This is a genomic window from Bradyrhizobium sp. P5_C12 (assembly GCF_054049735.1).
This window is the reverse complement of record NZ_JBFULU010000029.1, coordinates 1-57,671: the sequence shown is the minus strand read 5'-3', so window position 1 is coordinate 57,671 and position 57,671 is coordinate 1. Positions and strand designations below refer to the sequence as shown.

48 protein-coding genes (1 of these 48 running past the window's edge) are annotated in these 57,671 nt (G+C 63.9%); 24 read left to right on the top strand and 24 right to left on the bottom strand.

Going from position 1 to position 57,671, the window contains the following annotated elements; all coding sequences use genetic code 11:
• From ACXJMY_RS24150 to ACXJMY_RS24130, 5 genes are all read right to left on the bottom strand, one after another.
• Positions 1 to 515 carry the 5' portion of an ABC transporter ATP-binding protein gene (locus ACXJMY_RS24150; RefSeq protein WP_456621846.1) on the bottom strand. Its footprint begins 475 nt before the window's first position, so only the first 515 of its 990 coding nucleotides appear in the window; it begins with the start codon at positions 513 to 515; the stop codon falls past the left edge of the window.
• A complete protein-coding gene (locus ACXJMY_RS24145; RefSeq protein WP_456621845.1) occupies positions 516 to 1,403 on the bottom strand; it encodes an ABC transporter permease in 888 nt (295 codons plus the stop codon). It abuts the gene before it with no gap.
• Positions 1,396 to 2,343 (bottom strand): ABC transporter permease, encoded by a 948-nt coding sequence (locus tag ACXJMY_RS24140; protein WP_456621844.1) that lies wholly within the window; start codon positions 2,341 to 2,343, stop codon positions 1,396 to 1,398. Before ACXJMY_RS24140 ends, ACXJMY_RS24145 begins: the two co-directional genes overlap by 8 nt.
• Before the next feature lie 56 nt (positions 2,344 to 2,399).
• Complete coding sequence (locus tag ACXJMY_RS24135) at positions 2,400 to 3,923, bottom strand: ABC transporter substrate-binding protein (RefSeq protein WP_456621885.1); 1,524 nt, start codon at positions 3,921 to 3,923, stop codon at positions 2,400 to 2,402.
• Between the two features lie 106 nt (positions 3,924 to 4,029).
• Entirely contained in the window at positions 4,030 to 5,304 is a 1,275-nt protein-coding gene (locus ACXJMY_RS24130; protein WP_456621843.1) for an aminotransferase class III-fold pyridoxal phosphate-dependent enzyme, read from the bottom strand.
• Positions 5,305 to 5,473: 169 nt separating this feature from the next.
• Here ACXJMY_RS24130 and ACXJMY_RS24125 point away from each other — a divergent pair, with 169 nt between their 5' ends.
• Positions 5,474 to 6,184 (top strand): GntR family transcriptional regulator, encoded by a 711-nt coding sequence (locus ACXJMY_RS24125; protein WP_456621842.1) that lies wholly within the window; start codon positions 5,474 to 5,476, stop codon positions 6,182 to 6,184.
• Between the two features lie 493 nt (positions 6,185 to 6,677).
• Here ACXJMY_RS24125 and ACXJMY_RS24120 read toward each other — a convergent pair whose 3' ends face one another.
• On the bottom strand, positions 6,678 to 8,162 hold the full coding sequence (locus tag ACXJMY_RS24120; protein ID WP_456621841.1) for a glucosamine inositolphosphorylceramide transferase family protein: 1,485 nt from the start codon (positions 8,160 to 8,162) through the stop codon (positions 6,678 to 6,680).
• Between the two features lie 27 nt (positions 8,163 to 8,189).
• On the bottom strand, positions 8,190 to 9,380 hold the full coding sequence (locus ACXJMY_RS24115) for a glycosyltransferase family 4 protein (protein ID WP_456621840.1): 1,191 nt from the start codon (positions 9,378 to 9,380) through the stop codon (positions 8,190 to 8,192).
• Between the two features lie 282 nt (positions 9,381 to 9,662).
• On the opposite strand from ACXJMY_RS24115, the gene ACXJMY_RS24110 reads away from it, so the two are divergent.
• On the top strand, positions 9,663 to 11,747 hold the full coding sequence (locus ACXJMY_RS24110) for a lipopolysaccharide biosynthesis protein (protein ID WP_456621839.1): 2,085 nt from the start codon (positions 9,663 to 9,665) through the stop codon (positions 11,745 to 11,747).
• A 54-nt stretch (positions 11,748 to 11,801) separates the two neighbouring features.
• Here ACXJMY_RS24110 and ACXJMY_RS24105 read toward each other — a convergent pair whose 3' ends face one another.
• Positions 11,802 to 13,148 (bottom strand): lipopolysaccharide biosynthesis protein, encoded by a 1,347-nt coding sequence (locus ACXJMY_RS24105; protein ID WP_456621838.1) that lies wholly within the window; start codon positions 13,146 to 13,148, stop codon positions 11,802 to 11,804.
• Positions 13,149 to 13,615: 467 nt separating this feature from the next.
• On the opposite strand from ACXJMY_RS24105, the gene ACXJMY_RS24100 reads away from it, so the two are divergent.
• On the top strand, positions 13,616 to 14,839 hold the full coding sequence (locus tag ACXJMY_RS24100) for an FAD-dependent oxidoreductase (protein ID WP_456621837.1): 1,224 nt from the start codon (positions 13,616 to 13,618) through the stop codon (positions 14,837 to 14,839).
• A gap of 29 nt (positions 14,840 to 14,868) precedes the next feature.
• Here ACXJMY_RS24100 and ACXJMY_RS24095 read toward each other — a convergent pair whose 3' ends face one another.
• Positions 14,869 to 16,005 carry a GNAT family N-acetyltransferase gene (locus ACXJMY_RS24095; RefSeq protein ID WP_456621836.1) on the bottom strand — a complete coding sequence of 379 codons (1,137 nt, stop codon included), beginning with the start codon at positions 16,003 to 16,005 and terminating at the stop codon, positions 14,869 to 14,871.
• Positions 16,006 to 16,230: 225 nt separating this feature from the next.
• Here ACXJMY_RS24095 and ACXJMY_RS24090 point away from each other — a divergent pair, with 225 nt between their 5' ends.
• Both ACXJMY_RS24090 and ACXJMY_RS24085 read left to right on the top strand, forming a co-directional pair.
• Positions 16,231 to 17,517 (top strand): O-antigen ligase family protein, encoded by a 1,287-nt coding sequence (locus ACXJMY_RS24090; RefSeq protein ID WP_456621884.1) that lies wholly within the window; start codon positions 16,231 to 16,233, stop codon positions 17,515 to 17,517.
• A 20-nt stretch (positions 17,518 to 17,537) separates the two neighbouring features.
• Complete coding sequence (locus ACXJMY_RS24085; protein ID WP_456621835.1) at positions 17,538 to 18,560, top strand: glycoside hydrolase family 5 protein; 1,023 nt, start codon at positions 17,538 to 17,540, stop codon at positions 18,558 to 18,560.
• Positions 18,561 to 18,623: 63 nt separating this feature from the next.
• Here the strand turns inward: ACXJMY_RS24085 and ACXJMY_RS24080 are convergent, their stop codons facing one another.
• From ACXJMY_RS24080 to ACXJMY_RS24060, 5 genes are read right to left on the bottom strand one after another with little or no spacing between them, the layout of a single operon-like run.
• Positions 18,624 to 19,853 carry a Gfo/Idh/MocA family protein gene (locus tag ACXJMY_RS24080; RefSeq protein WP_456621834.1) on the bottom strand — a complete coding sequence of 410 codons (1,230 nt, stop codon included), beginning with the start codon at positions 19,851 to 19,853 and terminating at the stop codon, positions 18,624 to 18,626.
• A 33-nt stretch (positions 19,854 to 19,886) separates the two neighbouring features.
• Positions 19,887 to 21,503: an ABC transporter ATP-binding protein gene (locus ACXJMY_RS24075; protein WP_456621883.1), complete on the bottom strand. Its 1,617-nt coding sequence runs from the start codon at positions 21,501 to 21,503 to the stop codon at positions 19,887 to 19,889.
• Positions 21,504 to 21,549: 46 nt separating this feature from the next.
• Positions 21,550 to 23,121 carry a gamma-glutamyltransferase gene (gene ggt / locus ACXJMY_RS24070; protein ID WP_456621833.1) on the bottom strand — a complete coding sequence of 524 codons (1,572 nt, stop codon included), beginning with the start codon at positions 23,119 to 23,121 and terminating at the stop codon, positions 21,550 to 21,552.
• Between the two features lie 20 nt (positions 23,122 to 23,141).
• Positions 23,142 to 23,918, bottom strand: a complete 777-nt coding sequence (gene nagB, locus ACXJMY_RS24065) for a glucosamine-6-phosphate deaminase (RefSeq protein WP_456621832.1) — start codon at positions 23,916 to 23,918, stop codon at positions 23,142 to 23,144.
• Entirely contained in the window at positions 23,915 to 25,081 is a 1,167-nt protein-coding gene (locus ACXJMY_RS24060; RefSeq protein WP_456621831.1) for an ROK family protein, read from the bottom strand. Before ACXJMY_RS24060 ends, nagB begins: the two co-directional genes overlap by 4 nt.
• Positions 25,082 to 25,348: 267 nt before the next feature.
• On the opposite strand from ACXJMY_RS24060, the gene ACXJMY_RS24055 reads away from it, so the two are divergent.
• Genes ACXJMY_RS24055 through ACXJMY_RS24045 form a run of 3 tightly spaced genes read left to right on the top strand, consistent with a single transcriptional unit; the run spans position 25,349 to position 28,728 of the window.
• The gene (locus tag ACXJMY_RS24055; RefSeq protein ID WP_456621830.1) at positions 25,349 to 26,860 is read left to right on the top strand and encodes an ABC transporter substrate-binding protein; all 1,512 of its coding nucleotides are present in this window, start codon (positions 25,349 to 25,351) and stop codon (positions 26,858 to 26,860) included.
• 57 nt (positions 26,861 to 26,917) lie between these two features.
• Complete coding sequence (locus tag ACXJMY_RS24050; protein WP_456621829.1) at positions 26,918 to 27,859, top strand: ABC transporter permease; 942 nt, start codon at positions 26,918 to 26,920, stop codon at positions 27,857 to 27,859.
• Positions 27,856 to 28,728: an ABC transporter permease gene (locus tag ACXJMY_RS24045; RefSeq protein ID WP_456621828.1), complete on the top strand. Its 873-nt coding sequence runs from the start codon at positions 27,856 to 27,858 to the stop codon at positions 28,726 to 28,728. Before ACXJMY_RS24050 ends, ACXJMY_RS24045 begins: the two co-directional genes overlap by 4 nt.
• Before the next feature lie 43 nt (positions 28,729 to 28,771).
• Here the strand turns inward: ACXJMY_RS24045 and ACXJMY_RS24040 are convergent, their stop codons facing one another.
• From ACXJMY_RS24040 to ACXJMY_RS24025, 4 genes are read right to left on the bottom strand one after another with little or no spacing between them, the layout of a single operon-like run.
• Entirely contained in the window at positions 28,772 to 29,782 is a 1,011-nt protein-coding gene (locus tag ACXJMY_RS24040) for a Gfo/Idh/MocA family protein (protein ID WP_456621882.1), read from the bottom strand.
• Positions 29,769 to 30,821 (bottom strand): Gfo/Idh/MocA family protein, encoded by a 1,053-nt coding sequence (locus ACXJMY_RS24035; protein WP_456621827.1) that lies wholly within the window; start codon positions 30,819 to 30,821, stop codon positions 29,769 to 29,771. The genes ACXJMY_RS24040 and ACXJMY_RS24035 overlap by 14 nt, the downstream gene beginning before the upstream one ends.
• A complete protein-coding gene (locus tag ACXJMY_RS24030) occupies positions 30,818 to 31,975 on the bottom strand; it encodes an N-acetylglucosamine-6-phosphate deacetylase (protein WP_456621826.1) in 1,158 nt (385 codons plus the stop codon). The genes ACXJMY_RS24035 and ACXJMY_RS24030 overlap by 4 nt, the downstream gene beginning before the upstream one ends.
• Positions 31,972 to 32,697: a 6-phosphogluconolactonase gene (locus tag ACXJMY_RS24025; RefSeq protein ID WP_456621825.1), complete on the bottom strand. Its 726-nt coding sequence runs from the start codon at positions 32,695 to 32,697 to the stop codon at positions 31,972 to 31,974. Before ACXJMY_RS24025 ends, ACXJMY_RS24030 begins: the two co-directional genes overlap by 4 nt.
• Before the next feature lie 187 nt (positions 32,698 to 32,884).
• Here ACXJMY_RS24025 and ACXJMY_RS24020 point away from each other — a divergent pair, with 187 nt between their 5' ends.
• From ACXJMY_RS24020 to ACXJMY_RS24005, 4 genes are all read left to right on the top strand, one after another.
• The gene (locus ACXJMY_RS24020) at positions 32,885 to 33,922 is read left to right on the top strand and encodes a LacI family DNA-binding transcriptional regulator (RefSeq protein WP_456621824.1); all 1,038 of its coding nucleotides are present in this window, start codon (positions 32,885 to 32,887) and stop codon (positions 33,920 to 33,922) included.
• A gap of 112 nt (positions 33,923 to 34,034) precedes the next feature.
• Positions 34,035 to 35,378 carry an extracellular solute-binding protein gene (locus ACXJMY_RS24015; protein ID WP_456621823.1) on the top strand — a complete coding sequence of 448 codons (1,344 nt, stop codon included), beginning with the start codon at positions 34,035 to 34,037 and terminating at the stop codon, positions 35,376 to 35,378.
• A 67-nt stretch (positions 35,379 to 35,445) separates the two neighbouring features.
• The gene (locus ACXJMY_RS24010) at positions 35,446 to 36,333 is read left to right on the top strand and encodes a carbohydrate ABC transporter permease (protein ID WP_456621822.1); all 888 of its coding nucleotides are present in this window, start codon (positions 35,446 to 35,448) and stop codon (positions 36,331 to 36,333) included.
• The gene (locus ACXJMY_RS24005) at positions 36,330 to 37,184 is read left to right on the top strand and encodes a carbohydrate ABC transporter permease (RefSeq protein ID WP_456621821.1); all 855 of its coding nucleotides are present in this window, start codon (positions 36,330 to 36,332) and stop codon (positions 37,182 to 37,184) included. The genes ACXJMY_RS24010 and ACXJMY_RS24005 overlap by 4 nt, the downstream gene beginning before the upstream one ends.
• A gap of 45 nt (positions 37,185 to 37,229) precedes the next feature.
• Here the strand turns inward: ACXJMY_RS24005 and ACXJMY_RS24000 are convergent, their stop codons facing one another.
• Positions 37,230 to 37,898 (bottom strand): TetR/AcrR family transcriptional regulator, encoded by a 669-nt coding sequence (locus tag ACXJMY_RS24000; protein WP_456621820.1) that lies wholly within the window; start codon positions 37,896 to 37,898, stop codon positions 37,230 to 37,232.
• A 123-nt stretch (positions 37,899 to 38,021) separates the two neighbouring features.
• On the opposite strand from ACXJMY_RS24000, the gene ACXJMY_RS23995 reads away from it, so the two are divergent.
• Complete coding sequence (locus tag ACXJMY_RS23995; RefSeq protein WP_456621819.1) at positions 38,022 to 38,867, top strand: sugar phosphate isomerase/epimerase family protein; 846 nt, start codon at positions 38,022 to 38,024, stop codon at positions 38,865 to 38,867.
• Between the two features lie 7 nt (positions 38,868 to 38,874).
• A complete protein-coding gene (locus ACXJMY_RS23990; protein WP_456621818.1) occupies positions 38,875 to 39,972 on the top strand; it encodes a Gfo/Idh/MocA family protein in 1,098 nt (365 codons plus the stop codon).
• Between the two features lie 246 nt (positions 39,973 to 40,218).
• Here ACXJMY_RS23990 and ACXJMY_RS23985 read toward each other — a convergent pair whose 3' ends face one another.
• Genes ACXJMY_RS23985 through ACXJMY_RS23975 form a run of 3 tightly spaced genes read right to left on the bottom strand, consistent with a single transcriptional unit; the run spans position 40,219 to position 44,838 of the window.
• A complete protein-coding gene (locus tag ACXJMY_RS23985; RefSeq protein WP_456621817.1) occupies positions 40,219 to 41,193 on the bottom strand; it encodes an HlyD family secretion protein in 975 nt (324 codons plus the stop codon).
• On the bottom strand, positions 41,180 to 43,510 hold the full coding sequence (locus ACXJMY_RS23980) for an ABC transporter permease (RefSeq protein WP_456621816.1): 2,331 nt from the start codon (positions 43,508 to 43,510) through the stop codon (positions 41,180 to 41,182). The genes ACXJMY_RS23985 and ACXJMY_RS23980 overlap by 14 nt, the downstream gene beginning before the upstream one ends.
• Complete coding sequence (locus ACXJMY_RS23975) at positions 43,507 to 44,838, bottom strand: HlyD family secretion protein (protein WP_456621815.1); 1,332 nt, start codon at positions 44,836 to 44,838, stop codon at positions 43,507 to 43,509. Before ACXJMY_RS23975 ends, ACXJMY_RS23980 begins: the two co-directional genes overlap by 4 nt.
• A 185-nt stretch (positions 44,839 to 45,023) precedes the next feature.
• Between ACXJMY_RS23975 and ACXJMY_RS23970 the strand changes: the two genes are divergently transcribed.
• The 7 genes from ACXJMY_RS23970 (at position 45,024) to ACXJMY_RS23940 (ending at position 51,741) form a co-directional block, all read left to right on the top strand.
• Entirely contained in the window at positions 45,024 to 45,842 is an 819-nt protein-coding gene (locus tag ACXJMY_RS23970) for a 3-hydroxyacyl-CoA dehydrogenase (RefSeq protein WP_456621814.1), read from the top strand.
• Between the two features lie 21 nt (positions 45,843 to 45,863).
• Positions 45,864 to 46,814, top strand: coding sequence for a 3-hydroxyacyl-CoA dehydrogenase NAD-binding domain-containing protein (locus ACXJMY_RS23965; RefSeq protein WP_456621813.1), 951 nt, complete (start codon positions 45,864 to 45,866; stop codon positions 46,812 to 46,814).
• Between the two features lie 89 nt (positions 46,815 to 46,903).
• The gene (locus tag ACXJMY_RS23960; RefSeq protein WP_456621812.1) at positions 46,904 to 48,124 is read left to right on the top strand and encodes an acyl-CoA dehydrogenase family protein; all 1,221 of its coding nucleotides are present in this window, start codon (positions 46,904 to 46,906) and stop codon (positions 48,122 to 48,124) included.
• A gap of 55 nt (positions 48,125 to 48,179) precedes the next feature.
• Positions 48,180 to 49,031 (top strand): enoyl-CoA hydratase-related protein, encoded by an 852-nt coding sequence (locus ACXJMY_RS23955; protein ID WP_456621811.1) that lies wholly within the window; start codon positions 48,180 to 48,182, stop codon positions 49,029 to 49,031.
• A 39-nt stretch (positions 49,032 to 49,070) separates the two neighbouring features.
• Positions 49,071 to 50,297 (top strand): CaiB/BaiF CoA transferase family protein, encoded by a 1,227-nt coding sequence (locus tag ACXJMY_RS23950; protein ID WP_456621810.1) that lies wholly within the window; start codon positions 49,071 to 49,073, stop codon positions 50,295 to 50,297.
• A gap of 80 nt (positions 50,298 to 50,377) precedes the next feature.
• Positions 50,378 to 51,163 (top strand): enoyl-CoA hydratase, encoded by a 786-nt coding sequence (locus ACXJMY_RS23945; RefSeq protein WP_456621809.1) that lies wholly within the window; start codon positions 50,378 to 50,380, stop codon positions 51,161 to 51,163.
• A 2-nt stretch (positions 51,164 to 51,165) separates the two neighbouring features.
• Complete coding sequence (locus ACXJMY_RS23940; RefSeq protein WP_456621881.1) at positions 51,166 to 51,741, top strand: NADPH-dependent FMN reductase; 576 nt, start codon at positions 51,166 to 51,168, stop codon at positions 51,739 to 51,741.
• Between the two features lie 39 nt (positions 51,742 to 51,780).
• On the opposite strand, the gene ACXJMY_RS23935 is transcribed toward ACXJMY_RS23940, so the two are convergent.
• Together ACXJMY_RS23935 and ACXJMY_RS23930 are read right to left on the bottom strand one after the other, a co-directional pair.
• Complete coding sequence (locus tag ACXJMY_RS23935; protein WP_456621808.1) at positions 51,781 to 52,230, bottom strand: hypothetical protein; 450 nt, start codon at positions 52,228 to 52,230, stop codon at positions 51,781 to 51,783.
• Positions 52,231 to 52,290: 60 nt separating this feature from the next.
• The gene (locus tag ACXJMY_RS23930; protein ID WP_456621807.1) at positions 52,291 to 53,727 is read right to left on the bottom strand and encodes an NAD(P)/FAD-dependent oxidoreductase; all 1,437 of its coding nucleotides are present in this window, start codon (positions 53,725 to 53,727) and stop codon (positions 52,291 to 52,293) included.
• A gap of 711 nt (positions 53,728 to 54,438) precedes the next feature.
• Between ACXJMY_RS23930 and ACXJMY_RS23925 the strand changes: the two genes are divergently transcribed.
• The 3 genes from ACXJMY_RS23925 to ACXJMY_RS23915 all read left to right on the top strand — a co-directional run.
• On the top strand, positions 54,439 to 55,476 hold the full coding sequence (locus tag ACXJMY_RS23925) for a heme o synthase (RefSeq protein WP_456621880.1): 1,038 nt from the start codon (positions 54,439 to 54,441) through the stop codon (positions 55,474 to 55,476).
• A 40-nt stretch (positions 55,477 to 55,516) separates the two neighbouring features.
• Positions 55,517 to 56,356, top strand: a complete 840-nt coding sequence (gene cyoA, locus ACXJMY_RS23920) for a ubiquinol oxidase subunit II (protein WP_456621806.1) — start codon at positions 55,517 to 55,519, stop codon at positions 56,354 to 56,356.
• Positions 56,353 to 57,671 (top strand): cbb3-type cytochrome c oxidase subunit I (locus ACXJMY_RS23915; protein WP_456621805.1); only part of this gene is annotated, 1,319 nt, incomplete at its 3' end. The genes cyoA and ACXJMY_RS23915, both read left to right, overlap by 4 nt.

Here is a 57,671-nt window from a genome sequence, read left to right as displayed (position 1 = left end):
ACTGCGATGGCGATCATGACGCGCTGGCGCATGCCGCCGGAAAGCCGATGGGGGTAATCGTCGATGCGGCGCGAGGCGTCGGAAATCCGCACCATCTCCAGCAGCTCGACGGCCTGACGACGGGCGGCCCGCGCCGAGAGCCCCTGATGCTGGCGCAACGGCTCCATGATCTGGTCGGCGATGCTCAAGACCGGATTGAGCGAGGACATCGGATCCTGGAAGATCATCGCGATCTCCCTGCCGCGAATCTGGCGCAGCCGGCGTTGCGGAACAGTCAGCAGATCATGTCCGCCGTAGCGGATCGTCCCCGATGCGTAACGTGTGTTGGCACGGCCATGCAGCTTGAGAATCGAAAGGGCGCTGACGCTCTTGCCGCTGCCGGATTCACCGACGATGCCGAGGCATTCGCCGGCGCGAACGGCAAAGTCCACGCCTTCGACGGCGTTCACCCAGCCAGTGTCGCCGCGGAACTGGACCGTCAGGTTCTCGACACTCAGAAGGGTTTGCTGCGCCATTCAGGTCTCGATCTTCAAGCGTGGATCGAGCACGTCGCGCAACCCGTCGCCGAGCAGATTCATGCCGAGCGCGGCGAGGCTGACCGCGAGGCCGGGAAACAGCATCACCCACCACGCCTCGACCGAGTAGTCGCGTCCCTCCGCGATGATGTTGCCCCAGCTCGGGGCCGGCGGCGGCGGGCCGATGCCGAGGAAGCTGAGCGTCGCTTCCGCGAGAATGGCGTAGGCGAAGATGAAGGTCAGCTGGACGATCAGGGGTCCGAGACAATTTGGCAGCACGTGCTTGACGATGATGTGCACGTCGCCGGCACCGCTGACCCGCGCGGCCTGCAGATACTCCATCTCGCGAATGACCAGCACGGAGGCACGCACGATCCGCGCCGTCCGCGGCACATAAGCAACTGCGAGCGCCACCACGATACTGCTGGCCTGTGCGCCGAGTGCCGCGCCGATACCGATGGCCAGCAGGATCGCGGGGAACGCCATCAGCGCGTCCATCGATCGCATGACGTACGGATCGAGCGCGCGAAAATATCCCGCCAGGATGCCGATCATGGCGCCGAACACGCCTGAGAGCAGGGCCACCGAAAACCCGATCGACAGTGACAGGCGGCCGCCATAGAGCACACGCGTGAGGATGTCCCGCCCGTATTGATCGCTGCCGAACGGGAAGCGTGCCGATGGCGGCTTGAATCGGTAACGAATGCTCATCGCCGTCGGATCGGTGCCGGTCAGCATCGGCCCGATGATCGCGCAAAGCGTCAGGACGGTCACAAGCACCAGTCCGATCTTGAACGACCGGTGCGCGGCGAGCTTGCGCAGGACGGGAAATCGCCGGCGCTCCGCCAGTATCTGTGTCGACGGCGCAGCCAGCCCGACGTCAGTCATAGCGCACCCGTGGATCGACCAGGGTATAGATGATATCCACGGCAACGTTGATCAGCACGAAAGCGAAGCCGAACAACAGCATGGTGCCCTGGATCAGCGGGTAGTCGCGGGCCATGATCCCCTGCACCACGAGCCGGCCGATACCCGGCAACGCAAACACCTGCTCTACGACGACTGAACCTCCGATCAGGAGACTCAGGATGATGCCGCTGACCGTCACGACGGCGACCAGAGCATTGCGGAAGCCGTGCTTGCCGACGGTTCGCCACTCGCTGACGCCTTTGGCGCGCGCCGTCCGGATGAAATCCTGGTCAAGCACATCGAGCATCGCCGAGCGCGTCATGCGCGCCAGGAAGCCAATCTGAAACAGGCTGAGCACCATGGCGGGCTGGATCAGCGAAGCGAACCAGGCACCGGGGCCCGCCGTTAGCAACGGAGCATAGCCGGCGGACGGCACCCATCCGAGCTTCACGCTGAACAAGATGACCGACACGATCGCGATCCAGAAACTCGGGGCCGAAACCCCGATCAGGGCAACCGCCATGACACCCGCGTCGATCCAGCTGCTACGGAAATAGGCGGCCAGGATGCCGAGCGCGATACCAATCGGCAGGGTGATGGCGAGTGACAGGGCGGCCAGCGACAACGTCACCGGCAAACGCTCCCCGACCGCGGAGAGTACGGTCTGGTTCAGCACCAGCGAGCTGCCAAACTTGCCCTGTGCCAGGTTGAGGAACCAGGACAGCAGTTGCCGCCAGATCGACTGGTCGAGGCCGAGTTCACGACGAATCCGTTCCACCGCCGCAGGCGTGGCATCGGCTCCGGCGATCACGACCGCGGGATCTCCCGGCAGCAGGTGCATCAGGACGAAGGACAGCACCGCAACCAGCAGCAGGACCGGTATGGATTGCATGAGACGGACGCTGATCGTGCGAAACATGAGATACCCGATATGACGCTTTCTGCTCCTGCCCAGCCGCCGTTGTGCCGACGGCGCTACTTCAGCCAAACGTCCCAGAAATGAACGATATAATAGGGCATGAAGTTCACGACCTTGGCGGCGTTGTAGCTTCGCATCGTGCCCATATCGGCGATCTTGATCATGTAGGCCTGGTCCAGCACGCGCTTCTCGATATCGGCCCAGGCCGCGATGCGCTTTTGCGGATCGAGCGAGGCGTAGAACGCGTCATAGGCAGCGTCGAGAACGTGGTCGTCCTTGACGTGCGGGAAGGTGTAGAACATCACCTTCCATTGCTGCGGGCCGAGCAGCGGATTCGAGCAATAGCCGGTGGTGGACACGTTCCAGACCCCGGTGCCGCGCTGCATGTTGCTCGCGTTGGTGGTCCAGTCGACGATGTCGACCGCAACGTTGAAGCCGGCGTCCTTCATCTGCTCGGACAGGACCAGGATGGCGTCGCGGAAGTTCGGGTAGTTGGAATTCGTCTGGAGCACGATCTTCTCGCCGTTGTATCCGGCCTGCTTCAGCAACTCCTTGGCTTTGGCCGGGTTACGCTGGTCGTAATAGGGCTTCATCGCATCGCCCTGATAGTAAGGGCTCGACGCGTACACCAGCGAATGGCCCGGGCGCGAGATCTGTCCCATGGCTCCGGTGATATCGTCGATATTGACCACCGCCTCGATCGCCTGGCGAACCAGCGGATTGGTGGTCGGCGTCGCCTGCGTGTTCACCACGAACACCTGCATGCAATACGGGAAAATCTGCTGCGTGGTGATGTTCGCCTGGCCGTCGAAACGCTTGGCCAGATCGCGGGGAACGTCGCCGATGACGTCGGCGTTGCCGGTCTGCAACGCGGCGACGCGGGCGTTCGCCTCGGGCACAAAATTATAGCGAACCTGGTCGAGATAGGCGGTGCGGCGCCCAGCCAGACCGTCGGGCCCGGGCGCGCTCTCGTCGGGCACATAGCCGTCGAAACGCTTGATGACGAGATGGCTGTCCTTCACCCACTCGCCAAGCATGAACGGACCGGTTCCGACGATGTCGATCTCGCGCGCCGCCTTGTCCTTCTGCTCGGCCGGCAAAATTTCGAACGGATAGACCGGCGACTTCAGCACGTCGACGAACACGGCGTTCGGCTTCTTCAAGCGGATCACGAAGCCGTAGGGATCGAGCGCTTCGAAGCCGTCGACATCGGCGAGCACGGAGGCGTTGGGACTGACCCTGCGATAGCGTTCGAACGACGCCAGCACGTCGGCCGACGTCATCTCCTTGCCATTGTGGAATTTCACACCCCTGCGCAGCGTGAAACTGAAGACCGTGGCATCGGCATTGGTCTCGATCTTCGAAGCGAGAACGGGCCGGGCGTTATAGTTATTGTCGATCGCAACCAGCGGCTCGAACAAGTGGTGGATTACTTCGAGTTCGACGAGGCTTGAGGCGACATGAGGATCTAGCGTGCCCGGCCCGGAGAGATAGGCATAGACGAGGCTGCCGCCGCGGTTGGGTTCGGCGGCATGGAGCGGGGTTGCAAGCACGCCGAGCAGGGCAATCGACCGGCCCATCGCGGTGATCGTACGAAACATGGCCGAAAAGCTTGTCATTACAACTGCCTTCCTGTTGAGTTCGCGTATCAGTCGTCATTTACCCGCATGGATGTCCCGGCCGCGTTCACTGGACCGCTTTCGCGGACTGGCGTCGGTCGACTGAAGCGGCGACCTGCCTGAGGGCACCGTTGGTCGCGTCTAAGACACGATCGATGTCGTCGGGCCGGTGTGCCGCGGACAGAAACATGTTGTGCCAGGGATGCATGTAGACGCCCCGCCGCAGCGCCTCTTGCACGAAACGATGACCGAGCACGAAATCCGGATCGTCCTCGAACATGATCATCGGCATCTGAACCGGTCCGGTCTGCCGCAATCGCACATCGTGCGCCTGTGCCTGCGCCTCGAGCCCGTCGCGTAGCCGGCGGCCCATGGCTTCCATTGCTGCGATCGCACCGGTTGCGCGCAGTTTCTTGATCGTAGCCACCGCTGCCGCCATCGGCACCGCCGAGCACCAGAAGGAGCCGGTGACATAAACCTGTTGGGCGGCGTCGCGAAAGCGATCGGCGCCGGTGATCGCCGCAAGCGGATGACCGTTGGCGATCGCCTTGCTCCAGGCGCACAGATCGGGCCGCACGCCGTAGGGCTCCCAGCTGCCGCCGATGTGGAGGCGGAAGCCCGCCCTGACATCGTCGAGAATCAGCGCCGCACCGGCCGCGTCGCAGATCCTCCGGACTGCCTGCGCGAACGCAGGCGTCGGCGCCTCCTGATGGCGTCTCACATCATGCTTGAACGCAGTCACCAGCACTGCCGCGAGGTCGCGGCCGGCCTCGTCGGCGGCGCGCTCCAGGCTCGCAACGTCGTTATAGTCAAAGTGCAGGATGTGGGCTCGATCTTCCGCGGTGACGCCGGCCAGCGAGGGCGTGCACCACGGCGCGGCGCCATGATAGGAGCCCTTCGCCACCAGCACCTTGCGCCGCTGCGTGCCGGCACGCGCGATGGTCACGCAGGCCGTCGTCGCATCGGTGCCGTTCTTGGCGAACAGCACCCAGTCGGCGTGCGGAATGGTCTCGACCACGAGCTCCGCGAGCTCGACCTGGCATTCCGCGGGCCCGGTCATCAAGTCGCCGCGGGCGCGCTGCGCCGCGGCTGCGGCCTCCACATCCGGATCACCGTAACCGAGCACGATCGGTCCATAGCCGCACATCAGGTCGATATATTCCGTGCCCGCCAGATCCCGGAGGTGGCAGCCGCTCGCGCTGCGAAAAAACTGCGGATAGCCGGGAGGCAGCCGTGCGACATTCATGTGGCCCCACATGCCGCCGGGAATGACCTTCAGGGCTCGTGCCCGCAACGCCTCGTCCTGCGAAAGGAGCCTGGATGCGGTGTCATCAGGTGCCATGGCAAGTCCCTCGTGTCGGACGGCCGCGCCGTTGCGACGCCAGCATAATATATGATATATCATAGTTGCGAAGGCCTTTCTCGCCTTTTGATCTTGCAAAGACCGCGGGCAGACGTGCAGACCACGCATAGAGATTGGTCGCCTTTCGACTGGAGAGCAGGCCCCCTCGATGTCCAACGATGCTGTCGGTCTGGTCGGCCGCGACAACCTGACGGCCCGCGTGTTTGGGGAATTGCGGCTTGCCCTGATGGAGGGACGATTCCGTCCCGGCCATCGTTTCAAGATCCGCGAGCTCGCCGAAACGATGGGCGTCTCGGAAACGCCGATCCGGGAAGCGCTGATGCAGCTGGTGCGCGCACGGGTGCTTGACATGCAGGCAAGCCGCTCGATCGAGGTCGCCCGCCTGAGTGCAGCGCAGTACGAGGAACTACGCGGTATCCGGATTTTGCTCGAAGGACTGGCCGCCGAACGCGCAACCACCCGGATCTCCAAGGCTGATATCGCCAATCTCAAGAAATATCATCAGGCGCTGGTCGCAGCAGAACGCGGCAGGCGCTGGCGCGAAGCCGTGCAGGTGAACTGGCAATTCCACCACACGCTCTACAAGGCCGCTGACGCGCCCGAACTGCTCGAGATGATCGAGACGATCTGGCTTCGCAACGGTCCTCTGCTCAACATGTTGTATCCGCATGCGACCCCGACCTATCCGGGACGGCATCAGCATCTCAACGTGCTCGACGGTTTGACCGCGAGAAATCCCGAGGCCGTGAAGCAGTCGATCCAGGCCGATCTGATGGAGGGAGGCGCCAGACTGCTGAAACTGCTTCAGGATATCGAAGCCGGTGTTGCGCCATCGCAGCTGGATGCCGCAATGACATAGTTCGTCTCGCCAGCAAGTTTCCGGCTCCGTCGACAGGGCTGGGAAAACTGCGGCGAAATGGCGGGCCGTGCGTACGGCAAAACCGTGTGGTCCTGGCCGTCGTTGCTACGGTCAAGCTCTTGCGGAGGCGGCATTGGCGTCAACCGGCGCGGTGTCGGCGACTTTCGCAGGGCGAGGGAGGCCAGAACGAACTCGGCTCCCGGGAGAGCACGGCATAAGCCGTCCAACCACTGCGCAGGGAAGGCCGAGTGATTGGCTACACCTGTATGCTGCTGTGCGGTTCTCTCTGCGCACCACCTCGCGCAGCGGACCGCGGGTGCCAGCCGGCACCCGGCCTTCCCTGCGCCCTCTTGGCTCAAGAGGGCGGAGAGGCGAAGCAAAGCTCGGGCGAAATCAGCCGCGAGACCGCGAAGCTGCGTCCCATCGCAAGGCGATCGAGATGATCCTCACGCACGTTGACGGAGAGCCATTGCTGGCTCCACGGCCTGAACCATCAGGATCGGCGGGCAAGGGTCTTGGGTTGAACACGCGATCCGTCGATCACCTCGAGCCGGCCGCAGCGGTTCAAGGTGTGCAACTTCCTGCCGGGCCATGCGGGCCCCGGTCTAAGCGAGTGGCGAACGATCTGCCTGAATGTGGTCGGCGACAGTTCGACAATTTCTGCCAGCCCGAGCGCAGCACCGTAGCCGTCGGCACAGTCCTGGACCGGCCGCCACAATCTTTCATTGATGGTGACGAAATTCCCTGCCGGCCGCGTGCTCGCACGATCGATCAGGACCGGATTGCTGGCATGGGGCAACCAGGGCCCCAACAAGTGCTCGGCGTAATAGATCGCCAGCGAATCGGAATACCCGCCCGTTCCGTCGCGCCAGGCTCCAAACAGATAATGCAGGCCGTTGTGTCGCGTGATCGTGACATCGGCGAGTTCAAGGCCCGAAAGCAGCGTCGCGTGGCGTTCCCATTTGTCCGGAAAACGGACGCACTTGTAGAGGGCGACGTCGCCGTGGGTCGAACTCTCCGGGATCATCCACAACTCGCCAGCGTCCGCGATCAGAAACGGATAGGAGAGGTGCCAGGACTCCTCCAGCACGGGCACGACTTGTCCCACCGGGCCCGAATCGTTGAACTCGATCGCGGAAATTATTCCCTTTCCGATCCGGTGATCGAGATCTTCAAAGAAGACGAATGTTCTTCCCTGCCATGTGATGGGAAAGGGATCGGCGTAGAAGCGATGGCCGGGATCGGCAAGGACGTTCCAGCCCGGTCCCGACAGATCTCCGGTCTGCCAGACGCCTGCACCGTCATTGAAGCGCCATCCGACGTGCCAATGCGGGGCGTAGCAACAGAGGCGATAGATCTCCTTGGCGATCGATACGGCGAGGCCGCGCGCAACATACGCCGCCGGCCGCCGGCCGATGCCGTCTCCGGCGGGGCGGGCCAGCGGCGGCAGAATGCGCGGCCGTCCCGACAGGATTGCGGCCACCATGGTCAGGGTTCGCGCCATGACCGTGTCGAGCGCGCCGCTCAAGCCGGCCGCGATTTCCCCGGATGGGTGGCCGCGATCCAGGACCGCACCGTCGATCTCGTTGACGATGTCGATCACCGGAAGGTCGCCGGCGAGAATGGCGGCAAGTGCGGCGTTTTCGCCTGCGGTTCCGTTGAACAGCGGGCGGAGATACAGCGGAGCAGAACAGCTGGGATCCCGCGCCCCGTCGGAAAAATCGACGATCACGTCGGCGGTGCCGGCGCGCGCCTGCATCCGGTCCGGGATGATCTTCAACGTGTCGGCGCCGCTGTGTTTGCCCTTGTGCAAAACCAAACGCTCGAGTTCGAACAGCGCGTCGAGACCTGTGGGCCGTGACGTCGCCGTCGTCGTCCAGGCGATCTGAACCGGAACATCCCGGCCGTCGATCGACAGCGTCTCGCGGCCCATCCACCGCCGCGCATGCTCACGTTCACAGCGAAACTCGATGATCATGTCGAGCCAATCTATTCCGACCGCCGGTCAAATGACCTGGCTGAGAATTCGAACGTATTCCTCGACCATGGCATCCACCGAATAGCGCAACCTGAGGCCTTTGGCGTTTTGTCGCAGTTCGTCGCTCAGTTGCTGGTCCGTCAGCAGCTGTGCGACGGCCGCGGACAGCTTCGCATGGTCGGTGGCATCGACGAACAGGGCTGTCGGTTTTCCTTCGAAGGACAACACCTCGCGCAGGACGGGAAGATCCGTGACGACGGAAGGAACGCCGGCGTTCGCGGCTTCGACCGCGGCCAGACCAAAGGTCTCCGCTTGCGTCGGAAAGACGAATACATCCAGGCAGGCGAGAAAATCCGCTATCTGGCGCGGGGCGATTTCGCCGAGCAGATGCAATCTGTCCGACACTTTCAAGGCGTCCGCCAACTGCCTCAGCCGAGCCTCGTCGGCTCCCTGGCCGGCCAGTGCGAGGTGCCAGGATGGTTGATCCGGCAACAGACGTATCGCCGCATCGAGCCGCTTGTGCGGGTGCAGCCTCGCTGCGCAGCCGAGCAGCACGCGGTCCGGCGGCAGATTGAATGTCTGTCGTGCAGCTTCCTTCGACAGGCTGAGGGCCTTGTCGTCGAAACCGTGTGGGACATGCACCATGCGCGACCGATAGGCCTCGGGGTAGCGCGAATACTCGCGCTGCATGTCCAGCGAGTTGAGCGTGATGCGGTCGAAGAAGCCGAGGCTGCCCATGACGATGTCGGCCGTGCGGACCGGCCAGCTCATCGACAGCGCGGATGAAACCTGATTGGCGACGACCGGTGCGCGGCAGACGAGGCGCGACACCCCCGCGCCGATGACGTTGCCGAAATGCTGAAAGGTCAGAACAGCGTCAGGCCTGGCGGTCCTGATATGACGGCCGAGCGTCCACAACATTCGCAGCAGTGCCAGCGGATTTCCCGGCCGGCGCGCCGCGCAGTAGAGCGTATCGGGCGGCTCATCGAACGAATCCGATTTGCGGTAGAAGAACAGATTGGTGACCCGATAGCCGCGGTCGGTCAGTCCGGCGCCAAGCAGCCGGGAAATCTCCTGCGCACCGGCGTTCTCGGCCTGAGTTTGCACAAGAAGCACGTGTGGCTTTGATCCGCCGCTGCTCGGCCCTGCGAGTGCTGCCGCGGTCGAAGGCAGCTTCGGTGCCTCGCCCCGTTCTGTGCCTGGCTGGTAATGGAGCACGGATCCCGACCCGCTGAAGAAACGAAGTTTTCATCTTCTTAACCCGGTACCTACCATGCAGGCTTCGAGCGGACATCGACTAGCGTTAAACGGAGTTAATGCGCAGGCTGCCGGAAGGGCATCGTTCACGAGGGAATCCGCTGGTTTCCGAACGAAGCGAAGCGAGTGCGTTAACCAATTGGTCACGGTCGCGTATGGAGCGCGTAACCACCGATTAACCATAGATATTTACGTTGGAGCAGGCACTGAACAGTGTTCGCCAGTTGAATCCGAGTAAAATCCATGACGTTCGGTCGCCGTGCAGACCCGACAAGCTCCGGATCGATCGGTGTCGCCGCGTCGTGGCAGACCCGGGACGCGTCGAACGGTGAGTCCCGCGAACGCTTTGGCGGTGGGCTCACTGCCGCGGGTGCGCTCGCCTTCTTGCGGGACAACGCTCGCCGCATCCTGACGCTCGCTCTCGCGATCTTCGCCCTTGGCGTCGTCGTATTGTTGGTGATTCCGGTGCGATTTGCGGCGACCGCACTGGTCGTTGTCGATCCCCGAGAGCAGCGCGTGACCACGGAGCAGGACGTTCTGCCCGGTATAGGGCAGGATAGCGCCGCGCTGCAAAGCCTGGTTGAAGTCGCCAAGTCCGACGGATTTCTCAAGCCGCTGATCGAGCAGCTCAAGATTCGGGATGACGACGACATCTCCGGGGGACACACCGACCCCGCGCGCCTGCTCGAGAGGTTCCGCAACCGTCTCGACATTTCCCGTCGCGGACTGACCTATGTCATCGCCATCCGCTTCACCTCGAACCGGCCGGAGCGGGCGGCCTACTATGCCAATGCCATTGCCGAGGCGTTCGTTGCCGGCCAGGGCCGCATGCGTACGGATGCGACCGACGAGGCCGCCGACTGGCTCAGTAGCCGGCTCAAGACATTGAACGACCGGCTGAGGGCGTCGGAGGACGCCGTTGCCACGTTCAAGCTCGAGCACAGGATCGTCAATGCCGGCAAGGATTCCACGACGCAGCAATTGCGCGTGACCGAGCTGTCGCAGCAGGCTGCCGCTGCGCGCGCCCGGACCGAAGAGGCCAAAGCCCGCTACGAGCAGGCGCAGCGCGATCTGAAAGCGAATGTCGACAGCCCCGCCAGGCAGGATCTCCTGAGCGCGCTGCGCGCACAGCGATCGGCCCTCAATGATCAAATCGCGCAGAAGCGAGCGGTGTTCGGCGATCGCCATCCCGATCTCGTCATGTCGTACAGCCAGTTGAACGATCTCAACAGGCAGATCGAGGTCGAGCGGACAAAGGGCATCGACACCGCAAAGTCGGAATATGAGGCCCAGCGCGATCAACAGAAGGCGCTGGAAAACCAGATGAAGGCGGCCGAATCGCAGCTCCTGGTCGACGGTCAGGCTCTGGTCCGGCTCCAGGAGCTACAGCGCGACGCCGAGGCCAACAGAAACATCTACGAACAGTTCCTGTCGCGGTCCAAGACGACGAACGAGCAGCGCCTCCTGCAGAGTTCTCAAACCAAGATCGCGTCGTCCGCCATTCCGCCGCTTCGCTCGACGCTTCCACCGCTGCCGTTGCTGCTCGCCGCGCTTGCGATTGGCTCGCTGCTGACGTCGACGGCGGTGGTCGCCGCTACGGGACGCGGATCGGACAAATCCGTTCCGGAGGTCCGGGACCCCGAACCGGCTCCGCCGCAGCCCGCGGCGTGGGCACGTCCGCCTGTGTGGGCCCGCATTCCCGACCTGGTGCCTGGCGATGTCCCCAGAAACATCTGGCAAGGGCCGGTGTCCGCAACGAGCGAAATCGATCTCGGTGGTCATCTGCGCCCGCTGCTCGAGAGGCTGGAGAAGCTGCCAGGACCTCGCGGCAAGGTCGTCCTTGTGATGTCGGTCGGCAAGCGCGCTGGCGGCAACACCGTTGCGCGGTCGCTGAATCGATGGGCGGTGAACACAGGGAAGCTGAGCGTCCTGATCCGGGTGGAGCCGGACCTCGGCGGTGCCGCGGCGAGCCTCGCGAAGGACCAGGCCGAAGGTGCGACGACGGCGGACTTTCGCAGTGTCGATGAGCTGCTGGGTGCCGGCAACAGGCCCGAGCCGTCACCCGCGGACGATATTCGTTCGGAGTTCGATCTGATCGTCGTCCACGCCAGCTCCCTGGCCTTGCAGCCCGAGGCGGCGGCGCTGGCCGCTCACGCCGACCTCGTCGTCCTGGTCGCCCGCGAAGACGCGGTCGCTTCGGCCGCAATGCGCAGGGCAACGGCTGCGCTCTCCCGGTTTGTCGGTGTGCCGACCGGTATCGTGGTCAATCGTGTGCCGGCCGACCCGTCGGCGCGTCGTCGCGGCGAAATGCTGGGGCTGGCTGGTTGACGCCACCCGGCTGTGTAGTGCCGCGCGGTGCAATCGCTCTGGCTGAATCGACGTCTATTCGCCGGAGTCCGCGCCGCGGACCGCGTAGGCGCCGCGCTTCGATGCCGAGAAGCGCAGAAGCCCCAAAACCGAAGGATCGACTCCGGTTCGCCGACGACAGAGGATGTTGAGGGCGATGGTTGCGAGCGCCAGCGACGCGGTCGCCGAGATCGCCGCGCCGAGCACGCCGAGCCAGGGAATGAGGACGAGAAATCCGACCAGCCGCAGCGCCACGTTCGCGGCGACGACGGGGACATACTCACGCTCATAGCCGGTCAGCTGCAATATCGCCGCAGATGGACCGCCCGCCGCCTGGAAGGCCGTTCCGATCGCGAGCACGATCAGAACCCAGTGCTGCGCGGCGAAATGGGGCCCGAACAGGTTGAGAAGATGGGGGCCGCCAATCCAGATCAGGAGCAGTCCGCTGACCACGCACAACGCGGTCACCTCCGCCATGAGCCGCAACGTTCGCTCGAATTCCTGATGGTTCTTGCTGAAGTACAGCGAGGGGAGCCGCCGCGCGCCAAAGCTGTACAGTGCGGCCGACAGCATGGCGAAGATGTTGGCGAGGCGGGAGGCGGCGAAATAAATCCCGGCGGTTGCCGGATCCAGCATCCAGTAGACAAGAATGACGTCGAAATACTGGTTCGCGGCTTCAAGGATGGACGCGACCCAGAAATGAAGCGCGCTCGATCTCCAGCGGGACGTCTCGGAACGCGCCGCCGTGCCGCGGAAATCCGGCAGAGCTCGCGCAATCGCGATGACCTGTGCGACCAGGCCGACCGACATGGCAATCGCCATCACGGCGATCAGTTCGGCGGGATCGAGCTGCCGCTGGCCGGACATGATTGCGAGCAGAAACAGGACGACGCTGACCCGCCAGAAGAACTCCCGGTTGCCTTCTCCCATGAGAATGCTGACCAGCGAGCGCGCGATCTGGCTGCCCAGCATCAGTCCCGCATTCACGGCGGTGTAGGCCGACACCGCGAGAACCAGCAGCCACCCGTCGCCTCGCATGTTTGCCACGATCGCGATTGCGCCGATCGCAAGCAGCATCGCGACGGAGGAAATCTTCAGGCTCGATAGCAGCACGCCTTTGGTAAGATCGGGCCGATTTCCCACCCGATACTCGTTCAGGAATCGCACCAGAAGCGATTCCTGCCCGACCAGCCCCACGACCGCTGCCATCTGGGCGACCGAAAGCCAGGTCGCAAAGATGCCGAATCCGTCGGGCGACATCGTTCGTGCCGCCAGCGAGAACAATGCAAACGCAAGCGCGCCGCTACCAACCTTGAGCAGGATGGTTCCGGCAACACCACGCGTTACGTCGCGCCGCATGAACTGGACGATGGATTTGATCATTGAAGATTAAGGGGTAGCTCTCCCCTGAAGAGATACGTTCCGATACGGGCGACAGCCTAGCACGCCGAAAAATCGCGAGTGTTAATGGGCGTGCTCCGGGATGTTGCCGGCTGCGACGACGTCGCCGCCGGGCCGGTTGCTTCACTATGGAACATCGCCGACCCGATTGTCCCAGATAGAGCAAAGCCCGACCCGATCGCGCGGCGGCAGAGCGCCGCATCGATGGCCAATGACGGCGAGATCGGCCGTCTGGATGCGGACCGGTTCGCCGGGAACGGCCGCCGAGTTGCGGGACACCGGAATTTGCAGGGCGTCCCGAGCAAGGCGCGTGCCGGACATCGTGGAGATGACCAGGTCTCCGCTTCATTAACCGAGATATCGGGAAATGATCGCGTTTGGTCTTGCGATGCGACATCAGGCGAGAGAATTGCTCATGCAACCATCGTTGACCGCGGGAGCCATTGACCATGACGGCGGATAGAAACGTGACCGAACCGATTGCCGCAGCCGGCACTTCGGCGATCGTTGCGGACATCGCCATCGTCGGCGGCGGCCTCGCGGGATCGCTCGCGGCGGCCGTGCTCGCGCGGGCAGGGCATCGCGTCGCCCTGATCGACAAGCGCGCGGTCTATCCGGACGAGTTTCGGGTCGAGAAGATCGGCGGCCATCAGCTGGAGATGTTCCGCAGGCTGGGCTTCATCCGCGGCCTCGAGAGCGTCGCCTGTTCATACGACCGCGTGCTCAATATCAGGGAAGGCAGGGTGATCGATGTCAGCGTCGGCCAGGCTTACGGGCTTCCCTATGCCGGTCTCGTTGCCATGGCGCGCGGTCAGCTGCCCGATCCATCCAGCCTGATCGTCGACGAGGTCACCGCGGTCAGCTGCAGCGACGACCTGCAGCATCTCGAGCTCGCTTCCGGACGGCACGTCACTGCGCGCCTCGTCGTTCTGGCCACCGGCATGGCGGGAGTGCTCGGTTACAGGTTGGGCATCAAGCGGCAGGTGCTGGCCGAGCGCCATTCGGTCTCGTTCGGCTTCACGATCGCCCGCCGGGATGGCGCGCCGTTCGATTTCGAGGCGCTGACCTGTTACGGCGAGCGCACGGCGGACGGCATCGATTATCTCAGCCTGTTTCCGGTGCCCGCCGGCATGCGCGCAAATCTCTTCATGTTTCGCGACCCGACCGATCCGATCATGCGCGAGCTGCGTCGTGATACGGAAGCAACGGTTCTGCGCTTGCTGCCGGGATTGCAGCCCTATCTCGGCGATTTCCGCGTGACCGACCAGGTCCGGAATTGGGTGATGGATCTGTCCGTCGTCGAAGGACATCTCCAGCCCGGCGTCGTGCTCATCGGCGATGCATTCCAGACCAATTGCCCTGCCGCGGGCACGGGCGTTGCCCGCCTGCTGGTCGACGTCGAGCGCCTCTGCACCGAATATGCGCCGCGTTGGCTCAAGACGGAGGGCATGAGCAAGGAGAAGATTTCGGAGTTCTATTCCGATCTCGTCAAGGTCGCGGCAGACCAGCAATCACTGAAGATGGCGCGGTTCCGTCAGGCTCTGACGTCCCGCAACGATGTCGGCTGGGACCTGCGGCGGCGGCTGCACTTCCTGCGGCGTCGTGTCACCCACCAGGTCGATCAAATGCGGCCGGGCTGGCTCGCGCAGGTTCGAAGCGCGTTGCGCGCCTGAGCGCTGCACCCGTCGGCGGCTAGCGCCGGTCAGCGCGTGGGTGTCGAGGTGCGGGTCGGCAGGAGCCTGAACTCCGACATTCGCTTGGCGGCCAGTTTGAGCCAGGGAGCCTGCTTCAGTGCGAACAAGGATATGGCGCCTGCCGTGCTGCCGGCCTGCGTGACCGCCCACATCGGCGAAGGCTGCGCGCCGAACAGTTTCTTGTAGGGCTCGTCGCCGATGGTGAAATCGAGCATCTGATCACCGCGCTCGATGCAATCCCGCGCCACCTGCTCGAACATCAGCGCGCCGAGGGACTGGCTCTTGTATCCGGCAATGTCGAAGGCGCTCATGATGACGAGGAAGCTGCCCTGATGGCAAAGTCCGAGCACGGCGGCGATCACCTCGCCATCCATCTTCATGGTATAGAGCCGGACAAAGGAGCCGAGACCGCGGAGCGCCACGTCGGAATAGAAGCCGTAATATTCGGGACGCTGCAGCAGATCTCCGTCGCCTTGTGCCTGAAAGCGCGGACCGCGAAACTTCTTCATCACGTCCATCGCGTCGCGCACGGCGGCGCCGTCATCGCAGCATGAAAAGCCGAGCGCGCCCTTCTTCTGGAGCTGCCGGTATTTTTTTGCGAGCTCCTTCTGATAGGAGCGATCCATCGCACTGGCTCGCCATTGCTCGAACGGCGCGACGAGAACGGTCGCATAGGCATTGGTGTCCATCGCGACGCGGCGGGGCGCGGCCAGGAGGTTCTCGATCGGAAGCCGTCCGTCCGGCAGCTTGGTCATCCGGAGCAGGTCGAACGGGCGGACGAGGCACCGAATCTCCGCGCACGCGCTTTCGTCCTTGAGCAGGTCGGAAAATACGTGTGGGCTGCACACTGGCGCCAGATAGTCGGAGACGCGGAGGTCGGCGAATTCGACGGTCCGTATCGGACCGCGCCTGACCCGCAGCAACGGCAGCACCATCGCAAGCCTGCCGGTCGGGCGGTGGCGGACCACGACAACCAGAGGGGTTGCCTCCGCATGAGAGGCGAGCCTGGTGTAGAGGCTATCCAGCCAGAGGGGATGCTGGAACGCGGTGGCGGCCGAGTTGCCAAACAGCTCTGCGTAGTCCGGAGACAGAAAGTCGAACGCCTGCTCGATGGCGATGTCGAACGTATTGCTAAGCCTGTTCATGCGTAACCAGGGACACCAGATAAGCCGGGAAGATCGATCGAGCCGGGTCTGCGCTTTATAGCAGGTGCGTTACCGGCGAGACACCGGCGGCGTGCAATCTGCATTAATGCATCGAGCCGGGTGCGTATCGTTACCAAACCGTTAAATGTCGCGGGCGAGGTGCCTCGCACAGGGAGATCGAGCTGCGCTAGCAAATTATTAACCGCGCCTAAGGAAGGTCATTTCATGGCCAGCCTGCACACCGAGGTGGATTCCGGGGCACCCGGGAGCGCGATCTGGACGACGCGCAGCGCTGGCGTCGAGGGGATTGCGAGGGCCGCGATCAGCTGCTCGATCACGATCAACGTGGTCGCATCGATGGGCACCTTCAACACCGCGCTGCTGCCGGCAGAGCTGACCTATCTGCAACAGGCCGTCGCGATTCTGATGTGGGTCGTCCTGATCTACGCAAGCGCGTTCGTGCGCCCGCGTCTGCGGTTGCAGTTCAACCCCGACTTGATCGCGCTGGTCGCATTCTACACCTTCGCCGTCGCCTCGGTGTTCTGGTCCAGCCTGAGCGTCGCAGCGATCATGAAGAGCGCGGCGCTCGCGATGACGACCTTCGGCGCATTCTGCCTCGTCACGCGTATCGACATGGACGAGGTCGTAAGGGCGACGGCCCTTGGACTTTTCATATTGGTCGCCGCATCGGCATTCTTCGCGGTTGCGGTGCCCGACATCGGGATAGACCACAGCTGGATGCACAACGGTCAATGGCAGGGCGTCTACGAATCGAAGCAGACGCTGGGCTTCGTCGGCGCGTATCTGATGTTCCTGACCTGCTACCGGAAGATGACAGGGCAGGGATGGCTGGCCTTTCTCGTGGTATTCCTGCTGGCGTCAATTTGCGTCCTCGCGTCGGAATCGCGCGGCGCCGGTGCCGTTGCCCTGGCTGCCTGCGCACTGCTCGTGACCTCGATGTGGTCGGTCGGCTGCATGAGGCTCTATGCGCTCCTGCCGTTCGTCATGTGCATTCTGGCCGGCTTCCTGATCCTGTATTTTTATGCGACGGGATATGACGCCATCCATATCGGCGACGCCAGCATCGATTTTACCGAACGGACCTTCATCTGGCACTACGCGATCAGCCATTTTGACGACGCGCCGCTGCTCGGCTTCGGGATCAACGGATTTTGGACGATCCCGTCGATCTACGATTATTTCGAACAGAGCCGCGGCTGGGTGCTCGACAATTATCACAGCGGCTACATCGCGATCCTGATCGAAACGGGATTGTTGGGGTACACGCTGTTTGCCGCGAGCGTGCTGCTGTTCTCGAGCAAGATCCTCTATCTGATTTCCGCTCGCGCGATCGACCGGTCGCACTGTGCGCTCATCATCGGATTTGTCGTCCTGAGCTTTCAGACCAACTTCACGGAGACGACATTCCTTCGCTCGACGATGTTCACGTCGGTGCTCCTGGTGGGGTTCTTCTTTGCGACGTGTCGACCTGTGCCACAGACAGAACTCTAGTCACTCCGAATGGACGCAAGATGACCGCCATACGCGCTCGCTGGCCGAGAAGCTTCAATCTTGCAGCAACGGCATTTTTTCTCTCGCTATTCTCCCACGCGCACGCTGCCGAGCAGGCCGCTTCCCGTGACACGCCGCGATTGGGGCGTGGCATCAACATTCTCGGCTATGACGGGATCTGGGAAGGAGGTCAGAACGCGCCATTCCGCCTGGACAATTTGACGGCAATCAAGAAGGCCGGGTTCTCGCACGTCAGGATCAATTTCTTCGGCTTCAAGTTCATGGGCGTGGGGAATGTCCTGGATGAGATTGTCCTGAGGCGGCTTGACGCCGTCATCGAAGAGGTTCTCGCGAGGGGCCTCATTCCCATCGTCGACGAGCACGATACTTACCTTTGCCAACGCGACGTTTCCGAGTGCGCCGACAAGCTCAAGGCGTTCTGGCGGCAGATCGCCGAGCGCTACGCCGGCAGATATCCGGCGCTCGTCTTCGAGGTCTTGAATGAGCCTGGCGGACAGATGACGTCCGCCGCCTGGAATGCGCTGCTCAATGAATGTCTCGGCATCATCCGCCGCACCAATCCCGAGCGGCCGGTCGTTGCCGCCGTTCTCAACACGGATGAGATCCCCGTCGACGAGCTGGTTCTGCCGGCCGATGACAGGCACCTCATTGTCACCTTTCATTATTACGCGCCGATCCGATTCACGCATCAGGGCGCGCCCTGGTCACAAACGTTTTCGCGGATCGGGCCCCTGGATTGGGGCAGTCCGGACGACGAGGCGAAGGCTGCGGCCGATTTCAGGAAGATGAGTCACTGGGCGGAGAGAGAGAAGCGTCCCATCTACCTCGGTGAGTTCGGTGTGTACGAGCGTGCTCCATCCGACAGTCGCGTAAAATACCTGTCGTTTGTGGCGAGAAGCGCCGACAGGCTCGGCTGGGCATGGGCCTATTGGCAGTTCGACCATGATTTCGCGATCTTCGACAGCGCGCGTCAGGCCTGGAAGCCGGACCTCCTGCGCGCCCTGATCCCGATGCCGCATTGAAGCGGCGGCGCCGAACCCGGTGCCGCGGCAGTGCGGCCTTGCCAAGGACAGGGCTTCACGCCGTCAGCGAGCCACGCGAGGAACATAGTGTTCGAGCTCGGGATCCGGGAAATAGATGGTCCGGCCAAGTTCCGCCGAGCGATAGAGTCCCATCAGCATTTCCATCACGCCGACCCCGTCATCGAAGGTTTCCGCCGGATCGATGCCTCGCCTGAATGCCTCCACCATATGGCGGTTCTCATCGGTGTAGCCGTAAATGCCGGCTTCGTCCTCGACGACCGGCATCAGACCCTGCTCGGAATTCTGCTTCTCGACGAGGTCCTCGCCCTCTGATCCGCTGATCGCGCGGGAGAGGAAGACCTTGAGGCCAGTCGAGAGCGAGGAGAACTCCATCGAATATTCGGGGCCAAGCAATTCAAGCTGGATGCGCAAGCCGGCGCCGACATAGGCCCATGAGGTTGTCGCCTCGATCATCAATTGATGCCCGTCGGCATCTTCCAGCGTGAGCATCCCGCGCGCGAAATCCTCGACCGGACGTTTGATGAAATCGACCCCCATTCGCGTCTTGAGGTCGGCAGCGTAGTGGGGGCGCGTCCATTTGAGATTGGCCGTCGTGGCGCTGGCGCTGAGCAGCCGCAAGGAGTCGCGCTTTGCGCCGGGCGCGGTCAGCATGAAGCGTGCGACCTCGACTGAATGGCACATCATGTCGGAGAGCACGCCCCCTCCTTGCTTGTCGCCTTGCCAGAACCATGGCTCGTGCGGTCCTGAATGCTCCTCGGCGGCACGCGCGAGATAGGGGCGTCCACTTCCGGGTACCGCCCGCCGCCAGATGATGTCCTTGCCGCGCACGACCGCGGTCGAGAAAAGCTGGTTCTCCAGATAGCCATGAAGCAGGCCCGCATCCTCGACGAGCCTGCGCATCTCCCGCGCTTCGGCAAGCGTGCGGGCGAGCGGCTTTTCGCAGGCAATGGCGCGCAGGGGAGCCCCGGCCTTGGTCACGCGGTGGATCTCGCGCATGATGTCGAGACGGCTGTCGTTCGGCGTCAGCAGCCAAAGCGCATCGACCTCGCCGGACATTGCCATCGCTTCGATGCTGTCGAACACCCGCGCCGGCCCAAGGCCAAGACTGCGCGCCTTGTCCGCGATGCGCGTGCGCCGCTCGGCGGAGCGGCTGTAGACGCCGCCGACGCTGACGTTGCGCACGCCGAGCATGGACTGCAGATGGAACGCGGCGATGAAGCCGCTGCCGACAAGGCCGATGCGCAGCTGTGGAAGTTCCGTGAGCTTCTGCATGTCAGAGACCTCCTTCAATGAGAATGCGGTGGTTCAGACCGACGTGGGTGTTCTGCGTTGCCTGCCCGGGATCGCGGCCAGCAGCGCCTGCGTATAGGGATGCTCCGGCCGTTTCAGCAGGTCTGCCGTCGGCCTGATCTCGACGATCTCGCCGAGGCGCATCACTGCGATCCGATCACAGACCTGGGCCGCGACGTTGAGATCGTGGGTGATGAACAGCACCGCCAGCCGCAGCCGCGCCTTCAATGTCTCGAGCAAGGCGAGCACCTGCGCCTGGACCGAGACGTCGAGCGCCGACACCGGCTCGTCGGCCACCAGCACCTCCGGGTCGAGCGCCAGCGCGCGCGCAATTCCGATCCGCTGCCGTTGCCCTCCTGAGAATTCGTGCGGAAAGCGTCGCGCCGCGCTTGGGTCGAGACCCACGAGCGCCAGCAGTTCCTCGGCACGCGCGCAGGCCTCCGCCTTCGGGACACCATGCGCGATCGGTCCGTCGGCGATAATCCGCCCGACGCGGCGACGCGGATTGAGCGAGGCGAAGGGATCCTGGAACACCATCTGGACGTGCTTGCGGGCGGCCCGCAGGCGGGCCCCACGGGCCGCGGAGAAATCCAGTTCGCCGATGCGGACCACGCCCGCATCCGCGTCGGTCAGACGCATCACCAGCCGGCCGATCGTGCTCTTGCCCGAGCCGGACTCCCCAACCAGGCCAAGCGTCTCGCCGCGCCTGATTTCGAAGTGCACGTTCTTCGCGGCTGCGACCTCGGTCTGCGAGCTGAACCAGTCGTTGCCACGATAGGTCTTCGCAAGTCCAGTTGCAGCGCAGGCGATCGGTTCGTCCTCGACCGCGGCCCGGACCGGCGGGGTCCCGCCGGGCACCGCGGCGAGCAGCCGACGCGTATAGGGATGCTGCGGGCGTTCGAGCACGTCCTCCATTGGCCCCTGTTCGACGACGCGGCCCTTCTCCATGACCGCGACGCGGTCAGCGATGTCGGCGACGACGCCGAAATCATGCGTGATGAACAGCACTGCCATGCCGCGCCGCTGCTGAATGTCTCGGATCAACCGAAGGATTTGCGCCTGTGTGGTGACGTCGAGTGCCGTGGTTGGTTCGTCCGCGACCAGGATCGATGGTTCGAGCGCGAGGGCCATGGCGATCATGGCGCGCTGACGCTGGCCACCCGACAACTGATGCGGGTAGCTGCGGATGATCCGCTCCGGATCGCGCATGCCCACCTCTTCGAGGAGGGCGAGCAGGTGGGCGCGCCGCTCGGTTGGCGTGAACTGGTCGTGCGCCTCGAACGCTTCCATGATCTGGTCGCCGATCCTGATCACGGGATTGAGCGCCGTCATCGGTTCCTGAAAGATCATCGCGATGCGTCGCCCGCGCAGCGTCCGCCATTCTGCTGCCGGGAGGTTCAGCAGATCGCGGCCCTCAAAGTGAATGGCCCCTGCAACCGGACGAATGGCCTGGGGCAGCAGGCCCATCACGGCAGCGGCGCAGACCGATTTACCGGAGCCGGATTCACCGACGACGCAGAGGATCTGCCGCGGATACAGGGCAAGTGAAACGTCCTCGACGGCAGAGGCACGATCCGCGCCGGCGGGCAGCGCCAGCGTCAGCCGCTCGATCGTCAGGATCGCCTCTGCCATCTCGCTCATGCTGTCCGATCCGACATTGCGGTCTTTCTCATCCTGGTCACGCTGCCAGTGCGATGCCGTCCTTGCGATGGTCCGACGCGCCGAAGATGACGCCCCGGGAAGGATCGACGTGCACGGCTTGACAACCTCCAAGCGGTTCGTCCGCCCAGACCACGCGATGACCGCGCGCAATTAAGTCGTCGGCGACAGCCCCGGGAATCGTGGGTTCGAGCGTCAGCGTGCCATCGAACGCAAAGCTGCGCGGCACGTCCGAAGACTGCTGAATGTCGAGCCCACGATCGAGCACGCCGCCCAGTATCTGCATATGTCCCGCCGCCTGGTATTGTCCACCCATGACGCCAAAGGCCATGATCGGCTTGCCATGCTGCGCCAGCAGACCCGGAATGATGGTGTGAAAGGGACGCTTTCGCGGCGCGATGGCATTGGGATGTCCTTCGAAGAGGGAGAATCCCGAACCTCGGTTCTGCAACAGCACGCCCGCGCGAGGGGCGTAGATGCCGCTGCCGAAGGCGAAGAACAGCGAATTGATGAAGGACACCATGTTGCCGTCGCGGTCGGCGACTGCAACGTAAGCCGTGTCACGATGAACAGGCATGTCGAAATCCGCCGGCGCGCTGGCACGCTTCCGGTCGATGGAGGAGCGCAATGCCGCGACTGACGCCTCCGAGAGCAGCGCGTCGACATCGAGCGGACGGAATGCCGGATCGGCGACCAGCGCGTCACGCTGCCGGTAGGCTGCCTTGGTTGCCTCGGCAAGGAGGTGAATGCGATCCGTCTCGCCGAGCGCGGGGTCGGCCATGTCAAAGCCGGCAAGGATGCGGGCGATCAGCAGCGCCGCGACGCCCTGTCCGTTCGGCGGACATTGCAGGATTTGATGATCGCGATAGTCGGCGCTGATCGGCTCGACGTACTCCGATCGGGCGCTTGCCAGATCTTCAAGCTGCATCACCCCGCCCAGCGCCTTCAATGTTGCGACGATTTCTTCGGCGACGGCACCTTCGTAAAAGGCGGCGCGTCCCTCGCGTGCAATCCGGCGCAGCGTCGCGCCGAGTGCGGGATGGCTGAGCTTGCTGCCGACGGCGGGCGCAGTGCCGCCGGGCAGATAGACCGGTACGCCAGTCTGATGTCGTTCGATGCGATCGGCGTAGCGAGCCCAATCCAGCGCGGCGCGGGGCGTGACCACAAAGCCGGTCTCGGCCGCGCGGATGGCGGGCGCCAGAACCTCGTCAAGGCCTTTTGAACCATGGTCGGCAGAGAGGCGGCACCAGGCATCGACCGCACCCGGAACCGTGACGGCAAGGGGTGAATGGTCCGGGATCGACGCCAGCCCCCGTTGCCGAAACCAGCCGAGTTCGGCCTTCGCCGGCGCCCGGCCGGAGCCGTTGACAGCGACGGGTTTGCCGGAGGCGGGAGCATAGATCGCAAAACAGTCGCCGCCGATGCCGGTCATATGCGGATCGATGACGCCCTGGAGGGCGATCGCGGCAATGGCGGCATCGACGGCATTGCCGCCATTGCGCAGCATCTCGACCGCAGCGAGTGTCACAGCCGGATGAGAGGTCGCGGCCATGCCCCGGTCGCCCACCCCCAGCGAGCGCCCCGGCACCATGAAATCGCGCTGTCCCCAGCTCATGCCCTTCTCCGATTGTTGTTGTGGGGCCGCGTGGCGAGGGCTGCGGCAGCCGGTTCATCGCAGAGGATATCGACGTTGCCGTGCAGGCGGAGCGCCGAGGCAGGACAAGCTGCCGTCATCGGACCCTCGATCGCGGCTGCGAGTGCGGCTGCTTTCTCCGGTCCCCTGGCGACAAGGAGGATGCTCCGAGCCTCCAGGATTGTCGCTATGCCCATTGTGATCGCACGTTCGGGAACCGACGCCGGATCGGGAAAATTGCCGGCATTCGCGATGCGGGTTGCTTCGTCGAGTCTGACTTCGCGGGTACGTGAGGCGAAATCCGAACCTGGCTCATTGAAGCCGATATGGCCGTTGGCGCCGATGCCGAGGAGCAGCAGGTCGATGCCACCGGCAGCCGCAATCTGCGCCTCATAGCGCGCGGCCTCGGCGGCGAGATCGTCGGCCGTGCCATCGGGGAGCCTGGCCCGACCGGATTCCATGTCCACATGCCTGAACAGATGCTGCTGCATATAGGCATGGAAGCTTCCGGGCGATTGCGGTGCGATGCCCACATATTCATCGAGGTTGAAACTCGACACCTTTCGGAAGGAGATGAGGCCGGCGCGGGTTGCGGCGACGAGGCGGGCATAGACTGGCGTCATCGTCGCGCCGGTCGCAAGACCGAGGGTAAGAGGCTGCCGATCTTGCAGCCTGGCGATGACAAGGGCGGCCGCGCGCTCGGCGACGGCACCAGCATTGCCTACAACCTCAACTCTCGGCGCATGCTCTTTCATGCCGCGACATTTGCCCCCGCGACGGGAAGGGCCAATGGACCGGCATCCCTGCCGATGCCAAACAGCGAGCGATGCACGAGGTCGATCGCGCTGCCGATCGCACCGATCAGCGTGGCGCGATTGCCGAGCGCGCTGAGCTCGATACGAACGGGCTCGCGCATGCAGCGTCCCAGATGTTCATCGATCCGGAGCTTCAACTCGGGCCGTGCGCCGATGCTCCCCCCCAGGATGATGATCTCCGAATCGAGGATGCTGTGCACGGCCAGGATCGCGGTCGTGAGAATCCGGCTGACCTCGTCGATCGTGATCCGTGCCGCCTCCTCGATGTCGAGCCGATCGAAGACATCGCGCACCGTGCTGCCGGGGCTGCCGCCGAGCCCGAGATAACGTTCGACGATGCCGGCACTGCCGATGGCGGTTTCCAGGGTGCCGAACCGAAGGCCGCGCGCATCGTAGGGATCGCCCCCAAGCGGCAGGTAGGCGATCTCGCCGGCCGCCCCGCGTGCACCGCGCACGAGATAGCCGTCGGAAAAGATGCCCATGCCGATGCCGGTGCCGACTGCGATGAAGGCGAAACTGCGCGCCCTGCGGCTGTTGCCGCGCCAATGCTCCCCGATTGCCGCGAGATTGACGTCATTCTCGATGGCGACGTCGATCCCGAGCCGTTCGCGCAGCGCGGCCCTCACGTCCAGGCTATCCAGTCCCGGGATATTGGGCGCGATCACGATGCTGCCCGACGCCGGGTCGACCATCCCCGGACTTCCCATCACGCCGCCGCGCAAACGTTGCGCCGATACGGACGCGCGCTGAAGCAGGGCATCCTTCATGCGCTCGATCTGTGCGACCACGGCAGCGCCGCCGTCGCTAGATGTCGGTTCGATGCTCTCGGCGACGATCTCACCGTGCAGATCGGCAAGTGCGATGTGCAGTTTCGTGCCGCCAAGATCGATGCCCAGCACGAAGGCGGCGTCCGGCCGGAGCGCATAGGTGACGGCGCTTCTCCCCACGCTGCCCTGAATTTGCCCGTCCTCATGGACCCAGCCGTCGCGCTCGAGATCACGCATCACTTCGGAGATGGTCTGCTTGGACAGGCCCGTGCTGCGGGCGATTTCGGCGCGCGATACCGAGCGATCACGCAGCAGGCGCTCAACCACGAGGCGCACGGATTGCTGCCGCGCTACGGGCGATGAGGGGGCGTCTTGCATGAGCCTCGATCCAATTAGTCAATATACAGAACTAATACATCGCTGAGCTTGCAGTCAAGGGGCGTGGCGTGCGGATTTTACCCGTCTATGGGCTGACATATTGTAACTTAATTACATGTCGTAGGGGCAATTTGTTCGGGATATTTACAAATTGAATTGGGCGTGCTTGTCTTGTCCTTCGACARCAGAGCCTGGGACGAAACCTTGGGACGAAAGGAATTCCGTATGAAGCGGATGGGCACGGCGTTGGCGGCAATTCTGATGATCGCATCGGGCGTTGTCTCGGCGAGTGCCGTGACATTGCGGGTCGGCGTTCAGGACGATCCCGATGCGCTCGACCCGGCGCTCAGCGGCACTTACGCAGGCCGCTTCGTGTTTGCCGCGCTGTGCGACAAGCTCGTCGATATCTCCCCCGACCTCAAGATCGTGCCGCAGCTGGCAGAGGCATGGGAGTGGGCCGCGGACGGCAAGTCGATCACCTTCACACTGCGCAAGAACGTCACGTTCCACGATGGCACCGCGTTCGATGCGGCGGCGGTCAAGTTCAATATCGAGCGCATGAAGACGATGCCGGATTCCAAGCGCAAGGCCGAGCTGGCGCCGATCGCGAACGTCGAAGCGCTTGCCGCGGACAAGGTGAAGTTCAACCTGTCCGAGCCGTTCGTGCCGCTGCTTGCCAATCTCAGCGATCGTGCCGGCATGATGGTCTCGCCCAAGGCTGCCACGGAGAAAGCCGGGGAATTTGCCGCCGCGCCGGTCTGTGCCGGGCCGTATCAATTTGTCGAGCGTAAGTCGCGCGACCTCATTCGCGTCAAGAAATATCCCGGCTACTGGAACGCTGCACCGGCCGGCTATGACGAGGTCGTCTATTACTACGTTCCCGACTCGACCGTGCGGTTGTCGCGCGTACGGGCGGGCGATCTCGATCTCGCCGAGCGTATCGCGCCGACCGATCTCAAGACCGTGCGCGACGATCCCAACCTCGCCCTGCATTCCGGCAAGGGACTTGCCGTCTCGCATCTGATGTTCAATGTCGGCGCGGGCGCGAAGGCCGATACGCCACTGGGCAAGAACGCGACGCTGCGTCAGGCCTTTGAGCTCGCGATCGATCGCAATGTCATCAATCGCGTTGCCTTCAACGGCGAGTTCTTGGCCGATAACCAGATGATCCCGCCGTCATCTCCGTTCTACGACAGCGCGCACAAGGCGCCGGCTCGCGACGTTGCCAAGGCCAAGGCCATGATTGCCGCCGCCGGGATGACTCGCGTGCCGGTCGAGCTCCAGTACGAGAATACGGCCGGCGATTCCCGGGTCGCACAGATCATACAGTCGATGGCGGGCGAGGCCGGCTTCGACGTCAAGCTGCTGCCCATGGAAACGACCACGGCCATCGAGCGCTACCTGAACGGCAATTTCGAAGCCTATATCGGCAACTGGAGCGGCCGGGCTGACCCGGACCCGACGCTGGTCGCCTTCTTCAGTTGCGCGGGCTCCCAGAACGTCAACAAGTACTGCAACAAGGATCTCGACGCGATCCTGAACCAGGCCCGGGGCGAGGCTGACGAAGCCAGGCGCAAGGCACTCTACGCCAAAGCGACGGACATTTACCTGACGGCGCTCTCCTCGATTCCCCTCCATCACCCGAACTGGTTCTTTGCGGCCCGCAAATCGGTCGGCGGCATCGTCATGGTGCCGGACGGTCTCTTGCGTTTGGTCGGTGTCAGGCCGGTGAATTGATGCGCAACGCCTCGCGCCCGCCGACGCGCTTGCCCTGGTGAGGACCAGTCTGCCCCGATGAAGAGCTTGCTTCTGCGCCGGCTTGCCGTCCTGCTGCCGACCCTGTTGCTGGTGTCGATGATGGTGTTCGGTCTGCAGAAACTGCTGCCCGGCGATCCTGCGCTGGCGCTCGCCGGAGAAGAGCGTAATCCCGAAGTCGTCGAGTATCTTCGGCAGAAGTATCGCTTCAATGATCCGATCCCGGTGCAATACGCCGTCTGGCTGAAAGCCCTGCTGCACGGTGACTTCGGCACTTCGGTACGCACCCGATTGCCGATCGGCACCATGCTGGCGGAAAAATTGCCGGTGACCATTGAGCTCGCGATACTGTCGATGCTGGTCGCACTGCTCGTCGGGTTGCCGATCGGGATCTTCGCGGCGCTGGGGCGCGGGACGCCCTTCGACTACGGTGCCAGTCTGTTCGGGCTTGCCGGATTGTCGATCCCGCATTTCTGGCTGGGGATTATGCTGATCCTTCTGTTCTCGGTGAATCTCGGCTGGCTTCCGGCCGGAGGTTTCGTTCCACCGTCTGAAAGCGTGGGAGGCAACCTGCTTTCGATGCTGATGCCCGCTTTGGTGCTCGGCACGGGCACCGCTGCGATCATGATGCGCCATGTCCGCGGCGCGATGATCGAGGCGATGAAGCAGGACTACGTGCGCACGGCCCGCGCCAAGGGCGTCCGCGAAAGCACCATCGTGCTGCGTCATGCGCTGCCGAACGCGCTGATCCCGGTCGTCACGCTGGGCACGTTGCAATTTGGCGAATTGCTGGCCGGCGCGGTGCTGACGGAGCAGGTCTTTTCCATCCCGGGTTTCGGCAAGATGGTCGTCGACGGCGTGTTCAGCCGCGATTATGCCGTGGTTCAGGCGGTCGTGCTCTGCACGGCGGCCGTATTCCTGCTGATGAGCCTGATTGCCGACGCCGCCTATGTGCTGCTCAATCCGAGGCTCAGGTCATGAGCTCAATTGAGACGGCGCCGGTCGCAAGTCAGGCGCGCGCCGCCGCTCCTTCGGAGATTCGTCGCCTGTTGCGCGAACCTTCCGCTGTCATCGGCGCCACGATCATTCTATTCTTCGTCGTGCTGGCGGTGTTTGCCTCGTGGATTGCGCCGTACGATCCGAATTCGCCGGACTGGATGGCGATTCGCGCGGCACCCGGTGCGGCACACTGGTTCGGCACCGACGATCTCGGTCGGGACGTGCTGTCGCGCGTGATCTTCGGCACGCAAGCCTCGCTTGCCGCCGGCATGGTCTCCGTCACGGTCGCGGTGCTGATCGGCCTCCCGTTTGGTCTCATCGCCGGCTATTTCGGCGGCCTCGCCGACATGGTGATCTCGCGCCTCGCCGATGCGCTGCTCGCTTGCCCCTTTCTGATACTGGCGATTGCGCTCGCTGCGTTCCTGGGCCCCAGCCTGCAAAATGCGATGATTGCCATCGGCATTTCCGCCGTGCCGGTTTTCGTTCGTGTTGCGCGTGCCGCGACGCTGGTTGTCTGCACCGAGGACTACATCGCGGCGGCCCGGTCCCAAGGCCTCGGCCATTTCGCCATCCTGACCGGGCAGGTGCTGCCGAACGTGCTTGCGCCGACGATTGTGCAGGCGACGCTGACCATGGCGATTGCAGTTCTCGCCGAGGCGAGCCTGGCCTTTCTGGGACTTGGCCAGCTTCCTCCGGCCCCGTCCTGGGGCGCCATGCTTGATGTTGCCAGGCAATTTCTCGGCGAGGCGCCATGGATGGCATTGTGGCCCGGGCTTGCGATCATTGCCCTCGTCATCGGCTTCAACCTGATGGGTGACGGCCTGAATGATGCTCTCAATCCCCGGAACTAGATCGAAGACGCGCTCCTGTTCGGCGAGGCCGTCGCGCGGAAGCTCAACCCCATCGCATGGGTTGCCCACCGTTCGCCGCACTCTCCTGGGCAAGTATTGCGATGCGAGTGGCCCGCAGGGCCTCCGTTGCTGGAATTTGCAAGATCTCGCCACGGACGAGATGATCGAAGGCGAAGCTGGCAGGCGAGGCGCCCGCGGGCAGGTCGACTTCGCGCCGGGGTCTCGTCGCCGTCTCGACCAGCAATCGATTTTCGGCGAAGAGAACGTCGGCACGCCCCTTGGTCCCGGAGATCCGCATGGCATAGTCGCCATGCCGAGGCGAGGCTTCGGGCTGGATCCAGTCGACGTCAATGACGAATTGCGGGCCGCCATCGCAGGCGAGGATGGCACGCCCGAGCGCGGGAAAGTCCGTCGTGCCGGCAGCCGGCATCGGCGAGATCCAGCCGCTGACCGTACCGCCGGTGTACCCCGTAAGCCAAAGCGCAAGATCAATGTCGTGGACTGTCAGATCGGCGAGGATGCCGCCATAAGTCGCTGGCTCGAACATCCATGCCGGACGACGGCTCGGGACGAGCTTGTGCGGCCCGGTTGCGGTGATGGATACGACGTCTCCAAGTTCGCCGCTTTGGATCATGGAGCGGAGCGCGAGCGTGACCGGATAGAAGCGCTTCTCGAGCAGAAGCGTCAGCAAATTGCGTCCGGCGAGCGCCTCTTCGATGAGCGCGAGCTGGTCCATGGTCACGGCCATGGGCTTGTCGGCGATCGCGAATATGCCGCGGCGCAAGAGTTCGGCAACGATCGGTGCTCGAAGACCGAACTCGGTGAAGACCGCTGCGGCCTGAACCTGATGCGCATCCAGAAGCGCATGCGGGTCGGCGTAGCCGGGCGCCATCGTGCGTCGTTCGAGCTCGCCGCGCCGCGTCGCGTCACGATCGGCGACGGCCACGACCCTGACGTCGGTTCGGTTCGCAATCTCTGAAAGCACGTATTCGACATGCGGGTGGGCCGCGCCAATGATGGCGATGTCGAGTGTCTCGGAGCTACTCGCCGGCATGAATGACCTCCGATGCGATCTCGCCGGGGCTGACGGCGCGACCTTCCGCGGCCGAGCGATAGATGGCGTCAACCAGTCTCGCTGCTTCGTATCCATCCCTGAACGAGCTCGCGGGCGGCCGTCGCTCCCGGACGGCTTGGGCGAAGTCGCGCCATTGCGCGATATGTCCTTCGATCCCGATGGCTTTGGGATCGCTGGCGGCGCTTCCAACCCCGGCGGCCGCGCTCGGCGGCTCCGCAACGCCGGGAAAATCCCAGCGGACGATGCTGTCGTTTGCGAGCTCACAACTGCCGCGGTCCGTGAACAGCCGAAGCATGGCGGGCCGCCCCGGAGGCAGCGCCGTGCTCGTCACGATCACGCCGAGCGTGCCGGACGCGAAGGAGAGCAGCGCCGCCGTCGTGTCCTCGACGGCGTGTGTGTGCCCGAGCGTTGCCGCTTTGCCCTGAACACTCTTCACCGTCCCGAACAGCCAAAGCATCAGATCGAGATTGTGAACGCCCTGATTGAACAGCGAGCCGCCGCCGTGCTCCGCTTCGCTGCGCCACGGCTTCTCCGCGTAGTAGGCGTCGGAGCGGTACCAATGGATCGCCGTCTCGATCAGGCGCGGCTGTCCGAGATGGCCTGCGTCGAGCAAGGACTTGATCGCCTGGTGCTGCGGTTCGAGACGGCGCTGCGAAACCACGCCGCACGTCAGTCGCGAGCGCTCGGCGGCGCGGACCAGGGATGCAGCCTCAGTCGGATCGACGCAGAGCGGTTTCTCGACAAGCACGTGCCGTCCGGACGCGATCGCAGCCAAGGCTACGTCATGGTGAGCGCCGCTCGGGGTGCAGACCACGACCGCGTCGATCTCGGCATTTGCCAGCATCGCGTCGGTGGTTGCAAATGCCGGAACGGGTTCGCCATTCTGGCATGCTGCGATTTGCTCGGGCGTGCCGCCGGCGATCGCGGACAAGACGGTCTCGTCGAGCGCCCGTATCGCCCGCGCGTGCGTTTCACCGATCGCGCCTGGACCGATCAACCCGATGCGAAGCCGGTTCATGTCTCATTCCTCAGGGGTTGAGAAGGCCGGCCCGCGACATAAACTGTCTCAGGCACGAGAGAGCCATCCTCGTCGAGCCGGAAACGCAGCAGATCGGCCGGTGCTCCCACCGTCAGCGCAGGAAGGTCGAACGGCATGCGCGGATTGATCGTTGCCAGCCTCAGCGCCTCGGCCAGGGTCAATCCGGCCATGCGTCTGGCCGTCGCAATTCCGAACGCGAGGCTGACGGCTGCCCCCGCCAGAAAGGACGTGCCGACGAGTTCGAGCCGGCCGTTCGCTTTCAGCTCGACTTTGCCGCCGATCGGCGCGTCATAGACTCCAGGCGCGCACCCCGCGAGCGCGGCGGCGTCCGACACCAGGATCGATCGCTCCAGTCCCTTCGCACGCAGCATGGCCTTGAAGGCCTCGGCGGGAAGGTGATGGCCATCCGCGATGAAGCTCGCCCACAGCCTGTCCTCGGCCAGTTGCGACCAGATCGGGTTGGGATGTCGCGGTAGCGTGGCCGCGATGCCGTTGCCAAGATGCGTCGACAATATTGCGCCCGCTGCGACGGCTGCGGAAATCTGATCCGGTGTCGCGTTGGTATGGCCGAGCGCAACACGAACGCCGCGTGCGTGAAGGCCGCGCACATATGCTTCCGTTTCCGGCCAGTGCGGCGACAGTGTCACGAGGCCAACGAGATTTCCGCAGGCCGCTTGCCACGCGTCGAACTCATCGAGGCTCGGCGGCCTGACATGCTCGGCCGGATGCGCACCGCGTGCACCATCCTCCGGCGCGATATGCGGTCCTTCAACATGCACGAAGGGCATCGCGTGCTCGAGAAGAGGGTCGCTGTCGCGCGCCTGCGCAATGGCTCGCAGCGCCTCGACGATCGCATCGTGCGATGCCGTGATCAGCGTCGGGGCAAAACGCGACACGCCGCTGTTGTGGACGGCCGTGACGAGATCGCGGACCGTCTGGGGATCGGGGCGGGCATTGAGATCGTAGCCCGCAAAGCCGTTCAATTGCAGATCGAACAGGCCGAGCGACAGCCACAGTCCATCATCGTGCCCGCCGGGAATGATGTCCGAGATCCGGCCGTCCCGAATGACGATGGTGCGGGGCTGTCCGGTCTCCGGATCGCGGCCCGAGACGCGCGTTGCCGGATCCGTCATGCGCGTGCCGGTGTTTGCAGTGAGAGCCGTGGCGGCGTGGAATCCTGGTCGAGATACAGCGCGCACCGCGGATGTGTGCGAAGCGCACTCGCGGGGCAAGCCGTCCCGATCGGGCCGTAGAGGGATCGCTCCACGGCGGCGCGCTTGGCCGCGCCGGGCACGACGCAAAAAAGCTGGCCGGCGTCCAGCAGCCGCGGAATCGTCAGCGTGATCGCATGGGTCGGGACGTCGCTGGGGCTCGGGAAGCACCCATCGTCGACCTGCTGCTGGCGGCAGACCGCGTCGAGCTCGACGATTTTGACCTGCTTGGTGTCGTAGAGGTCGGCGACCGGCGGATCATTGAACGCGAGGTGACCGTTGACGCCGATGCCGAGGCAGATGATGTCGATCGGGGCCTCGCTGAGAAGAGCCGCGTAGCGCGCCGCTTCCCGCCCCGGATCCGGTTCCTGTCCGATCAGGTGAACGGCGCCGAAAGTGATGCGCGAGAACAAATGATGCGTCAGCCAGGCCCCGAAACGCTCCGGCGCATTGGCGGGAAGTCCGAGATATTCGTCCATGTGAAAGGCGGTGACGCGCCGCCAGTCGATATCGCGCTCGCGTGCAAGGGCATCCAGCATCTCTGCCTGGCTCGGCGCCGCGGCAAATATCATCCGTACCGTGCTCTGCCGGGCGAGGCGGTCGCGCAGCGCCGCAGCGACATCCGCAGCAGCCGCACGGCCCATCGCATCCCGCGTTTTAAATGTCGCGATTGAGGGAGTAACCGAAGCCGTCATGCTCATCCATGGTCCTGCCGGGCTGGCCCGTCACCCCAAGCGGAGAATGTAATGCAACCGGTTGCATGTCAAGCTTGCGCCCCGGGCCCGGCCAAGGCATGTGTAGTGGAATGCGATGCGGAGGAGGCGGCCTGCGGTGAAGCGCGATTCCGATAGCGGCGGGGAAGCACGTCGATCGGTCGTGCCGACGATCAGCCAGGTGGCGAAAGCCTCCGGGGTTTCGCGCGCGACCGTATCGCGCGCCTTCTCGCGGCCGGAGATGCTGACCGAAGCGACCGTCCGGCGGGTCAAGGAGGTCGCCGACAGGCTGGGCTACGTGCCGAACCAGGTCGCCCGCGCGCTGTCGACCGGGCGCCATGGCAATGTCGCTCTCATCGTCTCGGATGTCGCGAACCCGTTCTTTCCGCCGCTGATCAGGGCCGCGCAATTGCGCGCCGACCAGGCCGGGCTGTGCGTCTTCCTCGGCAATTCGGACGAGGATCCCGCGCGCGAGGAATTGCTGGTCGGCCGCTTCATCGGCCAGGTGGAGGGGCTGGTCCTCGCCTCGTCCCGCCTGGACGAAGAGCATATCCGCCGCTACGCGACGCGGCGGCCGCTGGTGCTCATCAATCGCGATATCGAGGGCATTACGCGGGTCCTGATCGACACGGCGCCGGGGGTGGCTGCTGCGATTGCGCATCTTGCCGAGCTGGGGCATCGGCACATCGCCTATGTCAGCGGCCCCACGACGTCATGGTCCAACCAGCAACGGCGCAACGCCGTCCGGCGCGAGGCGGAGAAGCGCGGGCTCAAGGTGATCGCCGTTCCCGCGCGTCCGCCGTCCTACGACACCGGCCGGCTCGCCGCCACCCAGATCGTCGCCAGCGGCGTCACCGCCGCGATCGCGTTCGACGACCTTGTCGCTCAGGGCTTGCTGGCCGGGCTCGCGGCGCTCGACGTCGAGGTGCCGAAATCGTTCAGTGTCGTCGGCTGCGACGATGTCCTCGGTGAGACCACCTATCCGCCGCTCACCACCGTGTCGGCGCGCTGCGCCGATGCCGGCGATGTCGCGGTCGGTCTCCTGCTCAGCCAGATGAGTGGCGGCGTGTCGGGGGAGATCCGCCACAAGCTGAATTCCCATCTCGTCATTCGTGCCAGCACCGGCCCGGCCCCGGCGAAGCGGAGAAGCCGCTGACGATTTGGTCAACGGCCTCAGAAAGCGGCAATGGATCGCAATTGACACGCAACCGGTTGCATGCGAGCTTTTTCGCAGGATTTGTCCCATTCCTGATGTGAGAGTGACCCTCATGGTGAAGCCCGTCGGCAGGTTCGGCTATGTCACGCTTTCCGAGGATGGCTATCGCCGGGAGACCCCGAGTCGTCGGTCATGGGTGTCGGCAGCGCTGACACTGGCGCTCGCCGTCGCTGTGCCAGTGTTTGCTTCGCCCGCGTCGGCGGAGAAGCTGACCGTCTGGAGCGGGTGGCCTGATCTGGCCCCGTTTTACAAGCGCGTCGGCGACCAGCTGAAGAGCAAATATCCGGATCTCGACGTCAGCGTCGAGGCCATTGCCCTGCGCGAGCACGAGAAGCGGCTGGCGCTGTCGCTTCCGTCCGGCGCGGCGGGAGACGTCATCGAGATGGAGGTCGAGGCGGCGCGGTATCTCGAGGCCGGCGTCATTCCGGAGCCGCCGGCGTCGATCGTCGATTTCGTCAAAGCCAATTACGACATGACGCGTGTGAAGACCGCCATGTACGACGGCAAGATCTTCGGTGTGCCGTTGTTTCAGGGGCAGGGCGCGCTGTACTACAACACCGAATTGCTCGCCAAGGCCGGCCTCGACGGCCCGCCCAAGACCATGGCTGACTACACGGCCTACGCGCAGAAGCTCGCGCAACGCGACGCCTCCGGCGTGCCGACGGTGAGCGGATGGAGCTTGCGTCTCAGCGGCGGCGGCTCGGGCATCGCGGAGAAGTACTGGACCATCCTCTATAACCACGGCGGGACGCTGCTGGAGGAGAAGGGCGGAAAATGGCGCGCCGCCTATGCGAGCGAGCCCGGCCGCAACGCACTCAAGCAGTATCTCGACAACGTCGTGGTTTACCGGACGGTGTCGCCGGAGATGAAGGCGGATGCGGAAGCCTTCGAGCTCGGCCAGACCGCGATGTTCATCCGGGAATCCTGGGTGATTGGCGACATCGCAAAGAAGGCGCCCGGCCTCAAATACGCCACGGCCCCGTTGCCCAAGGGCACGCTGATGGTCCCGGTCGATCTCTACGTGCCGAACAAGGGACCCAAGAGTCAGATCGCCTGGGATTTCGTTCAAAAAGCAAATGAACCGGAAAACCTGCTCTGGCTGCTCGAGAACACGGCCTGGGTCCCCAACCGCAAGGGCCTCGACTACTCCGCGATCCTCAAAAAGATCCCGCAGCTCGGTGCATTCGTCAACGTTCCCGCCGACTATGCCTTCTTCACGGTGCCGGCGATCAGCCCGGCGAGCGAAATCCTCACCCGGCTTGCGGCACGGCTGGAGAAGGCATTCACCGACAAGTCGCTGGCGGGCAACGATGCCGCGATCGATGCTTTCCTGAAGTCTGCGGCCGAGGAAAGCGACAAGATCCTCGCCCGGGAAGACCTGCTGGCCAAACCCTAGACCTCCATCGACAAGCGACCCACTCAATCCGGGCGTCGGCCGCTGACCGGCGCCTGCCGGAGGATCCATGCGCACCACGCCGAAATGGCTGTTTCCAGTTCTGGCGCTGCTTCCGGTCCTCGCCCTCTATGGCTGCATCCGCGTCTATCCGATCATCGAGACGCTGCGGCTCAGCCTCTTCCAATGGAATATCATCTCGCGGCGCAAGCCATTCGTCGGCTTCGCCAACTTCGTCGAGCTGGCGAGCGACCCGCTGTTTCTCGAAGCGATATTCAACACCACGATCATCGCCTTCAGCGTCGTGGTGATTACCATTCCCGTTGCGCTTGCGCTCGCCGCCCTGATCAATAGCCGGCAGGGGCTGCGGCGCAGCGGCGTCTACGAAGCCTCGGTTTTCCTGCCGCATGTCGTCTCGCTGGTTCCGGCGGCGATGGCCTGGAAGTGGATTTTCGACGCCCGGCTCGGGCCGCTCAACGCCTTGATCGGACTGGTCGGAATCCCGGCCCAGTCGTGGTTGTTCGACCCCGTCCTGTCGCTGGTGTGCCTGGTCGTTCTCTGCTCATGGCAGGCGATCGGCTATGCCGTCCTGATCTTCCTGGTCGGGCTGAAGAACGTTCCGGATGCGCTCTACGAGGCCGCGCGCCTCGACGGCGCCTCGTCGCTTCAGGCCTTCCGCTACATCGCCGTGCCGCTGTTGAAGCCTGTCATGCTGTACGTGTCGGTCATCACGCTGATCTCGTCCTACAATATCTACGCGCAGGCCTTCGTGCTGGCATCGGATGTGCAGGGTGCGCCGGGACATCTCGTTCGCGTCCTCGTCCTCGACATGCTCGAAAACAGTTTTCGCAATTACCGGGTCGGCTATGCCGCCGCCGAAGCCGTCATCCTCCTCGTCATCGTCCTGATCCTGACCGGCGCGCAGTTCAGGCTGTTCCGCGATCGGAGCCGCGCATGAGCGAGCCCGATCATCCGTCCGTCGTCGGTCAGCACCGCGTCGTCGGCCTCGTGATCGACGCCGTTCTTTGCGCCGTCAGCCTGATGATGCTTCTGCCGCTGGTCTTCCTGATCAGCAACGCGTTCAAGACGCCGCCGGAGCTGCTGGCGTGGCCGCCGACCATCATCCCACACCAGCCGACGCTGGACAACATCGTCAGCGTCCTGCGTGAAACGCCGCTGTTTCGCTGGATCGGCAACTCGCTCATCTTCGCGACGCTCTCGACCGCGAGCATCGTCTCTACGTCGGCGATCGCGGGTTACGTGCTCGGCAAGTTCGATCTGCCGGGGTTGCCAGTCATCTTCGGCATCATCATCGCGACGGCCGTCGTTCCGTTCGAAGTCTACATGATCCCRCTCTACCTCAATGTCCAGTCTGCCGGACTGTTGAACACCTGGCCCGGGCTTCTGGTCGGCTATCTCATCATGAGCTTCGGCATTTTCCTGGTGCGGCAATACGTGATGACGTCGATTCCCGACGAACTCCTGGAGGCTGCGCGGGTGGACGGGGCGGGGGAGGGCTGGATCTTCCTGAGGATCGTGCTGCCGCTGATGCGCGGCCCGTTGGGCGCTCTCGCCGTGCTGGCGTTCTTTCAGGCCTGGACCGCCTTCGCCTGGCCGCTCGTCGTCATGACCAACAAGGAGACCTATACGCTCGAGGTCGGGCTCGCCTTGTTTCAGACCGGCTTCACCGTGGATACCGGTCGTCTCAGCGCGGCCGCAGCGCTAGCGCTGGTCCCGAGCGCGCTGTTCTTCTCGCTGATGCGCCGTAATTTCGTGCGCGGCGTGGCCGCGAGCGGTTTGAAGGAGTGACGCCATGGCAGCATTCCGACAAAACCCATTGCCCTGCGCGCGGGTCTAGTCGTTTCGTACGTAGCGCCACAGCAGGTCGGCGATGTCGCGCCGGCGCAGCGTCTTCGCCTTCTGCGAGGACATGTCCGTGGCGAATTGCGCCTCGAACGTATGCCGGTTCGCAACCGAGAAGAAGCAGAGCGCGTTCACCGACATGTGCAGTTCGATCGGATCGATGCCGGGTCTGATCGTGCCGGCGCGAACGCCGCGGTCCAGCACTGCGGCGATCTGGCTGATGATCGGCCGCGTCATCTCCTTGAGCTTCTTGCTGCCGCGGATATGCCGGCCGCGATGGATGTTCTCGATCGTGACCAGCCGGACATATTCCGGGTTGGCCTGGTCGAAATCGAAGGTGAACTCGGCCAGCCTCCGAATCGCAGCTTCCGGCTCGAGCGCTTCGAGGTGAAGGTCCTGCTCGGCGATGCGCATCTTGGCGTAGGCCATCTCGAGCACGGCCGTGAACAGCTCTTCCTTGGAGTTGAAGTAGTAGAAGATCAGCCGCTTGGTGATGTTGGCGCGCGCGGCGATGGCATCGGTATTGCCGCCGGCGAGGCCGTTCTCGGCGAATTCCGCGAACGCGATCTCCAGGATCTCGCGCTTGGTGCGCTCCCGGTCGCGCCGCCGCACCGGCGGCTGCTTCGCGTCGTCCGCGACGGGCTTTTCCTTAGGTCTCATCCGGCGGTTCGGTCCTCTGCATCCGGCCAAGCCTGCTTGCCCCTCCCTTCATAGCGCAATCGGCGGTTCTTGACAGCAACTATCCCATGGGTTAATTGTAATTAACCTGCGGATTAATTAGCCATGACCGACCTCGGCCTTGCTCATCTGACGGCACTGGACCTTGCGCCGACGGCGCTCGTGGCCGAGGCCACGCGCGCCGGCTTCAGCTTCATCGACCTGCGCGTGATCCCCGTGACTGCCGGCGGACCTGCCTATCCGACCCGGATGGGAACGGACGCGCACCGCGAGCTCAAACGGTCTCTCGCCGGCGAGGGGGTGCGACTGAACGCGATCGAGTTCGTTCAGCTCACACACGACATCGATATTCCGGCGCTCGCGGCCCTGTTCGAAGCCGCGGCCGATCTTGGCGCGGTGGCGGTCATTGCATCGGGGGATGACGACGATCCCGCCCGCCTGACCGCGCATTTCGCTGAACTTTGCGACCTCGCGCAGCAATTTGGCTTGCGTGTCGATCTGGAGTTCATGCGCTGGCGTGCGATTGGCTCGCTGCCGCAGGCCGAGGCGATCGTGCGCGGCGCGGGCAAGGCGAACGGCGCCATTCTCGTCGACGCGCTGCACCTTCATCGCTCCGGCGGCAAGCCGAGCGATCTCATCGCGATCCCCGCGCACCATTTGCGTGCCGCGCAGATTTGCGACGCTGTCGCGGACATACCCGCGAGCGAGGCCGCCATCATCGCCGAGGCGCGCGAAGGCCGGTTGCCGCCGGGCGAGGGCGCCTTGCCGCTCGGCAAGCTCCTCGAAGCGCTTCCGGCCGACGCGAGCCTCAGCGTCGAGATGCCGCTGCCGGCCTTGGCGGTGCGGGCCCGGCTCGCCACGGCGTTCAACGCCACGAGGCGCCTGCTCGAGCATCGGTCGCGGGGAGCGTCGCGGCCAGACCATCGCCGCGAAGCCGGCGGCCCAATCTAGATACGGAATGCGTGAGATGAAGACCATCACCATAGGCGTCATCGGCGCGGGACTGATCGGGCGGAAGCACCTCGCCAAGCTTGCCGGGCGAGACGACTATGACCTCGTCGGCATCGCGGACGTGAATGCCGATAAGGTCGCCGGCGAGTATCCCGCGACCCGCGTCTTCGCCGACTACCGCAAACTGCTCGACGAGGCGCGGCCGGAGGCCGTGATCATCGCCTCGCCCAACCAGCTTCATGCCGAGCAGGGTATCGCCTGCGCCAGGCGCGGCATTCATATCCTGATCGAGAAGCCGGTCACGGATACGGTGGAGACCGCGGCAAGCCTGATTGAAGAGGTGCGCAAGGCCGGCATCCAGTCGCTGGTCGGGCATCACCGCCGCCACCATCAGCAGGTCAGGACGCTGAAGGCGACCTTGGGAGACAAGCGCATCGGCGATGTCGTCGGGGTGTCGGCGATCTGGGCCACGCACAAGCCGGTCGCCTATTTCGAGGTCGCGCCGTGGCGCTCGCAGGCCGGTGGTGGTCCGATCCTGATCAACCTCATCCATGAGATCGATTTCCTGCGCTTCACAATGGGCGAGATCGTCGCCGTGGAAGCGATTGCGTCGAACCGCCAGCGCGGCTTTGCGGTCGAGGATACGTCCGCGGCGCTGATCGAATTCGACAGCGGCGCGCTCGGCACTTTCTTCATCAGCGACAGCGCCGTCTCGCCCTGGACGTCCGAGCAGGGGCTCGGCGAGGCACCCGAATTCCCGTTCAGCGGCGAGAGCAGCTATCGCTTCCTCGGCCGGAGCGGATCGATCGAATTTCCAGCGCTGGTGCAATGGTCGCAAGCCGGCGGCGCGCAGGACTGGAACAAGCCGATCCAGTCCCAGCGCATCCGTGCCTCTTCGGTCGACCCGTACATCGCCCAGCTCGATCATTTCCGCGACATCATCCGCGGCAAGGCGCGATCATTGCAGCCGGTCGAGGATGGCGCGCGCAGCCTGATCGCGACCCTGGCGGTCGCCGAGGCCGCCGCGAGCGGACGGCGCGTCGACCTGCGCAATCGCTACGAAACGCTCGCAAGTCCGGCAGCAAAGGCAGGCAAGGCGATCTAGCGCGGACAAATTCGCCGCCGCTCGGCGGACCAGAATGGGCAGAGCCACGGCGCGATCGCAACCGGAAACTCTCGACGAATTGCTCCGAGTGAGCGATACACAAGGCGTTGCGACGACCGATTGAATCCGCCCAGTATTCCAGAGACGGCTGCGATTGAGCCGGGAGGCCGCGGCGTACTGGATTCCCCGCCGGAGCCTGTCATCGGGCTCGCCTAAGGCGAGACCCGGTGGCGGGGAATGACGGTGCTACTTCCCGATCCAGACCGTCATACCCGGCTCGAGGCCTGCCATCTCTCCCTTTGGATCGAGGCGCAGGCGCAGCGTATTGCGGTCATGATCGCCGATCACCCGCTCGGCCTGCCAGGTGGCGAAGACGCCGAGCGGCCGCAGCTCGGTGATGACCGCCTTGGTCGCGACACCGGTGCCGTTCCGCATCACGTCCGCTGTTTCTCCCATCGCAAGACGATCGAGATGATCCTCGCGCACGTTGAACGAGAGCCATTGCCGGCCGGCGGCCTGAACCATCAGGATCGGCTGGCCGGCGCGAACATTCTCGCCGACCTCGGCGGCGATGACGCTGACCACGCCGTCGGCCGGTGCGCGCAACACCATCTTGTCGAGGCGGCGCTCGAGCACGGTGACCGCGGCAGCCGCGGCCTGCACCTGCGCGTCGGCGATCGCGCGCTCTTCCCGCGTCGGTCCCGCCACGGCCGCATCGTAATTGGCCTGGGCCTCGGCCACGCCGGCACGCGCGCTGGCGACATCGTTCTCGGCCTGGTCGAGCGACTGCTGCGATTCGAAGCTCTGGCGCGCCAGCGTGCTGGTTCGGGTGAGCTGGGCCTGCACGAAGTCGAGGCGGGCGCCGGCCTTGGCGATGGCGGCCTTCAGTGAGTCGACTTGCTCGCGGCGCACGCCAGCAAAGACGTTGTTGCGGTTGGCGGTTGCTGATGCCAGCGCGGCCCGCGCCTGGTCCGCCTGGGCCGTCAACTCCACCGCGGAGAGCCGCGCCAGAATATCGCCCGCGCGCACGGTGGCGCCCTTCTCGACCGCAATCGACTGGAGTTGTCCGGCCACCTCCGGCTCCACCCTCACCTCGGTCGCGCGCACGACGCCGACGATGGCTGCCGGCGGTGCCGAGTGGCGCATGACATAGAGCAGCGCGCCCGCCGCGACCAGCGCGAGCGGAATCGCGACGAAGGCGGCAGGTCTAAGGTTGGACATGTCCCTGTCTCCTCCTGACGGCAAATGCCGAGATCACCGCCAGCGCGAAGTAGCCGAGCGCCAGGCACCACAATGCGAGCCAGTCATGCGCGACCTCCCAGATGCCGGCGCCGAGCTGGTTGATGCGCACGAGGCCGTCGATGGCGGAGTCGGCGGGGAAAATCCGGCCGAACGCAAGGGCCACGTCGGGAATCGCCTCGCGCGGCCATGCAAAGCCGGCCATGAAGAACTGCGGCAGGCTGGTCGCCAGCAACAGGATGGTCGCGTTCTCCGGTCGCGTGAACCAGGCCCCGACAGCCTGCCCCATGAAACTCGTCGCCAGCAGAAAGACACTCGCGAGAGCGAGGATCTGCGGCAGATGGCCGAGCGCCGAAAAGCCGTAGATCCGCGGCAGTACGATGAGATAGAGCGCGATCGCCGGCAAATAGATGGTCAGATGCGCGATGCCGCGGCCGAGCACGCCGGCAAAGGCTGCGCCTCCGCTCGCTACCGCGCTGCCGGTCAGCATCGCCGCGCCGATCAGCAGGGTCTGCTGCAGGATCAGGATGAACGCCGCCGGAACGACGTAGCTCGCATAGCCGCCCACGGGGTTGAAGATCGGCTGCAGCAGAACGTCGGCCGGGCTCGAGCTTGCGAGCTTGGCCTTGACGAGGCTCCCATCCGAGCGCGCGCCGCGCGAAACGAGCTCGGACGTCAAGGTTCCGATGGCGGTGGCGACCCCGCTGGCGCTCGATCTGAAGATGAACAGATAGGTTGCGTCCGCATAGACGGGTATGTGGGCGGTGATGCCCTTGAGCACGTCGCGTTCGGTGTCGGGCGGAATCTCGACGGCGGCAAAGGCCTGCCCGCGATCGATCGCGCTGCGCGCCTCGGCCAGCGTTCGGGCGCGAACCGTCACGCTCAATGCGCCGCTCGCATCCAGCGTCTCGACGATCTGCCGGCTGAGATCGCTGAGGTCGTTATCGACGACCGCAATCGGAAGCTTGCGAAGGATCTGGTTCAGATAGGGCTGCGGATAGTAGATGCCGTAGACGAGGGGAGCAAGGAACAGCAGAGTGAAGGCGCTCCGCGTTCCCAGCACGCGCCGCCACTCCGCCACGAAGGCGCCACCGACGCCGCGCGGTGTGGAGATGGCCTCGGATGGCTCGGCAGGCCGCGCTGTCGCAAACCAGCCCTTGCGGGTGACGTTCGCCATGCGCAGCCATGCCAGGCCGGCAAAGAGCAACGCCAGGCCCGCAAGCGCCGCGAAGGGAATAGCGGAGTCCGCGATCGGCAATCCCCGCGCGGCCTGTCCCAGCAGGACGGCCATGTACCAGCGCAGCGGCAGGATCGCGCTCCAGGCTTGCGCAAAGGCATTCATGCCGATGGTGGGAAAGCCGACGCCGGCATAGCCGAATGCGGGCGAGGCAATGAGGCCCGCAAGCCCGAGTCCGGTGGCGAGATCGCCGGTCAGAAGCTGGAGCAGGGCGCCGAGCGACAGATAGGCGATGATCAGCAGCGAGGCCGCAGCGATCATCAACGGCAGGTCGCCCTTGAAGGGGATCTCCAGCACGCCCTCCAGGAACAGCGGCTCGGCCAGCATGATGAAAACGAAGATGCAGAACAGCGGCGCGAGCTTGCCGGCCAGCGCGACAAGCGGATCGCCGCCGGCGCTTTCGAGCCAGGCCCGCGCGTCGCGGCGGCGGAATTCGGAGCCGACGGAATAGCCGGCGGCAAGGGTGATCACCACATGGATGATGGTCGGCAGCAGCGCGCGCAGCAGGAACTGCGCGTAGTTCTTCTGCGGATTGACGAGCGCCATGGTCTCCGCCTTGAGCGCTCCCAGGGACGCTGGCGCAGGTGCCGCGCGACTGGCGGGAGCCGCCACGGCTGCCGCGGCGGAAAGTGAATCGCTCAGACCCGAGGATGCGATGCCGGAGGGAGTCAAAAATTGCTGGTTGTAAAATCCGACGATCTGCGGGCGGCGCGCGGCCTTCAGGTCGCGCTCGAAATCCGGCGGGATGTGGACGGCCGAGATCGACTTGCCGGAGCGAATGTCCTGCACGGCCGTGGACAGCGTGCCGGAGCGGTCGACGATCTTCAGGCTTGGCGATGCCGCAATGTATTCCACCAGGGCACGCGAGGCGTCCGACTTGTCCTCGTCGACGACAGTCACGCCGAGCCCGCGGATGACCGGATGGCTGAACACCGTGGTGAGCACCACGAAGGCGAACAGCGGCACGCCGAAGATCAGCAGCAGCGCCACGCGATCATGAATCAGCCAGCGGCACTCGCGCCGCGCGACCAGCAGAAATCCGGGCTTTGGTGCTGGCCTCATGGTCGCGACCGCCAATCGAGATAGGCGCTCATTCCCGGTCGCAGCTCGGGCACCGGCTGCACCGGATAGGCGCGGATCGAGAACGTCCGCAGGTCGAAATCGCCGGTGGCGCGCGTGGCCCGCCAGCTCGCATATTCGCCCTTGGTCGCGATCAGCTTGACCTCGACCGTGACGGAGCGGTCGCCGAGGGCGGGAATGCGGACATCGAATCGATCGCCGACCTTCAGGCCCCTGACGAGATCCTCGCGCAGATCGAAATGCACCCAGAGGTCGGCCAGATTGATCAAGGTGACGAGCGGCACGCCCGGCGAGACGTATTCGCCGGGTTCCACATTGCGCTGATAGACCTGCGAGGCGACCGGCGCATAAACCACGAGCTGATCGATGATCGATTGGACGCTCTGGATGTCGGCGCTGGCCTTCTCGACGTTGCTGCCGGCAATGGCCCGCTCCTCCTTGGTGTAGCCATTGACCGCCTGCTCATAGGCCGATTTGGCCTGGTCGACGGCGCGCTCGCTTTCGTGCAGCGCATCGGTGGCCTGGTCGAGGCGGGCCTGCGGCGCGTTGCCTTGCTCGGTCAGGGTGTGCGTGCGGTCAAACGTTTTCTGCGCCAGCACCAGCGCCGCCTGCGCCCGCTCCATTTCCGCCTTCCGTGCCGCGATCACTTCCACCCGCGTTCCGACCAGCACATTGGCAAGCTGCGCGTCCGCAACAGCCTTGGCCGCCTTCATCTGCTCGTGCTTGGCCAGCGTCTCGGGATTGTCGATCTGGACGAGCACCGCGCCCGCCGCAACGTTCTGGCCGCGTTCGACGGGGATTTTGCCGACCCGTCCGTCGACACGYGCAGCGATGTCGAGCCGTGTTGCATCGACTTCGCCCTGAACCAGCAAGGGTTCAGGCCGCAGCAGATAGAAGACGGAAAGCCCGACGACGGCGGCCGCAACGACGCCGACGATGATGGCGGGAGTCCGGATCGGGTTGCGTGCCGTTTTCGCCTGTCCGTCACTCGGCGCGTCGGGCGTGCTTTGAATGTCCTTGTCAGAGCTCGGCATGTCCACGCCTGACTCCCTTTCTCGTGGCCGGTAGTCGTTGATTATATTTGGTTGCCAGGCCCTGTCCAATCGCGATGTGCTGATCATTCGAGCCGCAGCACCGACGATGTGTCCTGTCCATCGCCCGCGCTTGAAGGTTTGACGCTCCACTTGTTGAAAGCTGCTGCTCCGGCTTCGGTCGTCGTCCCGACGCTCGGCCAGTTTGGTCGAGAGTGCTGAGATACGATCTCGAATGAGGTGGCTGGCTGCACCGCGCAAGGGATCAAGCAGCAACATTCCAGCGGTGACATTCCTGTCCAAGCCGAACGTCGGCGCTCGCGTCATAGTCGCGGCCACCTGACCAGCTCGTGGTTGGGCCATGATGCAGGTGCGATATGCCAAAAGCCGTCACGACATCTTCCGCAAACGTCACAGTCCCCCGCCTCTTCGTCCTCGAATTGAATGCGGGTTGCATTCATTCCATGAACACGGATGGCTCGCAGCGAACGACCATTGTGACGGGCTGCCACCTTCCGGACGGCATCGTCGTCGATGCGGGCGCCGGCCATATCTACTGGACCAACATGGGCATCCCCAACCTGAACGACGGCTCCATCGAGCGCGCCGACGTCGACGGCAAGAATCGCAAGACGATCGTTGCGAAGGGAGACACCCACACTCCGAAGCAGATCATCCTCGATAAGAAAGGTGGCAAGCTGTATTGGTGCGACCGCGAGGGCATGCGCGTCATGCGCTGCGATCTCGACGGCGCACGGCTGGAGACGCTCATCGAGGCAGGGCGGGGCGAAGCCGATAGCCGGGATGCGACGCGATGGTGCGTTGGGCTGACAATCGATCCGAAACTCGGACACATCTACTGGAGCCAGAAAGGCCCAGACAATGCCGGGCTCGGCCGCATCTTCCGCGCCAATCTCGAAATCCCCGCCGGTCAAACCGCAGCCACAAGGTCCGACGTCGAGATCTTCTACGACGCTCTGCCGGAGCCGATCGATCTCGAGCTCGACCACAAGAACCGTATTCTCTACTGGACCGACCGCGGCGACCCGCCGCGCGGCAACACCGTGAACCGGGCCTCGATCGACAACAAGCCTGCTGAGCCCGAGATCGTGGTGACCCATCTCATGGAAGGCATCGGCATCGCGCTCGACGTCCCGAACGATCGCATGTTCGTGACCGATTTCGCCGGCTCAGTCTATTTCGCACGGCTCGATGGATCCGGTGAACGAAATTTCCTGTTCGCCCAGGGCAACCTCACCGGCATCGCCTACGCCGAAATCTAACGATCGCATCGGAGAAGTGACATGAACGGTACCAAGCCCATTCGCCGCATCGCTATCATCGGCACCGGTGTGATCGGCGCGAGCTGGAGTTCGCTGTTTCTCGCCAAGGGACTGCACGTGGTCGCGACGGACCCCGCTCCGAACGCGGAAGCCGCGCTGAGGAAGTTCGTCGAGACCGCCTGGCCTGCGCTCAAGCGATTGGGCCTCTCGCCCGGAGCATCGCAGTCGAACCTGACGTTCACGGCTGACCTCGCGCAGGCACTCGCCGGCGCCGACCTCGTCCAGGAGAACGGGCCCGAGCGGATCGAATTCAAGCAGAAGCTCTATGGCCAGCTCGACGAGCTGTTGCCGCCGGACGTGATCATCGCATCGAGCTCGTCGGGGCTCACCATGAGCGAAATCCAGAAGGGCGCCGCGTCCCATCCCGAGCGCTGCGTCATCGCCCATCCGTTCAATCCGCCCCACCTGATCCCGCTGACGGAGATCGTCGGCGGGGCAAAGACATCGGAAGCGACAATCCGGCGCGCCGCGGAATTCTACACGTCGATCGGGCAACGGACGGTGCGCCTCAACAAGGAAATGCCGGGGCATGTCGCCAACCGTCTCCAGGCCGCGCTGAGCCGCGAGGTCTATTACCTCGTCGCCGAGGGTGTGGTGAGCGCCGCCGACGTCGACACCGCCCTGAGCTGGGGCCCGGGCCTGCGCTGGGGAGTCATGGGCAGCATGATGCTCAACCATCTCGGCGGCGGTCCAGGCGGCATCGAGCATTTCTTCCAGCAGTTCACCGGCCCGATGACGGCCTGGTGGAAGACCCTTGGCGCGCCGGTGCTGACGCCGGAGGTGCAAAAGAAGCTCATCGACAGCGTCCATGCCGAGGCCGGATCGCGCACCATCGAGCAATTGGAGGCGGAGCGCGACGAAGTTCTGCTCGGCCTGATCGAGCTGCGCAAGAAAGCGGCCAAGCCGGGCTGACGAAATCGGCGGGGCCGCCAAGATCAATCACACGTCAAACCTGTCCTTCACTTTTCAGGCTTCCGAGCCGCAGCGAGGAGAAATCGCAAATGCCCACCGCAACCCCAGCAAGCAAGACCGCCGCGCCGAAGCCGGCGCCCGCACCCAATGGCGACTTCTATCAGCTGGTCGACCTTCTCACCGCCGACGAGAGAGCGCTCGTCAAGAAGGTGCGGACCTACATGGAGACCAAGGTCCAGCCGGTCATCAACAAATACTGGTCCGATGATGCGTTTCCGTTCGAGCTGCTGCCGTCGTTCAAGGAGCTCGGCCTCGGTGGGCTCGGCTTCGAGGGCTATGGCTGCGCGGGCGGCAGCCAGAAGCTGTTCGGATTCGTCGCCATGGAGCTGGCGCGCACCGATGCATCGTTCTGCACGTTCTTCGGCGTGCATAGCGGTCTCGCGATGGGCTCGATCTATCTCGACGGCTCCGAGGAGCAGAAGCAAAAATGGCTGCCGGCGATGGCGCGCTGGGAGAAGATCGGCTGCTTCGGCCTCACCGAGCCGCTGGTCGGTTCCGGAACGAGCGGCGGTCTGACCACGACGGCCAAGCGCGAAGGCGATAGCTGGATTCTCAATGGACAGAAGCGGTGGATCGGCAACGCGCCATGGTGCGACCTCTCCATCATCTGGGCGCGCGATCTCGCCGACAACCAGGTCAAGGGCTTCATCGTCGAGAACAAGTCGACGCCCGGTTTCAGCGTCGAGAAGATCGAGCACAAGATCGCGCTTAAGGTGGTCCAGAACGGCCAGATCACGCTGAAGGACGTGCGGGTGCCCGAGGCCAACCGTCTCCAGGGCGGCAATTCATTCCGCGATACCGCGCGCGTGCTGCGGATGACGCGGTACATGGTGGGCTGGGCGTCGACCGGCATCCAGATGGGCGCATACGAGGCCACCCTCAAATACGCCCAGGAGCGACTGCAATTCGGCAAGCCGATCGCCTCGTTCCAGCTGATCCAGGATCTGCTCGCCAAGATGCTTGGCAATCTGACCGCGTGCCAGTGCCTGATGCTTCGCCTGGCGCAGCTCGATGACGAAGGCAAGCTTGGCGACCATCACGCGGCATTGGCGAAGGCATTCTGCACCTCGAAATCGCGCGAGACGGTCTCCTGGGGCCGCGAGGTGCTGGGCGGCAACGGCATCGTCGCCGACTACAACGTCGCGCGGTTCTTCGCCGATGCCGAGGCGCTCTACTCCTACGAAGGCACCTATCAGATGCAGAATCTGATCGTCGGCAAGGCCATCACCGGCCACGGCGCTTTTCTCTGACCGCTCAGCGGAGCCGGCGCATCGGCGCCGGCTGCCCTATCCAGGAGACACGACCATGGTTTCGGGAACTGCACCGTTCACCCCTTCGCCTGCAACAGCACCAAGCTCCGCACCCAGAGCCGCGCTGGCCCTTGCGAACGTCCTCTACGAGAAAAAGGGGCCGATCGCCTACGTCACGGTCAATCGGCCAAAAGTGCTCAACGCGCTCAATACGCCGACCTGGACCGATCTGCATGCCGCATTCGAGGACGCAAAGGCGGACGCGTCGGTGCTCGGCGTGATCCTCACCGGCGCGGGCGACAAGGCGTTCATCGCCGGCGCCGACATCAGTGAGCTCGCACATGTCGATGCCTACGACGCCGAGGAGTCCAGCCGGTTCGGGCAGGGTGTGCTGGACCTCGTTGAAAATCTCGGCAAGCCGGTGATCGCGGCGATCAACGGCTTTGCCCTCGGCGGCGGCTGTGAGACGGCGATGGCCTGCACCATCAGGATCGCAGCGGAGCATGCCAAGTTCGGGCAACCGGAGGTCAAGCTGGGCCTGTTGCCCGGCGGTGGCGGAACACAACGCCTGCCGCGCCTGGTGGGAAAGGGTCGTGCGTTGCAGCTGATCCTCACGGGCGAGACGATTTCCGCGCAGGAAGCCTATCGCATCGGCCTCGTCAACGAAGTCGTTCCCGCGCCCGGCCTGATCGATCGCGCCGAGACGATCCTGAAGCAGATCATGGCCAACGCGCCGATCGCGGTGAAGTTCTCGCTGGAAGCCGCGAACAAGGGGATGGATACGAGCCAAGGCGAAGGCCTTGTGCTGGAAGCATCCTTCTTCGGCATTTGCGCCGCCACCGAAGACAAGAAGGAAGGCACCGCCGCCTTCCTCGAGAAACGTGCGCCGCAGTTCCGCGGACGCTGAAGCAAGGCCGCCCTCTACGAGGATCTGGAAAGGACACCCATGGCAAACGACAACATTTTCTCCGGACTGAAGGTGGTGGACCTCGCGAGCTTCATCGCGGGCCCCAGCGCCGCCGTGATCTTGTCCGATTTCGGTGCCGACGTGATCAAGGTCGAGCCGCCGAGCGGCGAGCTGTGGCGGCACGCGAACCATCTCCCGCCGCAGCCGGTCGCCGACGATGCCTATCCCTGGCATCTGGCCAATCGCAACAAGCGCGGCATGGCGCTCGATCTGAAATCTCCGAGCGCGCATCTGGTTCTCGAGAAGCTCGTCAAATGGGCCGACGTTCTCATCGTCAACACGCCGCATCCGGCGCGCAAGAAATTGAAGCTCGAATATGAAGATGTGGTGGGGTGGAATCCGCGGCTGATTTACGCCGACATCACGGGTTTCGGCGACAAGGGACCGGATGCGAATCTTCCCGGCTTTGATATCACGTCGTACTGGGCCCGCAGCGGATTGCTGTCGATGACCCGCGATGCCGGTGCGCCGCCGACCTGGCCGGTGGCCGGCAGCGGCGACAATGCCACCGCCGTCGGGCTGTACTCGGCGATCGTCACCGCCCTGTATCGTCGTGAACGGACTGGGGAGGGGGCGCATGTCACGACCTCGCTGCTCGCCGAGGGCGTGTGGTCCGCCAGCGTCTCGATCCAGGCCGCGCTCTGCGATGCGAAATTCTTCGGGCTGCATGATCGCATGCACCCTGCAAATGCGGCCATGAACGTGTATCGCGCCAAGGACGATACCTGGTTCGTCCTCATCATCACGCCCGACAAGATGGAGGCCGTGGTGAAGGCGATCGGCCGCCCCGATCTCCTGACTGATCCGCGGTTCTCCGACCCGGCCAAGCTGATGGCGAACATGACGGAGCTCACGGCGATTCTCGACCAGACCTTCTGTTCCGAGCCGATGTCACATTGGTACGAGGTGTTCAACGGCGTCCACGTGACGTTCGGAGCGGTACGCGGGCCGCAGGAGGTGGTCAACGATCCCCAGCTCCGGGCCAATGACATCATCGTTCCGCTTGACGGTGCCGGCGGCAAGCTGACGTCCACGATCTCGAGCCCGCTTCAGGTCCATGGGGTCGCCAAGGTGCCCGCAAAGCGCGCCCCGAAGATCGGAGAACACAACGACGAGGTTCTTCGGCAATTGGGATTTAGCGCGGCCGAAATCGACGGTCTGCATGCGAGCGGTGCCGTTCCGAAGGCAAAGGAACACGCCGCCTAGCCTGACGAAAGGGTCGTGGCGGCGCAAGCCGCCGCGACGCTGCGCTTGAAGTGAAATTCAAAGGAACCAGGAGTTCGACAATGGATGAGATCGTCACCGAACAGGCCGCGGGCATCCTGCGCATCCAGTTGAACCGTCCGACAAAGCGGAATGCAATGACGTCGGCCATGTACGTGGCGCTCGCGGACATCTTCAACGGGGCGGCGAAGGACGAGAGCACGCGTGTCGTTCTCTGGCATGGCGCGGGAGATTCGTTCTGTGCCGGCAACGATATCGACGATTTTCTCAAGAATCCTCCCGGACCAGGCGAATCGCCACAGGCCAGGCTGATGGACGCGCTGCTCAACTTCGACAAGCCGCTGGTCGCCGCGGTCCACGGCGCCGCGATCGGCGGCGGCACCACCATGCTGACGCACTGCGACTTCATCTACGCGGGCGAAAGTGCAAAATTCCAGATGCCCTTCATCAATCTGGCCGTCGTTCCCGAGTTCGGATCGAGCTGCTCCGTGCCGGCGCGGATCGGTCACGTCCGTGCGGCCGAACTGATCCTGTTGGGAGCTCCCTTTGATGCCGGGCGCGCCGCGGAGCTGGGCCTGGTGACCGAGGTCGTCCCCGACAACGATCTCCGGGCGAAAGCAACCGACACGGCCCGGAAACTGGCAGCGAAGCCGTCCGCGGCGCTGCGGGCCAGCAAGAGGCTCATGAAGCAGCCATTTCGCGAGCAGATCAAGGCCGCGATGAAGGCCGAGAACGAGGAGTTCAGCGCGCAAGTCCGCTCTGACGACGCAAGAGAAGCGTTCACGGCTTTCGTGGAAAAGCGCAAGCCCGACTTCACGCGAAACATCAAGTCGCAAGCGACGGTATGACCATGGAAAAGTCGATGAATGTGTGCGTGTTGGTTGGAAGCCTCCGGAAGGCGTCGTTCAACGGGGCGCTGGCGAAAGCACTGGTGTCGCTGGCGCCGTCCTCGATGAAGCTCGACATCGTCGAGATCGGAGGATTGCCGTTCTACAACGAGGATCTCGATACCGCTGCCCCGCCCGCGCAATGGACCGCGTTCCGCCAGCGCATCAAGGCCGCTGACGCGGTTCTGTTCGTCACGCCGGAATATAACCGGTCGGTGCCGGCCGTGCTCAAGAACGCACTGGATGTCGGTTCAAGGCCGTATGGACGTAGCGTCTGGGATCGCAAGCCGGGTGCGATCGTCAGCGGCTCGCCCGGCGCGATCGGAGGCTTCGGCGCCAATCATCATCTCCGGCAGTCGCTCGTGTTCCTGAACRTGCCGACCCTGCAGCAGCCTGAGGCCTACCTTGGTCACGTCGACAAGCTTTTCGATGAGCAGGGCAAGCTCGCCGGCGACGGCACCCGAAAATTTCTGGAAGGGTTCATGCAGGCGTTCGCCAATTGGGCCGAGACGATCCGGTCGCAGGGTCAGCCGGTGTGATGCCCTGCAGCAAGAGCGAGCGGCATCGCGAGGTGACGCTCAAAAATGAACCGGCCGCATTTGCTCGAATTCGTCGCGGCACGCCCTGCTGAAGTCATGCAACAGATCGATCGTGCCGTCGATCGCCATTTCGCGCAGTTCGACGAAGCTCTTGTCCGGCTCCAGATAGGTGTCCAGGATTTTTCGGGTGACGTCTTCGGCATGATGGACCACCGGCATTGAAGATATCGCCCGCATCGCGCTCATTTTGGCGTAAAGGCTGACCAGGCTGGGAATGTCGGCCTTATCGTGCTGGAGCGCATCGATGTAGCATTTGGCGGCGTCTTCGATGAAGTCCCTGTACAAGGTCTGCCGGCGAGTCTCCTCGTGAAGGACCCACTGGGCGCGGACCTGGCTTCGCTGGCTGCGCCAATTCGCTATTCCGCTTGTCAGGCCGCCCACGGCTGCTCCAGTGAGCGCGGCGAGTGCGGAGATGATGGAGGCGTCCACAGATGCTATCTCCGATCGGCTTCGAAAACCGGCAGTGACGGTTATCGGGCCCGGCTTCGACTATGACGCGGACGACCGTGGTCCTTCGGAAATCAGCCGTGAGCTCCGTTGCCCCGACAGATACGACCAGAGCCACTGCGTCTGGACCCGAAACCTGTTCTGGAGCTGCGGCAGCGCGAGCACGTGTAATGCGGCCCACACCAGCCAGGTCAGAAAGCCGCTGCTGCGCAAATGGCGGGTCTCGAGGATCGCGAAATTCTTGCCGACCACCGCCATGTTCCCTTTGTTGCGGTACCGGAACGGTCGGCCATCCTTGTGTCCCCTGACACGGTTGGCGATGACATGCCCGACAAATCGTCCCTGCTGAATCGCTGCCTGCGCCACACCGGGGACGGGATGCCCATCCTGGGTCATCGTGGCAGCATCTCCCGCGACAAACACGTTGGGCGCCTCGGCGATGTCCATGTAGGCGCCGACGAATGCGCGCCCGGCGCGGTCCGTCTGCGTCCCGAGCATTTTCACGACCGGCGAGGCGCTGACGCCTGCTGTCCACAGTACGGTGGCGCTGGGAATGCGGACGCCGGCCGCGATCACGCCCTGATCGTCGACCTTCTCGACCTTCACGCCCGTCGACACCTCGACGCCGAGCTTCGCAAGTCGCTTGGCCGCCTTTCGCGACAGCGATTCCGCAAAGGTCGGCAGAATACGGGTGCCGCCGTCCAACAGGATAATGCGGCTCTTGGCCGGGTCGATCTTGCGGAAATTGTTGCGCAGGGTCACCGAGACCAGTTGAGCGATCGAAGCGGCAAGCTCGACGCCGGTCGGGCCGGCACCCACCAGAACGAATGTCGTCTGGCGTGCGCGTTCCTGCTCGTCATCGGTTGCTTCCGCCAATTCAAACGCACTGAGGATCTTGGTCCGGATCGTTTCGGCGTCGTTCAGGCTCTTGAGGCCGGGTGCGAACCGCGCGAACTCGTCATGACCGAAATAGCTCGGATGCATTCCGGTCGCGATCACCAGGAAGTCGTAGTCGAGTTTTCGACTGCCAATCTCCGGGCAAATGGCCTCGACCGTGCGAGCCCCGAGATTGATGCCCTTGACCTCGGCCAGCAACACGCCGAGATTCTTCTGTTTCGCCTCGAGCTGCCGGATCGGCGCCGCGATCTCGGATGGTGCCAGAACAGCGGTGGCGACCTGGTACAGCAGCGGCTGAAAGATGTGGTGATTGCGGCGGTCGATCAGCGTGATGTCGACATCGGCTCGCTTCAGTGCCCGTGCCGCCGCAATACCGGCAAAGCCACCGCCGACGATCAGGACGCGCTTCTTGCCTGGTGTCGCTCGTGTCAATGGCGGTTTTTCCTGCGGGAACGATCTGGTCAAAACTGTCGTCATGGGTGCACCGACTCTTGGGGGCCAGCCGGCCCGACAGCATAGATACAGCGGAGGTGCGGACCGTTCTTGGATGGCGCTGCGGCGCATTGAACGGCCGTGCCTCATCATACGGTCTCCAATGCAGCCTCGCAGGCCAGCGGCTCGCGATATGGCGTATCCCTTTTCAGATTGGTCAATTGCGCTGTGCGGTCCAGTAGCCAGAGCATCGTTCACTTCCCGTGTGACCGCTCCATCTCCCGCTGCCTGTGGTCCCCGTAAGCCTACCCGTGCCAGACGCAAATTTTTCGTGAACCGTCACTGACGCTCGAACCGAACCGAATCTTGCAACGTATCCTCTGAATTTCACCAGATTGGGATGGGTCACGATGCCGTCGGAAATATTGACGGTGAAGTTGTAGCTGGGATCGCACGTGCCCCTTTGCGTCACGAAGACAAGATCCCAGGAGCCGTCATAGGCGGATCGCGCCTGCGCGGCGGACGCCGAGGCCATGAGGCAGACTGTTGCAATCATCCAGAGTGACGACGTCTTCATCGATAGTCCTCCAAGCCGCGTTGCGGGTATTCGAACGATGATCTGCTTTAGAAAAAAGCCGGTGCGGCGCGCTTGTCGAAACGTGCTCAGATTGTCCTGAATCGTGCGATCGCAGCGCGTGTCGTCAAATCGGGATTCGTCAGCAGACAGTTTTGAGCATGATTGGCCCCAATCGAGCAGCCGCGTTCAATCGCCGTTGAGGGCGCGAATGCATATTGCCTGCACGCATCGACAGCCAGCCGAACACGAGAGACGACACCCTTGAGAGAACCTGGAGCAGCGAGATGAACTCTGAATCCATCGCTGTCCAGCCTGGAGAGAAGCCGGCACGCGTCGCATTATCCTTTCATTCGCGTGCATCCGACTTCGCCGCGCTCGCAAAGCCGCGGGTGATGATGCTTGCCGTCTTCACCGCGCTCGTCGGGCTGAGCATCGCCCCGGTTCGGCCAGCCCCGCCGATGCTGCTCGTCGCGATCCTTGCCATTGCCGCGGGAGCCGGAGCCGCCGGCGCACTCAATATGTGGTACGACGCCGATATCGATGCGGTCATGACCCGCACGGTCACGCGGCCAATTCCCCGCGGCAAGGTCTCCCGGTTCGCGGCGTTTGTCTTTGGCCTCCTTCTGGGCGGATCCGCCGTGGTGGTCCTCGGCATGGCGACGAACCTGCTCGCTGCCGCATTGTTGGCCGGAACGATCCTCTTTTATATCGTCGTGTACACGGCGTGGCTGAAGCGGACGACGCCACAGAACATCGTCATCGGCGGCGCCGCCGGTGCGCTTCCGCCCGTGGTCGGATGGGCCGCGGCAACCGGCGACATCGGGGTAGAGCCGCTTGCGCTGTTCCTCATCATCTTCCTGTGGACGCCGCCGCATTTCTGGGCGCTGGCGCTCAACCGCACCGACGACTACGCACGTGCGGGCGTGCCGATGCTGCCGGTTGTCGCGGGACGCGCAGCAACAACGCGTCAGATCCTGATCTACAGCGGCCTTCTGGCTGTCGCCTCGGAGCTGCCCTGGGCGATCGGATTTGCGGGTGCGATCTATGGCGTGACCGTTGCGATCTGCGGGATGCTATTCCTCATACTTGCATTCCAGCTCGACAGAAACATTGGGCCTGATCGCCGCCCCGCTCGCAGGCTATTCGCATTTTCCATATTCTACTTGTTCGTGCTGTTCGCGGCGCTCCTGGTCGACCATGACGGAAATTCATCCTCGCTCATGCGTACCTCGCGAGGCGGCCTCGGCATTTTGGTGCATGCCGAGCTCGCGCCGGAGGCCGTCCACACCGCATGGCGCGCCATCAACCTCAGCGAGGTCTAACATGCGATACGGCTTACTGGCTGTCCTCCTGATCGGGGCCATGACACTCGGTGGCTGCACTGAGGGCGTGCTCGATCCGAAAGGGCCAATTGCGCTGGCCGAGCGGCAAATTCTGTTCAACGCACTTGGCATCATGCTGGCGATCGTGATCCCGGTGATCGTTGCGATACTCGGCTTTGCTTTCTGGTTTCGTGCATCGAACGAGCGTGCGCGCTATCGGCCGGATTTCACATATTCCGGACGCCTGGAGTTGCTGGTCTGGTCCATCCCCGCGATGACGGTGCTCCTGGTCGGCGGCGTCGCATGGCTCGGCGCGCACGACCTCGATCCGGGCAAGCCGATTAGCTCAACGGTCACGCCCGTCAACGTCCAGGTCGTCTCACTCGATTGGAAATGGCTGTTCATCTATCCAGAGCAGGGGATCGCGAGCGTCAACAAGCTGGTCGTACCGGTTGGCACGCCGATCAGCTTCGAGCTGACCTCATCGAGCGTCATGAACAGCTTCTTCGTGCCTCAGCTCGGGAGCCAGATCTACACCATGTCCGGTATGGCGACACGCCTCCACCTGCAGGCGGACCATCTCGGAACCTATCCAGGGATATCTGCCATGTTCAGCGGTGACGGCTTTCCCGACATGCGCTTCACGGTCGATGCAGTGTCAGACGACAGATTTGCGCAATGGGTTCGCCAGGCCCGCGAAACCGGTTCGGCGCTCGATAAGCAGGCTTACGCCGACCTGGTGAAGCCGAGCAAGGCGGTCGCGCCGTTCACCTATCGCGCCGTCGTCCCCGATCTATTCAGCAGCATCGTAAACGCTGACATCGGTACGCGGGACTCCTCTCTATCAATTTGTTCAACGTCGCAGAGGGCAGAGCGATGAATCTCCTTGGCAAGCTCGATTGGAACGCGATTCCGCTCCATGAGCCGATCATCATGGGCGCAACGGGCTTCATGGTCCTGGTCGTGGTGGTTGTTCTCGGCTTCGTCACGGCGAAGGGAGCCTGGCTCTATTTGTGGCGCGAATGGCTCACCTCGGTCGACCACAAGCGGATAGGCGCCATGTATTGCATATTGGCGCTCGTCATGATGCTGCGCGGCTTCAGCGACGCAATCATGATCCGCGCGCAGCAGGCGCTCGCAGCCGGCGGTGCACAAGGCTATCTGCCGCCGGAGCATTTCAATCAGATTTTCTCGGCCCACGGCACGATCATGATCTTGTTCATGGCAATGCCGTTCGTGGTGGGGCTCATGAACTTCGCGGTCCCGTTGCAACTTGGTGTTCGCGACGTCGCATTCCCTACGCTCAACTCCGTCAGCTTCTGGCTCACTGCCTCGGGCGCGTTGTTGGTCAACATTTCGCTGGCGGTCGGCGAGTTCTCAAAAGCCACCTGGTGGGGTTATCCGCCCCTGAGCGAAATGCAATATTCGCCCGGCGTCGGCGTCGACTACTATCTTTGGTCGCTGCAAATCTCCGGTATCGGCACCTTGCTGGCGGGCATCAACTTCGTCACGACAATCCTCAAACTGCGCGCGCCCGGGATGAGCTATATGCGCATGCCGGTCTTCTGCTGGACCGCGCTTGCCGCTAACCTGCTCATTGTCGCGGCATTTCCGGTCCTGACCGCGACGCTCGCGATGCTGGCGCTCGATCGCTATCTCGGCTTTCACTTCTTCACGCTCGAAGGCCAGGGCAATCAGATGCTGTACTCCAACCTTTTCTGGGTCTGGGGGCACCCCGAAGTCTACATCCTGATCCTGCCGGCGTTCGGCGTATTCTCGGAAGTGATGGCGACCTTCTCCGGCAAGCCGTTGTTCGGCTATCGCTCGATGGTAGCCGCGACGATGACCATCTGTATCCTCTCCTTCCTGGTCTGGCTGCACCACTTTTTCACAATGGGTGCCAGCGCAAACGTCAACGGCTTCTTCGGCGTCATGAGCATGATCATCGCTTTGCCGACGGGCGCGAAAGTCTTCAACTGGCTGTTCACGATGTACGGCGGCCGGGTTCGCTTCTCGGTGCCGGTGCTGTGGTCGATTGGCTTCATGGTGACTTTCGTCATCGGCGGCATGACCGGCGTGCTCTTGGCGGTGCCTCCGGCCGACTTCCAGCTGCACAACAGCGTGTTCCTGGTCGCCCACTTCCACAACGTCGCCATCGGCGGCGTCGTGTTTGGCGTGATGGCGGGGTACAATTA

Coding starts and splice junctions, on each gene's coding strand:
- ACXJMY_RS24145 (WP_456621845.1), bottom strand. CDS start 1,403: ATGACTGACGTCGGGCTGGCTGCGCCGTCGACACAGATACTGGCGGAG.
- ACXJMY_RS24140 (WP_456621844.1), bottom strand. CDS start 2,343: ATGTTTCGCACGATCAGCGTCCGTCTCATGCAATCCATACCGGTCCTG.
- ACXJMY_RS24135 (WP_456621885.1), bottom strand. CDS start 3,923: ATGGGCCGGTCGATTGCCCTGCTCGGCGTGCTTGCAACCCCGCTCCAT.
- ACXJMY_RS24130 (WP_456621843.1), bottom strand. CDS start 5,304: ATGGCACCTGATGACACCGCATCCAGGCTCCTTTCGCAGGACGAGGCG.
- ACXJMY_RS24125 (WP_456621842.1), top strand. CDS start 5,474: ATGTCCAACGATGCTGTCGGTCTGGTCGGCCGCGACAACCTGACGGCC.
- ACXJMY_RS24120 (WP_456621841.1), bottom strand. CDS start 8,162: ATGATCATCGAGTTTCGCTGTGAACGTGAGCATGCGCGGCGGTGGATG.
- ACXJMY_RS24110 (WP_456621839.1), top strand. CDS start 9,663: ATGACGTTCGGTCGCCGTGCAGACCCGACAAGCTCCGGATCGATCGGT.
- ACXJMY_RS24105 (WP_456621838.1), bottom strand. CDS start 13,148: ATGATCAAATCCATCGTCCAGTTCATGCGGCGCGACGTAACGCGTGGT.
- ACXJMY_RS24100 (WP_456621837.1), top strand. CDS start 13,616: ATGACGGCGGATAGAAACGTGACCGAACCGATTGCCGCAGCCGGCACT.
- ACXJMY_RS24095 (WP_456621836.1), bottom strand. CDS start 16,005: ATGAACAGGCTTAGCAATACGTTCGACATCGCCATCGAGCAGGCGTTC.
- ACXJMY_RS24090 (WP_456621884.1), top strand. CDS start 16,231: ATGGCCAGCCTGCACACCGAGGTGGATTCCGGGGCACCCGGGAGCGCG.
- ACXJMY_RS24085 (WP_456621835.1), top strand. CDS start 17,538: ATGACCGCCATACGCGCTCGCTGGCCGAGAAGCTTCAATCTTGCAGCA.
- ACXJMY_RS24080 (WP_456621834.1), bottom strand. CDS start 19,853: ATGCAGAAGCTCACGGAACTTCCACAGCTGCGCATCGGCCTTGTCGGC.
- ACXJMY_RS24075 (WP_456621883.1), bottom strand. CDS start 21,503: ATGGCAGAGGCGATCCTGACGATCGAGCGGCTGACGCTGGCGCTGCCC.
- ggt (WP_456621833.1), bottom strand. CDS start 23,121: ATGGTGCCGGGGCGCTCGCTGGGGGTGGGCGACCGGGGCATGGCCGCG.
- nagB (WP_456621832.1), bottom strand. CDS start 23,918: ATGAAAGAGCATGCGCCGAGAGTTGAGGTTGTAGGCAATGCTGGTGCC.
- ACXJMY_RS24055 (WP_456621830.1), top strand. CDS start 25,349: ATGAAGCGGATGGGCACGGCGTTGGCGGCAATTCTGATGATCGCATCG.
- ACXJMY_RS24050 (WP_456621829.1), top strand. CDS start 26,918: ATGAAGAGCTTGCTTCTGCGCCGGCTTGCCGTCCTGCTGCCGACCCTG.
- ACXJMY_RS24045 (WP_456621828.1), top strand. CDS start 27,856: ATGAGCTCAATTGAGACGGCGCCGGTCGCAAGTCAGGCGCGCGCCGCC.
- ACXJMY_RS24040 (WP_456621882.1), bottom strand. CDS start 29,782: ATGCCGGCGAGTAGCTCCGAGACACTCGACATCGCCATCATTGGCGCG.
- ACXJMY_RS24035 (WP_456621827.1), bottom strand. CDS start 30,821: ATGAACCGGCTTCGCATCGGGTTGATCGGTCCAGGCGCGATCGGTGAA.
- ACXJMY_RS24030 (WP_456621826.1), bottom strand. CDS start 31,975: ATGACGGATCCGGCAACGCGCGTCTCGGGCCGCGATCCGGAGACCGGA.
- ACXJMY_RS24025 (WP_456621825.1), bottom strand. CDS start 32,697: ATGGGCCGTGCGGCTGCTGCGGATGTCGCTGCGGCGCTGCGCGACCGC.
- ACXJMY_RS24015 (WP_456621823.1), top strand. CDS start 34,035: ATGGTGAAGCCCGTCGGCAGGTTCGGCTATGTCACGCTTTCCGAGGAT.
- ACXJMY_RS24010 (WP_456621822.1), top strand. CDS start 35,446: ATGCGCACCACGCCGAAATGGCTGTTTCCAGTTCTGGCGCTGCTTCCG.
- ACXJMY_RS24000 (WP_456621820.1), bottom strand. CDS start 37,898: ATGAGACCTAAGGAAAAGCCCGTCGCGGACGACGCGAAGCAGCCGCCG.
- ACXJMY_RS23995 (WP_456621819.1), top strand. CDS start 38,022: ATGACCGACCTCGGCCTTGCTCATCTGACGGCACTGGACCTTGCGCCG.
- ACXJMY_RS23990 (WP_456621818.1), top strand. CDS start 38,875: ATGCGTGAGATGAAGACCATCACCATAGGCGTCATCGGCGCGGGACTG.
- ACXJMY_RS23985 (WP_456621817.1), bottom strand. CDS start 41,193: ATGTCCAACCTTAGACCTGCCGCCTTCGTCGCGATTCCGCTCGCGCTG.
- ACXJMY_RS23980 (WP_456621816.1), bottom strand. CDS start 43,510: ATGAGGCCAGCACCAAAGCCCGGATTTCTGCTGGTCGCGCGGCGCGAG.
- ACXJMY_RS23970 (WP_456621814.1), top strand. CDS start 45,024: ATGAACACGGATGGCTCGCAGCGAACGACCATTGTGACGGGCTGCCAC.
- ACXJMY_RS23965 (WP_456621813.1), top strand. CDS start 45,864: ATGAACGGTACCAAGCCCATTCGCCGCATCGCTATCATCGGCACCGGT.
- ACXJMY_RS23960 (WP_456621812.1), top strand. CDS start 46,904: ATGCCCACCGCAACCCCAGCAAGCAAGACCGCCGCGCCGAAGCCGGCG.
- ACXJMY_RS23955 (WP_456621811.1), top strand. CDS start 48,180: ATGGTTTCGGGAACTGCACCGTTCACCCCTTCGCCTGCAACAGCACCA.
- ACXJMY_RS23950 (WP_456621810.1), top strand. CDS start 49,071: ATGGCAAACGACAACATTTTCTCCGGACTGAAGGTGGTGGACCTCGCG.
- ACXJMY_RS23945 (WP_456621809.1), top strand. CDS start 50,378: ATGGATGAGATCGTCACCGAACAGGCCGCGGGCATCCTGCGCATCCAG.
- ACXJMY_RS23930 (WP_456621807.1), bottom strand. CDS start 53,727: ATGAGGCACGGCCGTTCAATGCGCCGCAGCGCCATCCAAGAACGGTCC.
- ACXJMY_RS23925 (WP_456621880.1), top strand. CDS start 54,439: ATGAACTCTGAATCCATCGCTGTCCAGCCTGGAGAGAAGCCGGCACGC.
- cyoA (WP_456621806.1), top strand. CDS start 55,517: ATGACACTCGGTGGCTGCACTGAGGGCGTGCTCGATCCGAAAGGGCCA.